The organism is Phytobacter sp. V69 (assembly GCF_965644215.1).
Classification (GTDB): Bacteria; Pseudomonadota; Gammaproteobacteria; order Enterobacterales; family Enterobacteriaceae; genus Phytobacter.
In genome coordinates, this window is the sequence record NZ_CBFFRL010000008.1 from 1 (window position 1) to 49,959 (window position 49,959).

Here is a 49,959-nt window from a genome sequence, read left to right on the forward strand (position 1 = left end):
CGTTTACCCTGCCTCAGATGCTTGTACAGTTCGCCGCCACTGGCTTTATCAGCCTGAACATGCTGGTAAATCCACTCATGGCTGACGGGACTGCCAATGCGCTTACAGACGGCGCTGATCTGCTCCGGACTCCACTTCCAGCACAGCCCTGTCTCAACGTAAAGCACGGTGTCCGGGTTGATGGAGTACTTGGCTGCCGCCCGCCGCCGGGCTTCACTTAACCGCTGTGCTTCTGCTGCCGAATAATCGCCAGCTATCCCGTTCCGCCTGACCTCACGGGAGACCGTGGACTTACTGACGCCTACACGCTTACTGATCTCTGTGAGGCTAATCTTCTCACCAAACAACAGGGCAATCTGGTATCGTATGCCCTCGGTTAACTGCCGGTACTTCATGTTACTCGCTCATCTGTGGTAGGAAAAACGGGATAACTTATCGGTAGTTAACCCTTCCTCCTACACTCTCCACAATCATGTCCGAGCGTTGCACTTATTATCTGAATTCGCGGAGAGATAATACAGCTCAGCTAAGGTAAGGCTAATACAGCTAAGGACTCCACTGAACCCCACCGATTAAATCGCACCTTCCTTAAATCCGATGCCGAAATGCTGCTCAGCGAATTTACCGATCTGCTTTCCGTTACCCGCTTACTGGATGACGCCGAGTCAGAAATCGATTTTGAATCACTGAACGACCTGCTGTCGAATACCGATGATAACCCTGAACAGACTTGATGCTCTCTATAAACCAACACCTGTTTGTCCGGAATAAAAAACACGCCCGAAAAAGGATAATACCTTCGCGTCATTATTCCGGACATAAAATAGCAAAGAAAATCTTGTGAGTAAGTCAATCATCGTAAACAGTGATTTAAATAAATAGGCGCGTTAGGGTAATAACGCGCTTTATCACTGTCAGTGACATGCCTGAGGGGATAATTTTCCGGTATTTTCCTGCCAGCTATAGCAGCTCGCTTTTAGTATTGTTGGTTTAGGCTCATAGAGGATCAACAATCGCTGACCGGCTTCATTAATTTTCCAACTGATGCTGGCAGCCGTCTTTTCTGCCAGTTTTATTGGTCGGTTTTGTGTATCCAAGCCATACAGTTCAACTTGCTCAGCAGCGGCACCAAATTGAAGCGTCACGGCCAAAAGAGCATTTCCTTGCCAGCGCCATTCAGACAGAGGTTACAGCGCAGGTGACCAGGCATCCGGCCAGCTTGTTGACCATACCGGTGATGCAGCTCCTTTAGCCTGCTGATATAACGCAAGGTAAGAAACGCGGGAATCTGCCTGCCCTTACTGCCAGACGACCCAACGCAATGCTCCCTGTGGATCGGCATCCATGAGGCTCAAATTGCGTACCGGTTCCGCCATGATGCGATTAATTGCATCAGGCGTTTTATTCTCCGATGCCTGCACGGCAGCACTGGTAATAAAACTCAGGGCCAAAAAAGGAATAGCGAATATCGTCTTCATGGAGTTACAGGTCCCTGTAGCGTACTAGTGGCATATTATACGAGAAACACATTTTACGCCTTCGCCCGGATCGTCAGCAAAATACCGACCAGAACGGCGACTATCGAGACAACCATCCGCACACTCAGTGACTCCCCTAAAAATAGAACTCCGCCGAGCGTGGCCAGGCACGGCACGCTGAGCTGCACGGTGCTGGCCGTGACGGATTGCATTTTGGACAACAGGGAATACCACAGCGAGTACGCCCCCGCCGAAGCCAGTGCACCAGAGACAATGGCGAGCAAAACTCCCAAGCTATTGAGGTGCATGCCGTGGCTCAGAAACGGGGAAACCAGCAGCGCAAAGGGCACGGCCAGTAAAAAATTCCATGCCGTCGCCAGCCCGGCATTGGCCGCGTTCTTGCCGGAAAGGGTATAGGCGGCCCACGCCAGCCCCGCTACCGCCATCAGTAGCGAACTGACCAGTTCAGGCGCTTTGGCACCGGGCAGAAGCAAAATCACCATCCCGGCGACCGCCAGCAGCAGACCGAAACCGCGCAGCGCGGAGATGCGCTCGCCTTTCAACACCCCGAAGGTGATCATTGCCAGTTGCACTACGCCGAAAAGCAGCAATGCCCCGGTTCCGGCATCAAGATGGATATAGGCCACCGAAAAAAAGACCACATAGAGCATCAGAAAGAGCGCATTTTTCAGGCTTCGCACCTCAGGAAACGCCAGCCATAACGATGGATTAGCGGCAGCAGGACCAGTGCGCCGCTAATAAGACGGATATTGCTGAACGTTACGGGATCGATATGCCCTTCTCTTAACGCAACGCGACACAGCACCGAGTTCGCAGCAAAGGCCACCATCGTAAGCACGACTTTCAGGAATAAGCTGCGATCGGTCATTTATTGTCTCCAGGGCGAAACGACCAGCGCAATACCAAAACGGCAAATCCGCAGCGTCAGCTTAACAACCTTCATCGTGTTGTCTCTAACGGATAGGGTCTGTCATGCACCACGGTCTTCATCACCAGCGTTGAGGTTAAACGCTGCACCCCAGGCATCGCTGAGAGCTTCTCATCATAGAGTTTCTGGAAAGCCGGTAAATCGCGCGTAACGACCTGCATCAGGTAGTCCGGGTCGCCAAATAAGCGCTGCACCAGAACCACCTGCGGTACATCAACGATCGCCTCTTCAAAGGCGCTGACCGCTTTCTTATCCGCCTCGCGCAGGGTCACAAACACGATCGCCGAAAAGGTAAATCCCATTTGCACCGGATTTAAGGTGGCGCGATAACCGGTGATCACCCCACTCTGCTCCAGCGCGCGTAAACGACGATGGCACGGCGAGAGGCTCAAATTAACCCACTCGGCCAGATCGGTTATCGACAATCGGCCATCCGACTGCAGCTCAGCAAGAATCTTTCTATCAATGCTATCCATTTAGAAGATTTTCTCTTTTCAGGTGGGATTAAGGCGCAACATTGAAAGCTCATTCTACGGCGTCAGGGATATTCTTTCCATGCAGAATATTGAGGGCTTTCGGGACAGAAACGATGGAAATGAGTGTAGTAATGGGGTTCTGGATTATCTCCTTTCTCCTGATAATGACCCCCGGTGCCGACTGGGCTTATACCATTACGGCAGGCATCAGCGGGCGTGGGATTATCCCGGCGGTCATTGGCTTGATGTCGGGTCATTTACTGGCAACGGTCGTCGTTGTTGCAGGCATGGGGGTGATATTGGCAGGGCATCCGCTGGCGTTATCCGCCCTCACCCTTTTCGGCGCACTGTATCTGTTGCGGCTCGGGATCGGCATGTTACGGCATCCGGCGTTTATCACGGCGGGAAGCACACAGGCAGACGGCGCGTGGAACCGCAGGGTGATAAAGGGCATGTGCATCAGCGGGATGAATCCCAAAGTCTTTCTGCTTTTTCTGGCCCTGCTGCCGCAGTTTACCGACCCGCAAAGTCACTGGCCCCTTCCCTTGCAGATGTCGGCGCTGGCGCTGCTGCACCTCATCACCTGTACGCTGGTTTATTTGCTGGTGGGATACGGTTCCAGGGCGCTTCTGGCGACCCGTCCACAGGCGGCAAAAGTGGTGAGTATGATTTCAGGGGGAATGATGATTGTGATTTCACTGCTGTTGCTGGCGGAGCAGATAATCCACCAATGAGGTGTTAGGCACTCCTTTGCCCTACGCGACTGACGGCAAAATCAGTAGGTATTACAGACCGTCTGCCAGCCAACCTTATTACAGTACGTGGTTTTCGGCATTGAGTTCTGGATGGTTTGCAATGACTGGCTAAGTGCCTGTTGCTGCTGCGCGGCAAGCTGTTGCTGCTGATAGCTGCGTTGCTCTAGCTGCTGGCGCTGCACAATGGCGACGGCGAAGCTATCGCATTGCGCTTTGGTCGGCGGCGTTTTTTCTGCCGCTGCTGATATCTCGGCGAAAGTGGTCTGATAAAACACCGGATCATACGTCCAGCTATTCAGGTCACGGGCGGCGTAATTTTTCGCCGCCGCGGCAATCTGGTAATCAATAAAGCCAAGCGAGACACATTTGTTAGCTGCAACATCGCCAAGCGCGATGCGCTGGTAGTTGGCATAAGGAATGGTGGGTTTTGGCGTTGCACAACCGACAAGCACGGCGGCAAGCGTTGCTGTGAGAAGAAAACGTTTCAAAAGAGGATCCTTAAAAGCGAAAGAATTATGCTTATCGCAAATAAGAATCCTCCAACCATATGAAAAAGTAAATAAATTCACGCGCGCGCTTTCGCCAGCCCTTCCCACAATCCTTGCATATAGGTAATGCCCAGCGCCCGGTCATAGAGACCGTAACCCGGTCCCCCCGTTTCTCCCCAAATCATTCGGCCATGGTCCGGGCGGATAAACCCGGTGTAGTTCGCCTCATACAGCGCCCGCATAATGGCCCCCATATCCAGCGAACCACAGTAAGAGGGATGCGCAGACTCATAGAAATCGCCGTTAGGGGAGACGTTTACATTACGAAAATGGACGAATTAAGCGCGCCGCCGAGTCCTCGAAAAACGTCAACGACTACTTTACTGAATTCACGTTTAAGCTACTCAAACGCTAAGACAAAAAAACCTGCCGAAGCAGGTTTTTTTATTACAGCACGATGTCGGTTGCGGTTTCATTATCCGTTGGCACAACATGCGTGGGCTTGCGTACCGGCGGCGTGGAGTCTGCCAGCGGTGATTCGTCGCATTTCAGCCCCAGTACGCGGCTGGTGTAATGCAACTCTTCATCTGAGGCTTCAACATTGCCGTCAAGCTTCACGCCCAGGAACGGGATGATCTTTTTCAGCGTTGCCTGCCACTCGGGGGAAGCCACTTTTTCCGGGAAGACCTTCTGCATCAGTTCTAGCATGATCGGCGCGGCGGTGGAGGCACCCGGCGATGCGCCCAACAGTGCAGCGATGGTGCCGTCTTTGTCGCTCACCACTTCGGTGCCCAGACGCAGTTCACCCAGTTTCTTCGCATTGCGTTTGATGATCTGCACGCGCTGTCCGGCCTGCCACAAACGCCAGTCTTCTTTCTTCGCCAGCGGATAGTACTCGCACAAGGCGTCAAAGCGATCGTCTTCGTTTTGCAGCACCTGGTTCATCAGGTATTTCACCAGGCTGAAATTGGTCATCCCGACACTCAACATCGGCAGGACGTTGGAACTGTTGGTTGAACGCAGCAGATCCCACAGCGAGCCATTTTTCAAAAAGCGCGTCGAGAAGGTGGCGAACGGCCCAAACAGCAGCACGCGTTTGCCATCAATAATACGGGTGTCGATATGCGGCACCGACATCGGCGGTGCGCCCACGGTCGCCTGACCGTATACTTTCGCCAGATGGCTGTTCACCACATCCGGGTTTTCAGACACCAGGAACTGGCCACCCACCGGGAACCCCGCGTATTCCGCCGCTTCCGGGATACCGGATTCCTGCAACAGTTTCAGCGCAGCGCCGCCAGCACCAATAAAGATAAATTTGGTTTTGATGACCTGATCGACGCCGCTGTCTGTCAGGCTGGCGATGGTCACATTCCAGGTGTTATCCGCATTGCGTTTGATGCTGCGGACTTCGCTGCTCAGTTTCAGGGAGAAGTTATCTTTACGCTGTAAGGAATGAATCAGCTGACGGGTAATTTCACCGAAATTCACGTCGGTACCGATTTCCGTACGCGTTGCCGCCACTTTCTGCTGCGGATCGCGCCCTTCCATGACCAGCGGTGCCCATGAGCGGATTTGCTCGTGGTTTTCTGTATAGCGCATGCCACGGAATAACGAACTTTGCTGCAACGCTTTGTAGCGGGCACGCAGGAAGTTAACATTGTCATCGCCCCACACCAGACTCATGTGCGGAACGGTATTAATGAATGATTTCGGTTCGCTCAGCACACCGGTTTCCACCTGATGCGCCCAGAACTGACGAGAGATACGAAACGCTTCGTTAATCTCGATCGCCTTTTTAATGCTGATTGTTCCATCCTGGCTTTGCGGGGTGTAGTTCAATTCCATCAACGCGGCGTGCCCCGTGCCGGCATTATTCCAGCCGTTGGAGCTCTCTTCCGCCAGGGCGTCCAGCCGTTCTACCATTGTGATCGACCAGTTGGGCTCCAGTTCCTGGAGGTAGGTCCCCAACGTGGCGCTCATGATCCCACCACCGATTAAAAGCACATCCGTTTCCTGCTCTTTCGACGCGTTAGCTTTTGCTGCCGCAGAGACAGCATTAAGCCCGACAGCCATCGAAAATAGTCTGGCAGTCATTCTTTTCATAATGTTAATGCCTTACTTTTAGTGCTGCTTTATTAGCAGTTTTCGCGGGTAACTTCGTTAGCGCATCTAACCTAGCACGGGGGAGAGAGGATTTAAATAATGTTTAAACATTAAATAGTCATTGCATAAATGTTATTAATAAGTTTAATAATTGCATTAAAAATAACCATGCTTACTGGCAACTTTTGCTAAGAAACAGTAGTATTCTGCCCTTTGTCAAACGCATGTCATCCCATCCATTTATTGATGTCAGCTATTAATCACATCTGCAAAAAGTTATGACTGAAAAATTATTCTGCCCGACGGGTCGGGTTAGCAGCGTGCTGCGCTCACCACAACTGTTGACCCGCGAAGCCCTAGCGGGCGTCATTACTGCGCTGGCGTTGATTCCGGAGGTTATCTCCTTTTCCGTGATCGCGGGCGTCGATCCTAAAGTCAGCCTGCTGGCCTCCGTGGTGCTGTGCATCAGCATGTCGTTGCTGGGTGGGCGTCCGGCGATGGTGACCGCTGCGGCCGGCTCCGTCGCGCTGGTCATTGGCCCGATGGTGCATCAACACGGCGTGGAATACATTCTGCCAGCCGTTGTGCTCGCCGGGGTCATACAAATTATCTTTGGCTTAACGCGCATGGCGCGTCTGATGCGCTTCGTGCCGCAAGCGGTGATGACAGGTTTTGTGAATGCGCTGGGTATTTTGATTTTCTTCGCCCAGGTGCCCCATTTCTGGAGCCGCGAGCCGCTGATCCTCGCCCTCTTCGCGCTGACCTTACTGATTGTTCTGTGGTGGCCGCGCTGGGTGAAAAGCGTGCCGGCACCGCTGGTCGCCATCGTGGTGTTGACGCTGTTTACCGTCTTTACCGGACAAACGCTGCCCACCGTGGGTGACGAAGGCCCGATGCAGGGCGGCCTGCCGGGCTTCACCGAATGGCTGGTGCCGTTTAACCTTACCACTCTCGGTATTATCTGGCCCTGCGCGCTCAGTATCGCCTTTGTTGGCCTGCTGGAATCATTGCTGACGGCGCGCCTGGTGGATGATTTAACCCACACGCCGTCCAGTAAAAGCCGGGAAAGCGCCGGGCTGGGTATCGCCAATATTCTTGCGGGTTTCTACGGTGGCATCGCCGGTTGCGCGATGATTGGACAAACTATCGTCAACGTGGAGATGGGCAAAGGCCGCAGCCGCGTGTCGACCATGGTGGCAGGCCTGGTGCTATTACTGCTGGTGACAGCACTGAGCGAGGTGATGGCGGAAATTCCGATGGTGGTACTGGCGGGCATTATGACTATTGTCGCCTGCAAAACCTTTAGCTGGCACAGTCTGCAACCGACGACGCTGCAGCGTGCGCCGATTGCCGAAACGCTGGTGATGCTGGTGACCGTTGCGGCTACCATCAGTACGGGTAATCTGGCGATTGGCGTGCTGGCAGGCATGATCGTGATGGCCATCCTCCCAGCCCGCCTGCATAAAACGCGAGGCGCTACAGCAGAAAAATCGTCGCCAGCCCAAGAAAAATAAAGAAGCCCCCGGTGTCGGTAATGGCGGTGATCATCACGCTGGAGCCGACCGCCGGGTCGCGTCCGAAGCGCACCATCGTCATCGGGATAATCACCCCCATCAACGCCGCCATCAGCAGGTTAAGCACCATCGCCAGCGTCATCACCCCACCGAGCGCGGCATCGTCATAAAGTAGCCAGGTGACCACACCCATGATCCCGCCCCACACAAGGCCATTGAGCAGCGCCACGCCCATTTCACGCAAAATCAAAAAGCGGAAGTTGCCCGGCTGAATGGTCTGTAACGCCAGCGCGCGAACAATCATGGTGATGGTCTGATTCCCGGTGTTCCCGCCGATACCGGCGACAATGGGCATCAACGCGGCCAGCGCCACCAGCTGTGAAATGGTGTGTTCAAAGCCGTCAATCACCCGTGAGGCGATAAACGCGGTACACAGGTTAATCGCCAGCCACGCCCAGCGGTTTTTCACCGCACGGGTCACCGGCGCAAAGACATCCTCTTCTGTACTGAGGCCGCCCATTCTGCGCAGATCGTTGTCGGTCTCTTCGTAGACCACATCCACGATCTCATCGATGGTCAGGCGACCGAGCAACTTGCCGTCGGTATCGGTGACGGCGGCGCTGATTAAGTTGTCGCGTTCAAAGGTGTGCGCCGCGTCTTCCGCGTTTTCATCCGGGGAAAAGGTGACCGGATCATCATCCATCACCTCATTTACCTGGCGCGCGCTGGCGTTCAGTAAGATGGTTTGCAGCCCCAGTTCGCCAAGCAGGATGCCATCGCGCCCGGTAACGAAGAGTTTGTCGGTGTTTTCCGGCATCTTACCGAGTCGACGCAAGTAGCGCTGGACGGTGGCCAGCGTCAGATTTGGGCGCACGGTGATCACTTCGAACTCCATGATCGCCCCAACGCTGTTTTTGCCGTAGCGCATGACCTGGCGCACCCGGGCGCGCTCGGTGGGCGGTAAGGTTGCCAGCAAACGCCCGGTCAGGTTACGCGGCAGATGCTGCACCAGCCAGATTTGGTCGTCGATATCCAGCGTTTCCAGCGCATCCAGCAACGCCTTATCGCTCATTTCATCAATCAGGTCTTCCCAGACGTTTTCCGACGCCTCGAGCAAGACTTTGCCGCGTTTGTCATCTTCCACCAGCCGCCACAGCGCATGACGCTCGTCCACCGGCAGCCCTTCCAGGGTGTCGGCTAAGTCCGGCGGCGGCAAATGGGCCACCAGCGCGCTGACCTCGGCCAGGTTACTGTTGAGCTTATCGGCGTCAACCTGCTCCGCCAGGGTTAATTCTCCCAGCAGCGTTGCGGTGAGCGATTTTTCGGTGGTGAGAAGCCAGATTAAACGCGCACGTTCCTGATCGCGTAACCTGGTACTGCTTTTTTTGATGACAGACATTGGACGTTCCCTGCGTAGTAACTCACCTCCACGAAATGAAGGCGCACAGGTCTAAGCATAGCGGCAGGTTGTGTAAATATTAATACATAGCGCGTACAGGTGGGTAAAAAGTGGGGTATGTTACGGATTTACCGGGCATTTGTGCCCGGTAATTAACCATTATGCCGTGCGGGCAACCGCATCGCGGGAGGCAAGCTCGCGCTCTTCTCCGGTCAGTTCGCTTAACTGACCGTTGCGCATTTCCAGCAGGCGATCGGCATGCACAAAGTAATGATCGTCGTGGCTGATGGCGAAAATGGTTTTCCCCATCTCCTGCATCAGCGGCAGCAGCACCTGATAGAACTCGCGACGAAAGTGCGGATCCTGGTCAGCCGCCCACTCATCGAGCAGCAAAATGTCGCGTTCTTCCGCCAAAGCCAGCAGCAGCGCCACGCGCTTCTTCTGCCCTTTTGACAGCTTAAGATCGAGGATTTTGCCGTCTCTCAGCTCCAGCTTGTGCGACATTTTCAACTGATGCAGCCATTTGTCCACCAGCACCGGATCCGCCTGTTGGCCCTCCGCGCCCAGCAGTTGATCGAACAGCCAGACATCGGTAAACACGGCGGAAAACAGCTTGCGGTAATCTTCCGGTTTGTCCTTCGCCAGCGGTTTCCCGTCCAGCAGGATTTCGCCGGAAGCCGGCTCATACAGACCGGTTAACAGCATTGCCAGCGTCGATTTACCGCTGCCGTTGCCACCAATCAGGAAGACCTGCTCGCCGCGTTTGAGGGTCATATTGACCGGGCCGACGGAAAACGCGTTGTCCTGATAGGTAAAGGTGACATCGCGCAATTCCAGCGTTTCCCAGTTCGGGTAAAGCTGCGGACGCGGGAATTCGGCTTTATAAGGTGCCAGCGAGAACTGTTTGAGTTTGTTGAAGGCTACCTGGGCACTTAACAGCGTCGGCAGCGCGCCAACGGCAGACAGCAGCGGCGTGCGCAGGAACAGCAATGTCAGCGAGTAGGTCGCCGCCACGTTGGTATCCGCCCAACCCAGACCATTTGCCATCCAGAACACCAGGCCAATTGCGCCCAGCATCATGATGTTCGACCAGTTCACCGCACTGAGGTGGAAAGTGTCGGCGCGGATGATGTGATGACGGTATTCATGTGCGTCCGGCAAATACTGGTTGTTAAAGATGTGCTCGGCACGCTCACGGTTCAGGGTGAGTTCTTTGCGCCCTTCCAGCACCGTCTGGAAATCGTTATACAGCTTGTCTTCGGTTTCACGCAGCGTCGCGATGTGTTTGTAGACGCGGGAGACCAGCACAAAGCCACCCCAGATAGTCAGCGCCATCCACAGTGCGGTGATCACCAGCATTTTGCCAGACAGCCAGGCCAGGTAAGCCGACGAGCCGATGGTCAGGATTATCCCCTGCACCAGTTCCGGCAGGCGCACAAAGGCGATGGTGATATTACGGACATCACTGGTCAGCCCGGCAAGCAACGAGGCGCTGCCCAGCTTTTCAATGCGCTCAATCGGTGTATCAAGGATGCGCTTGATAAATTCACTACGCATACGATAAACAAAGTGGTGACCGAGGGCCGTTAATGCCAGTTGGGATCCCAACGTCACTGCCATCAGCAACAGCAACAGCCCAAGGAACTCTGGCAGCACAGTAAGCGAAATATCCACGGTTTCAATCAAACGCAGATTAATAAAGGCAATGAGCCCAATACCGAGCGCAGCACTGAGCAGCGTCAGTACGAGAACGGCAATAAAGGGCCAGCGATACTGACGCCAGACCAGCAGGAGAAGTTCCATAGCAACAACCTGTAAACATAAACAGCCCGCAGTTTAAACGGCTGATTGTTTACATCAAGAATAATTCTTATTTTTATTCAATCTTTCTGGCCTGGCGAAAGGTCAGATTGTATCGGCACTCGCCCGTCGCCGGATGGTGACCCGGTTTGAGCGGCAAAATGCCGTGATAGAACAGTCGGGATTCGCCGCCCCACACCACCACATCACCGTGCTCAAGCATTAAGCGCAGCAAGGGATCGTTGCGTTTCAGTCCACCAAACTGGAACACTGCCGGTAAACCCAGCGAGACGGAGACAATAGGTGCGCGTAAGTCCGGCTCATCTTTGTCCTGATGTAATGAGAGCTTCGCGCCGGGTATGTAGCGGTTGATCAGGCAGGCATCGGGCTGGAAATCAGCATAACCGGCGGCGACAGCGGCCTGATGGCAAAGCGCGCTAAACGCCTCAGGCATGGCGGGCCAGCCTTTCCCCGTTTGCGGATCGATGGGGGAATAAAGATACCCTCTGGCATCAGTCGTCCAGCCCACTGCACCACAGTTGCTCATCGCCACCGACATGGTATAACCGCCCGGCGTGACCATATGGCGCAGCGGCGACACGCGGGTCACCGCCTCAATATCCGCCAGCAAGGCCTGCGCCTTTGCCAGCGCAAAACGCCGCAGCACCACCGCACCGGGGGCGAGAGGTTCTTGCCAGGGTTCTTCATCGGCAAACAGATCGAGCATCAGGTCTCCTTAGATTCAGACTCCCGGCGCAGCAGACGGGCTTTGCGCGTCGCCCCCCAGCGATAGCCGGACAATCCACCATCGGCCCGTACCACCCGGTGGCAAGGCACCACAATCGCCAGTTTGTTTGCCGCACAGGCCCCGCCAACCGCGCGTACCGCCGCCGGTTTGCCGATAGCTTTCGCCAGTGACTGATAACTGACGATTTCACCCGCCGGGATAGCGCGCAGCGCATCCCAAACCTGTAGCTGGAATGCCGTACCGCGCAAATCTAGCGGCAGCGTAAAGGGCGAATCGGGGTTATCAATACGGCGCACGACCTGCTCCACATGTTCAGCAAACCGCGCATCGCCCTGCTCACGGCGGGCATGTGGGAAAATACCGTGCAGTTCTTCCAGCAGCGCGCTGTCAGTATCAGCCAGTAAGATCGCGCAGATCCCGCGCGTACTTTGTGCCACCAGACAATGCCCCAGCGAACAATGGCTCAGGGCATAGCACACATCCGTGTCATCACCACCGCGTCGATACTGGCGCGCCGTCATCCCAAGCGCGGCATCGGCCTGCCGGTAATAACTGCTGTTATCGGGAAATCCGGCCGCCAGCACCGCATCGGTGATCGTCGTCGTTTCGTTGAGCGCGCTGCGCAGGCGCTTTGCGCGCGAGGCCAGTTGCCAGGCTTTCGGCGTCATGCCGGTCACCGATTTAAACAGACGATGGAAATGCCAGGGGCTCATTGCGACGGCATCAGCCAGTGTTTCCAGCGTGACGGGCACGTCCTGGTCCAGCAAGCGGCAGGCCTTTTCGACTCTGGCTATCCGTTGTTGCTGTGGGTCTGCCTTCTCAGGCTGGCAGCGTTTGCAGGGGCGAAATCCGGCCCTCTGCGCGGCGTCGGCATCGGGATAAAAAGCGACATTTTCGCGCAGGGGACGGCGTGAATGGCAGGACGGTCGGCAAAAAATGCCGGTGGTACGCACCGCGAAGACAAATTGCCCGTCGCGGCTGGTATCGCGCGCGCATACCGCCTGCCAGCATTGTTCATCGGTCAACGGTTGTTGATGGGTTACGTCTGTGGCTGTTTTCATCTCAGGCTCTTCTTTCAAGCTTAGCCTCACTGTGCCCGATAGCCCGGACGAAAAAACCCGCATTCTTGCTGTCTAATTTTTCTCGCTGACCAGAAAAGCCGAAAACTGCGGTGACATCCAGGTGGTGAATTTGTCACCTTCGCGCATAATCATATAGACCGCCAGCCCCTCTTTGCGCACGATCTCCTGCGCTTTCGCCGTACCCAGCACCATCAAGCCGGTATCCCAGGAATCGGCCTCGAGCGCAGTGGGGGCAATCACCGTCACTGATACCAGATTATGATCGATAGGACGGCCGGTTTGCGGGTCAATCACGTGGGAGATGCGTTTACCGTCCAACTCATAGTAGTTGCGATAGCTCCCGGAGGTGCTGATGCCGTGTCCGTTGATATCCACCACCGCCTGTACAGCATTCTCCTGGTCGGTCGGTTTTTGTATCGCCACACGCCAGGGGTGTCCCTGCCCGTTCATCCCGCGGCTGACCAACGCGCCACCCACCGACACCAGATAGCGGGAGATCCCTTCACGCTCCATCAGACGTGCCAGATGATCGGCGGCATAGCCTTCACCAACGGTGGAGAGATCGACAAAAAGATCCGGCAGATCTTTTTGCAGATACTGCTGCTGTGCCTCGTTGATGACCTTAAGATGTTGTAACCCGGTACGCGCTTTTGCCGCATCAATTTGCGCCTGATCCGGCACTTTGTTGGGCTGCTTATCCGGGCCAAATCCCCACAAATTGACCAGCGGGCCAACGGTGATATCCATCGCGCCCTGAGTGTGCGTTCCAACACGCAGCGCCATGGTGACGATATCTGCCATGTCGGCGCTCACCGGCCACGGTTCCAGGCTGGGGGAATGGTTAAAGCGCATCAGCGCTGAATCGGATTTCCAGGTAGACAGTAGCCAGTCATCGGCATCGAGCTGTGCCTGGATTTTGTTCTTCAGGCTTTGCGCTTTCTCATCGCTCATCGCGATAACGCTCGCGCGCCAGAAGGTGCCCATCGTTTTGCCTTCGAGTACGGTTTGTTGTTCCGCCTGCGGGGCTTTGTTATCGCACCCACTTAATAATGCCAGCACAAGCAGCAGGCCTGCGCGCAGAAATGTCGTCGCCATCGTCTTTTCCCTTTACGTTATGCGCGGCCAGAGTACACCAAATTCGCTGGTGGTGAGATGGGGTTCAGGCATAAAAAAAGGAGCCCGAAGGCCCCTTTTTTGAGAATTGTTGCTTAGAACTGGTAAACCAGGCCCAGGGCAACAATGTCGTCGGTGCTGATACCAGCCTGACGAGTGAAGCTGTTTTCATCCAGCAGGTTGATTTTGTAATCAACATAGGTGGACATGTTTTTGTTGAAGTAGTAAGTCGCGCCTACATCAACATATTTCAGCAGATCCTGGTCGCCGTAACCATTGCCGATGTCTTTACCTTTGGACTGCAGGTAAGCAACGGACGGACGCAGACCGAAGTCGAACTGGTACTGAGCAACCACTTCGAAGTTCTGTGCTTTGTTAGCAAAGCCATAAACGGTGCTGCTGTTCTGGGAGTTACCAAAACGGGTCGCGTTGTAGGTCTGGGTGTACTGCGCAGCCAGGTAGACGTTGTTAGCGTCATATTTAAGGCCACCGCTGTAAACGTCTGCATTGTCGCCGTTACCGTAAACGCCCGCTGCATTCTGGTCAGCAGTACGTTTAGAGGTAGACATTGCAGCACCTGCGCTAAAGCCAGCGCCCAGATCGTAGGTCACAGAGGCGCCGAAGCCGTCGCCGTTCTGTTTCAGAGTGCTACGACCGGTGTCGTTTTCACCGCTGATGCTACCGTTTTTGCCCTGATACTGCAGAGCAAAGTTCAGGCCATTAACCAGACCGAAGAAGTCGGTATTACGGTAGGTTGCAACGCCGTTAGCACGGGATTGCATGAAGTTGTCAGAGCCGTAGGTGTCACCACCGAATTCCGGCAGAACGTCGGTCCAGGACGTTACGTCATAGATCACGCCGTAGTTACGACCATAGTCGAAAGAACCCGCGTCACCGACACGCAGACCAGCGAATGCCAGACGAGTCCATGCCTGATCGCTTGCGCTTTCAGTGTCGTTCGCCTGAACGTTGTATTCCCACTGGCCGTAACCGGTGATCTGGTCGTTTACCTGAGTTTCGCCTTTAAAGCCGAAACGTACGTAAGTCTGATCGCCATCAGAACCTTTATCGTCGGAGAAATAATGCAGACCGTCGACTTTACCGTACAAATCTAATTTGTTGCCGTTTTTGTTATAAACTTCCGCTGCATTCGCTGCGCCCGCTACCAGCAGTGCTGGTACCAGGAGGGACAGTACTTTAACTTTCATGTTATTAACCCTCTGTTATATGCGTTTTTATAGCCACTGCTCACTGATTAATCCTTTTAATCAGCCTGCAACTTCATTCTCCTTAAAAATACAGAATAATCCAATAAGAATATGATACGAAAACTTTGAAGATGTTTCATATTGCATTATAGATGTTTCAATTTGTAAATTAAGGGGGGCTTTTTTTAGCACAAATAGCTAAACAATAAAGCACAAATAATCAAAATACAATTTAAATCACAATAAAAACAACAACTTAGATAATAAAAGCTATTTTAGCACTGATTGCAAAACCAATATATTCAATCGGCACTAATATAATCCTCGCTATCATCATTAACTTTACTTATTACCGTCATTCGATTCTGAATGTCTGTTTACCCCTATTAGGACCGAATGCCTGGCATTCGGTTTTTTTTACCTTTCTTTACGTAAATGAATTTATTGTGTGCTAAGCGTAAAAATTTGTAATGACTATTAATTAAACAATATTCATGCCAGAACATTCCCTAAAAGTTAATCCCATTCTTATTTTCTTGTTATTTAGTGCGATTTTTCACAGCGAAGCGGTAAATATTTGTACAAATCCGCACTAACTGTACACTTTTTAGCGCTTCGCTTAGCGGCGCATTTTTTCTTTTGTCGTCAAGACATTTGCCCGCAAGAGAGTCTGGAAATTCACTCATTACCCGATATACTGCCTGCTGTACACTGCTCTGCAACATAACACCTACAGGACCGCCATCATCGCTGGCAGGCTCTTACGGCATGGCAGCAACGTTGTCTCAGCGCGCGTGCTGAGTTTTCTCCTGCAGTGTTGTCCTTACGGGTTACACACACGAATGAGTCGATCGGACACCATGATCCCAGGCAAATTTTCTCTGATACCGGGCAACATCACCCGTTTCTTTCTTCTATTGATCATTGTCCTGCTGGTCACCATGGGCGTGATGATACAAAGTGCCGTTAACGCCTGGCTGAAAGATAAAAGCTATCAGGTGGTGGATATCACTCATGCGATGCACAAGCGCATCGACACCTGGCGCTACGCCACCTGGCAAATCTATGACAACATCGCGGCCGCAACCTCTGGCAGCACAAGTGATGGTTTACAGGAAACCCGTCTCAAGCAGGACGTTTACTATCTGGAAAAGCCACGACGCAAAACCGAAGCGTTGATCTTTGGCTCCCACGACAGTTCCACGCTGGAGATGACGCAGCGGATCTCCACCTATCTGGATACGCTGTGGGGCGCGGAGACCGTGCCCTGGTCGATGTACTATTTAAACGGTCAGGACAACAGCATGATCCTGATCTCGACCCTGCCATTGAAAGATCTCTCTTCCGGCTTTAAAGAGTCCACTATCGGCAGCATTGTCGATTCACGCCGTGCAGAAATGCTGCAGCAGGCGAATGCGCTGGATGAACGCGAAAGTTTCTCTGCGCTGCGCCGCCTTGCCTGGCAGAATGGTCACTATTTCACGCTGCGCACCACATTTAACCAACCCGGCCACCTGGCGACGGTAGTTGCATTCGATCTGCCGATTAACGACTTGATCCCACCGGGGATGTCGCTGGACAGTTTCCGTCTCGATACGGACAACGCCCAGAACAATCTGCGCTCCACCGATAAAGAGAGCACGGACAGCGTTACCATCAATTTCAACAGCTCAAAAATCGAGATTGCCTCTTCGCTCAATTCCACCGGCCTGCGGCTGGTCTGGCAGGTGCCATTTGGTACGCTGCTGCTGGAAACCCTGCAAAATATTCTGTTGCCCCTGTTATTGAACATTGGTCTGCTGGCACTGGCGCTGTTTGGCTATACCACCTTTCGCCACCAGCCGGGGCGTCAGAGTGACGGGCTCGCCCCCACCAGCAAGAGTAATGAGCTGCGCGTGATGCGCGCCTTTAATGAAGAGATTGTCTCTCTGCTGCCGTTAGGGCTGCTGGTACACGACCAGGAAGCCAACCGTACCGTGCTGAGCAACAAAATTGCCGACCACTTACTGCCGCATCTCAATCTGCAAAACATCACCTCCATGGCTGACCAGCATCAGGGGGTGATTCAGGCCACCATCAACAACGAACTATATGAAATTCGCCAGTTCCGCAGCCAGGTGACTTCACGCACGCAGATTTTCATCATCCGTGATCAGGACAGAGAAGTGCTGGTGAATAAAAAGCTCAAACAGGCGCAGCGTCTGTACGAGAAAAACCAGCAGGGTCACGCGGCATTTATGCAAAACATCGCCGATGCACTCAAACAGCCGGTTAAAGCGTTGGCCACAGAAGCCGCTGCGCTGGGTGACAAAGAAGGTAACCAGCTTGCAGATCATGCCGAAGCGCTGGCGCGGCTGGTGGACGAGATTCAGCTGGCCAATATGCTGGAAAACGACAGCTGGAAGGGGCAATCCACCCTGTTTTCCATCCAGGATTTGATTGATGAAGTGGTGCCGCAGGTGCTGCCGGTTATCAAGCGTAAAGGGCTGCAGCTACTGATCAATAACCATCTTCATGCCAAAGAAGAGCGTCACGGCGATCGCGATGCCCTGCTGCGCATTTTGCTGCTGCTGATCCAGTACGCGGTGACCACCACACAGATTGGCAAAATCACCCTTGAGGTGAGCATGGACGAATCTGCGGAAGATCGTCTGACCTTCCGTATTCTGGATACCGGCAACGGGGTGACAAACAGCGAGATCGACAACCTGCATTTCCCTTTCCTCAATACCACCCAGGGCGATCAGTACGGCAAAGCCAACGCCCTCACCTTCTGGCTGTGCGATCAGTTGGCCAGAAAACTCGGTGGTCATTTGAATATTAAAGCGCGGGAAGAGTTAGGTACACGTTATTCGCTGCACGTGAAGATGGCCGCGCGCGATCAGCAGGAAGAAGCTGAAGAAAAATTACTGGATGATGTGGTCGCGATGATTGATATTACTTCCAGCGAAATCCGTAATATTGTGGTCCGACAGCTCGAAAACTGGGGAGCAAGCTGTATCTCTCCAGATGAAAGGCTGTTAAGTCAAGAATATGACCTGTTTTTAACGGATAATCCGTCTAATCTTACATCCTCGGGCTTGCTTTTAAGCGATGATGAGGTCGGCGTGCGGAAAATTGGCCCCGGACAATTGCGCGTCAACTTTAATATGAGTAATGCAATGCAGGAAGCGATACTGCAACTTATAGAAGAGCAGTTGGCGCAGGAAGAGGTAATGGAGTCGCCTTTGGGGGGCGATGAAAATGCCGAGCTTCACGCCAGCGGTTATTATGCGCTGTTTGTCGACACAGTACCGGATGATGTTAAGAGGTTGTATACTGAATCGGCGACAAGCGATTTCGCTGCACTGGCTCAGACAGCACACCGCCTGAAAGGGGTGTTTGCCATGCTTAATCTGGTTCCTGGTAAGCAGTTATGTGAAACGCTGGAGCATTTAATTCGTGAGAAGGATGTTCCAGGCATAGAAAATTACATCAGCGACATTGACGCTTACGTCAAGAGCTTGCTGTAGCAAGGTAGCCCAATACATGAACAATATGAACGTAATTATTGCCGATGACCATCCGATTGTACTGTTCGGTATTCGTAAATCACTTGAACAAATCGAATGGGTTAATGTAGTCGGTGAATTCGAAGACTCTACAGCACTCATCAATAACCTGCCGAAACTTGAGGCTCATGTCTTAATCACCGATCTGTCAATGCCAGGCGATAAATACGGCGATGGTATCACGTTGATTAAGTACATCAAACGCCATTTCCCTAACCTGTCCATCATTGTCCTGACGATGAACAACAACCCGGCTATCCTGAGCGCCGTGCTGGATCTGGACATCGAAGGTATTGTACTCAAACAGGGTGCACCAACAGACCTGCCAAAAGCTCTGGCAGCCTTGCAGAAAGGGAAGAAATTTACCCCGGAAAGCGTTTCCCGTCTGCTGGAGAAAATCAGCGCTGGCGGCTATGGCGACAAACGTCTGTCCCCGAAAGAAAGTGAAGTATTGCGTCTGTTTGCCGAAGGTTTCCTGGTCACCGAAATTGCCAAGAAACTGAACCGCAGTATCAAAACCATCAGTAGCCAGAAGAAATCCGCAATGATGAAACTGGGTGTTGATAACGATATTGCCCTGCTGAATTACCTCTCTTCGGTCACGCTGACCCAAACCGAAAAAGAGTAATTCCTGTAACCCCGGCGCCCGCCGGGGTTTATTTTTATCGCCGTTCTTTTCTGACCCGCGCACTGTAAAGCGCCAGCGTCTGTTTCAGCACATCCAGCGTCACCGGCTTCGACAGGCAGCTGTCCATACCTGATTCCAGACACCGTTGTTTCTCTTCCGCCAGCGCGTTCGCCGTCACACCAATCACCGGCAGAGTCATCCCCTGCTCACGAATACGTTGCGTCAGGCGATAACCATCCATATTCGGCATGTTCACGTCGCTGAGCACAATATCGATGGCATTTTTACTCAGTACGTTCAGCGCATCCACGCCATCGTTCGCCGTTTTGCATTGATACCCCAGCGATCCGAGCTGATCCGCCAGCAGGCGTCGGTTGATCGGGTGATCGTCAACCACCAGAATCATCATGTCGTCATTTAGCGCTTCGGTCGCACCCGGCGAAGGCAGCGCGGTGGTCACTTCTGGCACCACCACCTCAACGCGGTGGATGCGCCCAAGGATTGCAATCAGGTCGTGCGGCGACGCCACGCTAACCAGCCATTCGTCTGGGGTACGCTCCAGCGGAATACCAATATGGCGACGGCAGAACAGAACGGCAGCACGTCCACTCCAGGACGGCGGCAGCTCATCATCGGTAATAAAGGTATCGTTCGCACCCAATGGGCGCCCGTCATAGCGCTGAGCCTGAATACCGTTATAGGACAGTAAAGTTTGCAGATAGCTACAGAGTGATGCATTGCGCACCGCCAGCCAGCAGCAGGTATTCGCCAGACCATCAACATCCACTGGGGCAAGTTCAACGGCGTTATACAGCGGAATGCGGATGGTGAACTGGCTGCCCATACCCGGTTCGGTATCGACGCTGATATCACCATCCATCATGCTGATCAGCTTTTCACAAATCGCCAGCCCCAGCCCGGTCCCCTGGAAGTTACGCTGTACGCCGGTACCGACCTGGAAGAACGGGTCAAACAAGCGCACCACCTCTTTGCCCGGGATCCCGACGCCGGTATCACGCACGCGGATACTCAGGTAGTGCTCGTCCCGGCGGACATGGAGAATAATGCAGCCAATATCGGTGAACTTGATGGCATTGCTGAGCAGGTTGGAGATGACCTGTTGCAGGCGCATCGGGTCACCGTTCAGCGTGGCAGGCACATCCGGTTCGATAAAGCAGTACAGGCCGAGTTGCTTACGCACCACCAGCGGTGCGTAGTTGGCGGTGATATGGCTCATCACCTCACGTGGGGAAAACTCACGCGGCTCAATTTTAAGTTGCTCAGACTCGATTTTCGAGAAATCGAGGATATCGCTGATGATTTTCAGCAGCAGGCTCGACGAGTTATTCATCGCCGTCACCAGACGGTCGACGCCCTTCGGCAGGTCTTTGGTCTGCAACAGGTCGAGGTTACCGATAATCCCGTACAGCGGCGTACGCAGCTCGTGGCTAACGGTTGCCAGGAACATCGATTTCGACTGACTCGCCTGCTCCGCCGCCTGTGCCATCTCCTGCAGCGACTCTTCCATTTTGACGCGCGAGCTCACATCCACCAGCACGCAAATCGCCACGTTTTCATTGCGATAGCGGGAATGGACGAAGCTAATCTGCAAATTAGTATTGTTGCTGGTCAGCACATCGACGAAGTTCACCTGCTGCCCGCAGATAATCTGCGTTAAACGTTGCCGGTCTTCGTGGGTCAGCATATTCAGGTAGTTATGCGCCAGCTCGTTACTCAGAATGTTGGTGCCATCCTGCGTACGCAGGATACAGATCCCCACCGGCGCCGAAGCGACGATTTTACGGTTGAACTGCTCATGCTCTTCCAGGCGCTGGGCATCTGTTTCCGCCGGAATAAAAATTCGCCGTTCATACATGCGCGCCAGGGTAAACAGCGCAATCCCCACCAGGATGTTCAGCAGCACCGCGTTGAGGATCAGCATGCGAATGCGCTCAAGCACCATATCCACCGGCACCGAGTAGATAATACTCAGCGGCGAAGGCGGCAGACTCTTTTTCAGAATCAGATCGTGGAAGCCGGAGGTGTAACCAAACCAGGAACGTACCTGTAACCAGCGCGGATCCACATCGACGCGGTTTTCCGCCCCGGTCAGGGAAATCAGCGCGTGCCCGCTTTCATCAATAATGGTGACGCCCATCGGCAAACTACCCGGAGTGAAGAAATTTTCCATGCGAATGGATTGTTCCGTACCCAGCAGCGCCTGAAGGCGATTGCCCAGATAAACCGGCGTCAGCGCATAAAAATAGCCGACACCCGGACGCGGCCCCTGGCTCATCCAGTACAGATTATTGCCGCGCTCATCCTGCGGCGCATTGCGGTATTTGAGAATGCGCTCATGCAGACTTTTCAGGGTGTCGTCACGTTCAACCGGCACATCACGCAGGCCAAAATCCGCCACGCAGAGATTTTCACTGCCAATCAGGAACACGCGGTTCAGATCATAGGCCGCCGAGAAGTTATCCCGCCAGTAGCGCATAAACCACGCCAGTGATTCGAGCGAGCCACGCCAGGCGGTGCCCATTTTTGAGCAGTCGGAATCGGGAAACAGCGGCTGAAAATCGGGAACATCGGTTTTCGCATCCAGGCCACGGGAGGCCAGAAGGCCGTTTTCTGCCGTCAGACGGTTTTCAGCGATGTATTTCAGCTCTTTCATCACATCAGAGGTGCGCTGAATATAGCGCTGCGCCTGATCGGAGCTGAGATTGAATTCCTGGCGTATTTCCGACTCTTTATCGCGCAGCGCGTTAACGATGTAAAACACCGAAAAGAGAGCAATCAACAGCCAAAGCACCAGAGCCAGCGCGCGGAAAAGATAGCGCGAGACTTTCAGGGTGCTACGAAAAGAGACGAGGTATTTCAACCTGGGGAGACTCCGCCATGGGGGGTGAATACACTGGGGTTAAAGTAGCGTTAAAACGCCGGTGCCGCAATGGGCTCTCTTTGCGGGAACATGATACTCCGCTGAGAAACCTGCGCCTTCCCCCCCGATAATAGGCGTTTGCCGGAAAAGACCGCACGGATGTCTGCATGCGCTACCTGAAACGAATATACCCACGCCGCTTACGCAATCAAATGATCCTGATGGCTATCCTGATGGTCATTGTGCCGACGCTTTCTATTGGTTATATCGTAGAAACCGAAGGGCGATCAGCGGTGCTATCTGAAAAAGAGAAAAAACTGTCAGCGGTCGTCTACCTGCTTGACGACGCGCTGGGCGACCGCTTTAATCAATTCGCACAGTTGACCCACGATGAGCATATCCGCGCGTTGAATGCAGAATTAACGCCGATCACCGAGCGTATCACCCTCGCGTTTCCAGGGATCGGCGCAGGCTATTACAACAAAGCGCTGGATGCAATTATCACCTACGCCCCTGCCGCGCTGTATCAAAACAACGTAGGGATAACCATCGCCGCCGACCACCCCGGAAGAGAGGTCATGCGCACCAACGCGCCGGTGGTGTTTTCCGGCAGGCAGGTACGCGGCGATATTCTCAACTCCATGATCCCAATCGTCCGCCACGGCGAGGTGACGGGCTACATCTGGGCGAATGAACTGACTGAAGATATTCGTCAGCAGGCCTGGAAGATGGATGTCCGGATCATCGCCGTTCTGGCGGCTGGGCTGATGAGCAGCCTGTTGCTTATCATCCTCTTCTCTCGCCGTCTTAGCGCCAATATCGACATCATCACCGATAGTCTGCCCACGCTTGCGCAAAAGACCCCTGCGCAGTTACCCGACCTGCCCGGTGAACTGGGGCAAATCAGCCGCAGTGTTAACGCTCTGGCGCAAACGCTCCGGGAAACCAAAACACTAAACGATCTGATTATTGAGAATGCCGCGGACGGCGTTATCGCCATCGACAGACAAGGAAATGTCACCACCATGAATCCGGCGGCGGAGATCATCACTGGCTACACCCTGGACGAACTGGCAGGACAACCTTACGCAACATTATTCTCCGATCCCCACTTCTCAAGCCCTATGCTTGATACCCTCGAGCACGGCACCGAACATCTGGCGCAGGAGGTCAGTTTTCCTGCGCATAACCGCACGATAGAGCTCAGCGTCACGACCAGTCGTATCCACAACGCCAATGGCGAATTGATTGGCGCACTGGTCATTTTCTCCGATTTAACCGCCCGCAAAGAGACGCAGCGCCGTCTGGCACAAACGGAAAGGCTCGCCACGTTGGGAGAACTGATGGCAGGCGTCGCACACGAGGTGCGTAACCCGCTCACCGCCATCCGGGGCTATGTGCAGATTATCCGCCAGCAGACAGGCCAGCCCGTCCATCAGGAGTATCTGTCCATTGTCCTTAAAGAAATTGATTCCATTAATAAAGTCATCCAGCAGCTTCTGGACTTCTCCCGACCGCGGCAGAGCCAATGGCAGCAGGTGGCTCTCAATGCCTTGATCGAGGAGGCGCTGATCCTGGTACAAACGTCCGGGGTTCAGGCGCGGATCGACTTCCATTCAGAGTTCGATACGAACCTGCCAGGGATCGTTGCCGATCGCGAACTGCTCAAACAGGTGCTTCTTAATATGCTTATTAACGCCGTTCAGGCGATAGGCGCGCGCGGTGAAATCCGTATCCGTACCTGGCGCTACACGCCGACACATCTGGCTATCGCGATTGAAGACAATGGCTGCGGCATCGATAGTGCTTTGCAGAAAAAGATCTTCGATCCCTTCTTCACCACCAAGGCCTCTGGAACCGGACTCGGACTAGCACTTAGCCAGCGCATCATCAATGCGCATCAGGGCGACATCCACGTCACAAGCCAGCCTGGATGTGGTGCCACCTTTACGCTTATTTTACCGATTAACCCGCAGGAAACCTCGTCAGAATGAAAACCCGCTACCGTATTCTCATCGTCGATGATGAAGATAATGTTCGCCGTATGCTTACCACCGCGTTTTCACTACAAGGACATGAAACCCACTGCGCCTGCAACGGTTTGACGGCGCTGAAAATCTTTACCGACACCCCGCCTGACGTGGTGCTAATGGATATTCGCATGCCGGAAATGAACGGCATTGAAGCGTTAAAAGCCATGCGCGCGCAGCACCCACGCATTCCCGTTATTCTGATGACCGCCTATGCCGAAGTGGAAACCGCAGTAGAAGCGCTACGCAGCGGCGCATTTGATTATGTGATTAAGCCATTCGACCTGGACGAGCTGAATCTACTCATTCAGCGAGCCTTACAGCTACAGGCGATGAAGCAGGAGATCCGTAGTCTGCATCAGGCACTGACCACCAGTTGGCAGTGGGGACATATCCTGACTAACAGCCCACGGATGATGGATATCTGCAAAGACACGGCGAAAATCGCGCTTTCCCAGGCTAACGTACTGATAAGCGGTGAAAGCGGGACGGGAAAAGAGTTAATTGCCCGTGCGATTCACTATAATTCGCGCCGGGCAAACGGCCCTTTTATCAAGATAAACTGTGCGGCGCTGCCGGAATCCCTGCTGGAGAGTGAACTGTTTGGCCACGAAAAAGGCGCGTTCACCGGCGCGCAAACGCTGCGTCAGGGGCTGTTTGAACGAGCCCATCAGGGTACGCTGCTACTGGATGAAATCGGTGAAATGCCGCTGGTGCTGCAAGCCAAGCTGCTGCGGATCCTGCAGGAAAGAGAGTTTGAACGCGTTGGCGGTCATCAGACCATTCAGGTGGATATTCGCATCGTGGCTGCCACCAACCGGGATTTGCAGGCGATGGTCAAAGAGGGAAGCTTCCGGGAAGATCTGTTTTACCGGCTCAATGTCATCCATCTGCAACTTCCCCCGCTTCGTGAGCGACGGGAGGATATTCCCCTGTTGGCCAACCACTTTTTGCAGAAGTTCAGCTCAGAAAACCAGCGGGATATTATTGAAATCGATCCTGCCGCCATGTCGCTACTCTGCGGCTGGTCATGGCAGGGTAATATCCGTGAATTATCCAATGTCATTGAACGTGCGGTGGTTATGAGCACTGGCGCAGTGATTTTCGCAGAGGATTTCCCCGCCCCGTTCCGTCACCCGACCTGTCATTGTACAGAGGCGAAACCGGCGCAATCAGGAGAACGAAATCTGAAAGAAGAGATTAAACGTGAAGAGCGACGAATCATTATGGAGGTGCTTGAGCAGCAAGAAGGAAACCGCACGCGCACCGCACTGATGTTAGGGATCAGCCGACGCGCGCTAATGTACAAATTGCAGGAATACGGTATCGATCCGGCAGGTCTCTGATACCAGAATTTGCTATGCAGAATTTTGCACAGTGCGCAAAATTCTGCAGCGTTCTCGCGGCATCCCCATCATTTCACTTTAATAAATATCCTTTATATTCAATAAATTAAATAACATCCTTACGATCTACCGATTCTGGCATCCCGCTTGCTATTCCCAATGCGTACCCAACATGGAGTATGCAAAAGGGAAACATAATGAAAACAAAACTGATTACTTTACAGAATGCCTCAGACTTCTTTCGTGACGGCATGACCATCATGGTTGGCGGCTTTATGGGGGTCGGCACGCCCCCCCGCCTGGTCGAAGCGTTGCTTGATTCGGGCGTCAGAGATTTGACGCTTATCGCCAACGATACCGCCTTTGTGGATACCGGTATTGGCCCACTCATCGTGAATGGTCGCGTCAGCAAAGTTATTGCCTCGCATATCGGTACCAACCCGGAAACCGGTCGGCGCATGATTGCCAACGAGATGGAGGTTCAACTGGTTCCGCAAGGCACCCTGATTGAGAAAATCCGTTGCGGTGGCGCAGGGCTGGGCGGATTTCTGACCCCAACCGGCGTCGGCACCGTAGTCGAGGAAGGAAAGCAGACGCTTTCGCTTGATGGCCGAACCTGGCTACTGGAACGTCCGCTACGCGCAGATTTAGCGCTGATCCGCGCCCATCGCGCCGACCCGCTCGGCAACCTGACCTACCAGCTCAGCGCCCGCAATTTTAACCCCCTCATTGCTCTCGCCGCCGACATGACGTTGGTGGAGCCTGACGAAATGGTTGCGACAGGCGATCTGCTGCCCGATCAGATTGTCACCCCAGGCGCGGTTATCGACCACATCGTCATTCCACAGGAGAGCAAATAATGGACGTTAAACAACGTATTGCGCGCCGCGTGGCGCAAGAACTGCACGATGGCGACGTCGTTAACTTAGGCATTGGGCTGCCAACGATGGTGGCAAATTACCTGCCGGACGGTATTCACATCACGCTGCAATCTGAGAACGGTTTTCTCGGTCTGGGGCCCGTCACCACCGCGCATCCGGATCTGGTTAATGCCGGAGGTCAGCCCTGTGGAATTTTACCCGGTGCAGCAATGTTCGACAGCGCCATGTCGTTTGCATTGATTCGCGGGGGTCATGTTGACGCCTGCGTACTCGGCGGATTGCAGGTGGATGAACAGGCGAATCTGGCCAACTGGGTCGTTCCCGGCAAAATGGTCCCCGGCATGGGGGGCGCAATGGATCTGGTCACCGGCGCGCGCAAAGTGATTATTGCGATGGAACATTGCGCAAAAGACGGCTCTGCGAAGATCCTGCGCGAATGCACTATGCCGCTAACCGCCCAACATGCCGTGCATATGCTGGTCACCGAGCTGGCTGTATTCCGCTTTACAGACGGCAAAATGTGGCTGACTGAAATCGTCGAAGGATGCGACCTTGCCACGCTGCGTGAGAAAACCGAAGCACAGTTCGAGGTCGCCGCCGAGCTGATTATCATGCGAGGTGACGCATGATTGGTCGCATCTCACGCTTTATGACGCGAATTGTCAGCCGCTGGCTTCCGGATCCGCTGATCTTCGCCATGCTGTTAACCCTGCTGACGTTCGGTATCGCCCTCTGGCTGACGCCGCAAACACCGGTAAGTATGGTGAAATTCTGGGGCGATGGCTTCTGGAACCTGCTGGCATTCGGCATGCAGATGGCATTGATCATCGTGACTGGCCACGCGCTGGCAAGTTCCGGCCCGGTTAAAAGCCTGCTGTGTACCACCGCTTCTGCCGCTAAAACGCCCGCTCAGGGCGTCATGCTGGTGACCTTCTTTGGTTCGGTCGCCTGCGTTATCAACTGGGGCTTTGGTCTGGTGGTTGGCGCGATGTTTGCCCGTGAGGTTGCTCGTCGCGTGCCGGGTTCTGATTATCCGTTACTGATTGCCTGCGCCTATATCGGCTTTCTCACCTGGGGAGGCGGTTTCTCCGGCTCAATGCCTCTGCTGGCAGCCACGCCGGGCAACCCGGTGGAACACATAGCGGGGTTAATTCCTGTCGCGGATACCCTGTTTACCGGCTTCAATATCTTCATTACCGTGGCGCTGATTGTGGTGATGCCGTTTATCACGCGCATGATGACGCCAAAACCTTCAGATGTGGTGAGCATCGATCCGAAACTGTTACTGGAAGAAGCGGATTTCCAGAAGAAACTGCCACCAGACGCACCGCCATCGGAAAAACTGGAAGAGAGCCGCATTCTGGCGCTGATCATCGGTGCATTAGGGATTGCCTATCTGGGCATCTATTTTGCCGAGAAAGGTTTCAATATCACCATCAATACCGTCAACCTGATGTTTATGATTGCCGGTCTGCTGTTGCACAAAACGCCGATGGCCTATATGCGCGCAATCAGCACTGCGGCACGTAGTACCGCCGGTATTCTGGTGCAGTTCCCCTTCTACGCAGGCATTCAACTGATGATGGAGCACTCCGGGCTCGGTGGTCTTATCACTGAATTCTTCATCAACGTTGCCAACAAAGACACCTTCCCACTGATGACCTTCTTTAGTTCGGCACTGATTAACTTTGCCGTGCCATCCGGCGGCGGTCACTGGGTTATTCAGGGGCCGTTCGTGATGCCTGCTGCTCAAGCTTTGGGTGCCGATCTCGGTAAGTCGGTGATGGCGATCGCTTACGGTGAGCAGTGGATGAACATGGCGCAGCCGTTCTGGGCGCTACCCGCGCTGGCGATCGCCGGTCTCGGCGTGCGCGACATTATGGGCTACTGCATCACCGCTCTGCTCTTCTCCGGCGTCATTTTTGTTATTGGATTGACCTTGTTCTGACGGCAACGACTTACTTAAAGGATCAGAAAAATGAAAAACTGTGTCATCGTCAGCGCGGCACGTACCGCCATCGGCAGTTTTAACGGCGCACTGGCCACTACCAGCGCCATCGACCTCGGTGCCATCGTGATTAAAGCGGTACTTGAACGCGCACAACTGGACCCTCAGCGTGTAGATGAAGTGATCATGGGCAATGTGCTGCAGGCCGGTCTCGGACAAAACCCGGCCCGGCAGGCGCTGCTCAAAAGCGGCCTGTCCGACACCGTTTGCGGCTTTACCGTCAATAAAGTGTGTGGCTCAGGTCTGAAAAGCGTGGCGCTCGCCGCGCAGGCTATCCAGGCCGGACAGGATCAGGTGCTTGTCGCAGGCGGGATGGAAAACATGAGTCAGGCACCCTATTTGCTCGATGCCAAAGCACGCTGGGGCTATCGCCTCGGCGACGCACAGCTCTCCGACGTCATTCTGCGTGATGGTCTTATCTGCGCCGAACAGGGTTACCATATGGGGATAACCGCAGAAAATGTTGCCAAAGAATACGGCATCAGTCGCGAAATGCAGGATGAGCTGGCCCTGCTGTCTCAGCACAAAGCCGTTGCCGCAATAGAGTCTGGCGCATTTCAGGCTGAAATCGTGCCCGTCAGCGTCTCATCGCGTAAGAAAACCGTTGTGTTCGAACGCGACGAGTTTCCTAAGGCCGATTCTACAGCAGAAGGTCTTGCTACATTGCGCCCGGCCTTCGACAAAGCGGGCACCGTAACGGCTGGCAATGCTTCTGGGATCAATGACGGTGCGGCGGCGCTGGTAGTGATGGAGGAATCCGCAGCATTAGCCGCCGGGCTGAAACCGCTGGCGCGTATCAAAGCCTGGGCCAGCGGCGGCGTGGCACCGGCAATGATGGGGATGGGTCCGGTTCCCGCCACACAGAAAGCACTGAAACTGAGTGGGTTACAACTTTCGGATATCGATCTGATCGAAGCCAACGAGGCGTTTGCCGCTCAGTTTCTTGCCGTCGGTAAAACGCTGGGGTTCGATCCACAAAAGGTTAACGTCAACGGCGGGGCAATTGCGCTGGGACATCCTATCGGTGCCAGCGGCGCACGAATTCTGGTTACGCTGCTGCATGCGCTACAGGCACGAGACCAGACGCTCGGACTGGCGACGCTGTGCATCGGCGGCGGTCAGGGTGTTGCAATGATCGTGGAAAGAATGAATTAAAAAAAAGGGCCGGATTTTTCCGGCCCTTTCCTGACAAACGTATTTACTCGTCAGCGTCGGCGTCGTCAGCCGCGCTATCGTCAACTTCCGGGGCGATTTCATCATCCCCTTCCGCGACACTGCCATCAATGGAGTCAAGTTCTTCGTCATCCACCGGCTCGGCGACACGCTGCAGACCTACTACGTTTTCATCTTCTGCGGTACGAATCAGGATCACACCCTGGGTGTTACGCCCAACCACGCTGATCTCAGACACGCGTGTGCGCACCAGCGTACCGGCATCGGTGATCATCATGATCTGGTCGGTGTCAGTCACCTGCACAGCGCCCACCACGGAACCATTACGTTCGGTCACCTTGATGGAGATAACGCCCTGCGTACCACGAGATTTGGTCGGGTACTCGGTTTCCGCAGTACGTTTACCGTAGCCATTCTGCGTCACGGTGAGGATTGCCCCTTCGCCACGCGGAATGATCAGGGAGACGACTTTGTCCTCGCCCGCCAGTTTGATACCGCGAACGCCGGTCGCGGTACGGCCCATGGCACGAACAGCGTCTTCTTTGAAGCGCACCACTTTACCGGCAGCAGAGAACAGCATGACTTCGTCCTGACCCGAGGTCAGATCTACGCCAATCAGTTCGTCGCCTTCGTTCAGGTTCACCGCGATGATACCGGCAGAACGCGGACGGCTGAACTCGGTCAGCGCCGTTTTCTTCACGGTACCGCTGGCGGTCGCCATAAACACGCTCACGCCTTCTTCGTACTCGCGTACAGGCAGAATGGCGGTGATACGTTCGTTCGCTTCCAGCGGCAGCAGGTTGACGATCGGACGACCACGCGCACCACGGCTCGCTTCCGGCAGTTGGTAGACTTTCATCCAGTACAGACGACCACGGCTGGAGAAGCAGAGGATCGTGTCATGGGTGTTGGCCACCAGCAGACGGTCAATAAAGTCTTCTTCTTTAATACGTGCCGCAGATTTGCCTTTACCACCACGACGCTGTGCTTCGTAGTCGGTCAACGGCTGATACTTCACGTAGCCCTGGTGGGACAGCGTTACCACAACATCTTCCTGGTTGATCAGGTCTTCGATGTTGATATCGGCGCTGTTGGCCGTGATTTCCGTGCGACGCGCGTCGCCAAACTGATCGCGGATCAGCTCCAGCTCTTCACGAATCACTTCCATCAGGCGATCGGCGCTGCCCAGAATGTGCAGCAGTTCAGCAATCTGTTCCAGCAACTCTTTGTATTCGTCGAGCAGTTTTTCATGCTCAAGGCCGGTCAGTTTCTGCAAACGCAGATCCAGAATCGCCTGGGCCTGCTGTTCGGTCAGGTAGTACTGACCATCACGCACGCCAAACTCTGGCTCCAGCCATTCAGGACGCGCAGCATCGTCGCCAGCACGTTCCAGCATGGCCGATACGTTGCCCAGATCCCAGGAGCGCGCCACCAGGCCTGCTTTCGCTTCAGCCGGGGTCGGAGCACGACGAATCAACTCGATGATCGGGTCGATGTTCGCCAGCGCCACGGCCAGTGCTTCAAGGATATGCGCACGGTCGCGGGCTTTACGCAGTTCGAAAATAGTACGACGGGTCACCACTTCGCGACGGTGGCGCACGAACGCAGACAGAATATCTTTCAGGTTCATGATCTTCGGCTGGCCATGGTGCAGTGCCACCATGTTGATACCGAAGGAAACCTGCAGCTGAGTCTGGGAGTACAGGTTGTTCAGTACCACCTCACCCACAGCGTCGCGTTTGATTTCAATCACGATGCGCATACCGTCTTTATCAGACTCGTCACGCAGCGCGCTGATACCTTCGACCTTTTTATCCTTCACCAGCTCGGCGATTTTCTCAATCAGGCGCGCTTTGTTCACCTGATACGGAATTTCATGCACGATGATGGTTTCGCGGCCGGTTTTGGCGTCCGCTTCCACTTCCGCGCGTGCGCGGATGTAAATCTTGCCACGACCGGTACGGTACGCTTCTTCAATACCGCGACGGCCATTAATAATGGCGGCGGTCGGGAAGTCCGGCCCGGGAATGTGTTCCATCAGCCCTTCAACGCTGATGTCTTCATCGTCGATGTACGCCAGGCAACCGTTGATCACTTCCGTCAGGTTATGCGGAGGAATGTTGGTTGCCATCCCCACGGCAATACCGGACGAGCCGTTCACCAGCAGGTTGGGCACCTTGGTCGGCATAACATCCGGGATTTTTTCCGTGCCATCGTAGTTATCGACGAAGTCAACGGTCTCTTTTTCCAGATCGGCCATCAGCTCATGGGCGATTTTCGACATACGGATTTCCGTATAACGCATCGCCGCAGCGGAGTCGCCGTCTACTGAACCGAAGTTGCCCTGGCCATCAACCAGCATGTAACGTAAGGAGAAAGGCTGCGCCATACGAACGATGGTGTCATAAACGGCAGTATCACCATGAGGGTGGTATTTACCGATGACGTCACCCACCACACGGGCAGATTTTTTGTAGGCTTTGTTCCAGTCATTGCCCAATACGTTCATGGCGTAAAGTACGCGACGGTGAACCGGCTTCAGGCCATCGCGGACATCTGGTAACGCACGGCCAACAATGACCGACATGGCATAATCCAGATAGGAGCTTTTCAGCTCTTCCTCGATGTTGACCGGTGTAATTTCTCTCGCAAGGTCGCTCATCTAACCGCTATCCCTCTACTGTATCCCGGATTCAAAGGTCGCAAATTATAACACAACCGTAATGAATCAGGTAAACGGAAAGACCCCGCAGGGCGCTTTATTAGCGCCAGCAGACTGTTATACTCATCCGTCTTGCTAAAAAAGGAGTACGTGTCCCCATGAATGCCGAAAAAACGTCGGTTGCTCAAAACGTTGACCAGGCTGAAATCGCCAAATTTGAAGCCGTGGCCTCCCGCTGGTGGGATCTGGAAGGCGAATTCAAACCCCTGCACCGCATCAATCCGTTACGCCTGGGCTATATCGCGGAACATGCTGATGGTCTGTTTGGCAAGCAGGTGCTGGACGTGGGCTGCGGCGGCGGGATTCTGGCAGAAAGCATGGCGCGCGAAGGGGCAACGGTCACCGGGCTGGATATGGGCTTCGAACCGCTGCAGGTCGCCAAACTGCACTCTCTGGAGTCTGGCATTCAGGTCAACTACGTGCAGGAAACCGTCGAAGACCACGCTGACAAACACCCGCAGCAATATGATGTGGTCACCTGCATGGAGATGCTGGAGCACGTGCCGAACCCGCAATCGGTGGTCAAAGCCTGCGCACGGCTGGTTAAACCCGGCGGTCACGTCTTCTTCTCAACCATTAACCGTAACGGCAAAGCCTGGCTGATGGCGGTGGTGGGTGCAGAATATGTGCTCAAAATGGTGCCGAAGGGTACGCACGACGTGAAGAAATTTATCAAACCGGCCGAACTGCTTACCTGGGTAGCGCAAACAGGTCTGAAGGAGCGCCACATTACGGGTCTGCATTATAACCCGCTGCTCAATTCCTTTAAGCTCGCCCCCGGTGTAGATGTGAATTATATGTTACACACAACGGCAAAAAACGTCTGACGTCATTCACTATTCTTATAAAGATTGCGCGACATTATGTTGCGCGATCTTCCCTTCCCGATGAAGAAATCAGCGTTCGATCAAATTTTCATTTTTTTTTGCGAAATATTGACATTCCCGCCAGGCCTTATGTGGCGAGGAGTTAGCGTTTATTACTCTTTTGCAACCTCAATTTAACGTCAAAATCAACCCTTGTACTCAAAAGAATCCTTACTAGAATACTCACCATATAGCATTTCTCTTATCTAAAACCCCCAATATATAGTATTTATCCACAGACTTAGTCACAACGCGGTTCTGTGGATAATTGGGGGGATATTTTTTTATTCACGGACAGGTAAATTTCACATGAATCAGAGTCTGCTGGTGACAAAGCGTGATGGTGGTACTGAACGCATCAATCTCGACAAAATTCATCGGGTGCTGGATTGGGCGGCAGAGGGGCTGAGTAATGTATCCATCTCCCAGGTAGAACTACGCTCCCACATCCAGTTCTACGACGGCATCAAAACGTCCGATATTCACGAGACCATTATCAAAGCCGCTGCGGATCTGATCTCCCGTGATGCACCGGACTACCAGTACCTCGCCGCGCGCCTGGCCATTTTCCACCTGCGTAAAAAAGCCTACGGCCAGTTCGAGCCGCCAGCACTGTACGATCACGTGGTGAAAATGGTTGAACTGGGCAAATACGACACGCATCTGCTGGAAGACTACACGGAAGAAGAGTTCAAGCAGATGGACGAGTTTATCGACCACTGGCGCGACATGAACTTCTCCTACGCGGCGGTTAAGCAGCTCGAAGGCAAATACCTGGTACAGAACCGTGTGACCGGTGAAATCTACGAGAGCGCCCAGTTCCTGTATATTCTGGTAGCAGCCTGCCTGTTCTCCGGCTACCCGCGCGACACCCGTCTGAGCTACGTGAAGCGCTTCTATGATGCAGTCTCGACGTTCAAAATTTCTCTGCCGACGCCGATCATGTCCGGTGTGCGTACCCCGACCCGTCAGTTCAGCTCCTGCGTCCTGATCGAGTGCGGCGACAGCCTGGATTCCATCAACGCCACCTCCAGCGCGATTGTGAAATACGTTTCCCAGCGTGCCGGTATCGGTATTAACGCCGGTCGCATTCGTGCGCTGGGTAGCCCGATTCGCGGCGGCGAAGCCTTCCACACCGGCTGTATTCCGTTCTACAAACACTTCCAGACGGCGGTGAAATCCTGCTCGCAGGGCGGCGTACGTGGCGGTGCAGCAACCCTGTTCTACCCGATGTGGCACCTGGAAGTGGAAAGCCTGCTGGTTCTGAAAAACAACCGTGGCGTAGAAGGCAACCGCGTTCGCCACATGGACTACGGCGTACAGATCAACAAACTGATGTACACCCGTCTGCTGAAAGGCGGCGACATCACCCTGTTCAGCCCGTCTGACGTCCCAGGCCTGTACGACGCGTTCTTCGTCGACCAGGATGAGTTCGAACGTCTGTACACCCAATATGAAAACGACGGCAGCATCCGTAAGCAGCGCGTGAAAGCGGTTGAGCTGTTCTCCCTGATGATGCAGGAACGCGCCTCTACCGGCCGTATCTACATCCAGAACGTCGACCACTGCAACACCCACAGCCCGTTTGACCCGGTGGTTGCACCAGTGCGCCAGTCCAACCTGTGTCTGGAAATCGCTCTGCCGACCAAACCACTGGAAGATGTTAACGACGAAAGCGGCGAAATCGCGCTGTGTACGCTGTCTGCCTTTAACCTGGGTGCCATTAAGAACCTGGATGAGCTGGAAGAGCTGGCGGTGCTGGCAGTACGTGCGCTGGATGCCCTGCTGGATTATCAGGATTACCCGATTCCGGCAGCAAAACGCGGCGCCATGGGCCGTCGTACGCTGGGTATTGGCGTGATTAATTTCGCCTACTGGCTGGCGAAAAACGGCAAACGCTATTCCGATGGCAGCGCCAACAACCTGACACACCAGACTTTCGAAGCCATTCAGTACTACCTGTTGAAAGCTTCTAACGATCTGGCGAAAGAGCAAGGCGCGTGCCCGTGGTTTAACGAAACCACCTATTCGCAGGGCATCCTGCCGATCGATACCTACAAGAAAGACCTGGACGGTATCACCAGCGAGCCGCTGCATTATGACTGGGAAGCATTGCGCGAATCCGTGAAAACTCACGGTCTGCGTAACTCCACGCTGTCTGCGCTGATGCCGTCAGAGACCTCTTCGCAGATCTCCAACGCCACCAACGGCATTGAGCCGCCGCGCGGCCACGTGAGCATCAAAGCGTCGAAAGACGGTATTCTGCGCCAGGTGGTGCCAGATTATGAGCTGCTGAAAAACAACTATGAGCTGCTGTGGGAAATGCCGAACAACGATGGCTACCTGCAACTGGTAGGTATCATGCAGAAATTCATCGACCAGTCGATCTCTGCGAACACCAACTACGACCCGACGCGTTTCCCGTCAGGTAAAGTACCGATGCAGCAATTGCTGAAAGACTTGCTCACCGCCTATAAATTTGGCGTGAAGACCCTGTACTATCAAAACACCCGTGACGGTGCGGAAGATGCGCAGGATGATCTGGTGCCGTCCATTCAGGATGATGGCTGCGAAAGCGGCGCATGTAAGATTTGATATTTACCCTCACCCCGGCCCTCTCCATCAAAGGGAGAGGGAGCAAACCGTTCCCTCGCCCCTTTGGGGAGAGGGTTAGGGTGAGGGGAAAACAGACAACAGGACTCACATCGAATGGCCTATACCACATTTTCACAGACGAAAAATAACCAGCTGCTGGAACCGATGTTCTTCGGTCAGCCGGTGAACGTGGCGCGCTACGATCAGCAAAAATATGACATCTTTGAAAAGCTGATTGAAAAGCAACTCTCCTTTTTCTGGCGTCCGGAAGAAGTCGACGTTTCCCGCGATCGTATTGACTACCAGGCGCTGCCGGAACACGAAAAACACATTTTCATCAGCAACCTGAAATACCAGACGCTGCTGGACTCCATTCAGGGTCGTAGCCCGAACGTGGCCCTGCTGCCGCTGATTTCTATCCCGGAACTGGAAACCTGGGTTGAAACCTGGGCGTTCTCCGAAACGATCCACTCGCGTTCTTACACCCACATCATCCGTAATATCGTTAACGATCCTGCGATTGTGTTTGACGACATCGTCACCAACGAGCAGATCCAGAAACGCGCCGAAGGCATCTCTGCCTATTACGATGAGCTGATTGAGCTGACCAGTTACTGGCATCTACTGGGCGAGGGTACCCACACCGTCAACGGCAAAACCGTGACCGTGAACCTGCGCGAGCTGAAAAAGAAACTGTACCTGTGCCTGATGAGCGTTAACGCGCTGGAAGCCATCCGCTTCTATGTCAGCTTCGCCTGCTCCTTCGCCTTCGCCGAACGCGAACTGATGGAAGGCAACGCCAAAATCATCCGTCTGATTGCCCGCGACGAAGCGCTGCACCTGACCGGCACACAGCACATGCTGAACTTGCTGCGCAGCGGCGTTGATGACCCGGAAATGGCGGAGATTGCCGAAGAGTGCAAACAAGAGTGCTATGACCTGTTCGTCCAGGCGGCCGTACAGGAAAAAGAGTGGGCAGAATATCTGTTCCGCGACGGCTCCATGATTGGCCTGAATAAAGACATCCTGTGGCAGTATATTGAGTACATCACCAATATCCGCATGCAGGCAGTCGGCCTGGACCTGCCGTTCCAGACTCGCTCCAACCCGATTCCGTGGATCAACACCTGGCTGGTGTCCGATAACGTGCAGGTGGCGCCGCAGGAAGTGGAAGTCAGCTCTTATCTGGTGGGTCAGATCGACGCCGAAGTCGATACCGACGACCTGAGCAACTTCCAGCTCTGATGACGCGCGTAACCCTGCGTCTGACGGGCACAGAAGTCTTGTGCCAGGAAGAACACCCTTCTCTGCTGGTGGCGCTGGAATCACACCGTGTGACGGTGGAATACCAGTGCCGCGAAGGTTACTGCGGTTCCTGCCGCTGTCGTCTGGTTTCCGGCCAGGTAGACTGGCTGACCGAGCCGCTGGCGTTCATCCAGCCAGACGAAATATTGCCCTGCTGCTGCAAAGCAAAAGGCGATATTGAGATTGAGATGTAAAAAAGGCCGCAAGCGCGGCCTTTTTTATTATTTATCACTGCCGTTTTGCCGCTATCTCTGCATGATGTTTGCGTTCGCCAATCATCACCACAATCAGCAATAGCACCGCCAGAACGCTGCCACCGATCATCACCATAAAACCGCCGTCCCAGCCGAAGAAATCGACCGTGTAACCGACAATGGCACTGGCAGCAACCGACCCCCCCAGATAGCCGAACAAGCCAGTAAAGCCCGCCGCCGTCCCCGCTGCTTTTTTCGGTGCGAGCTCAAGCGCATGCAGGCCAATGAGCATCACCGGGCCGTAAATCAGGAAACCGATAACGATCATGCACACCATGTCGACATTGGGATTGCCCGCCGGGTTTAACCAGTAAATCACCGTAGCGATGGTCACCAGCGTCATAAAGAAGACACCCGTCGCGCCACGGTTGCCTTTGAACACCTTGTCAGACATCCAGCCGCAAATCAGCGTACCCGGGATCCCCGCATATTCGTACAGGAAGTAGGCCCAGGAGGATTTATCCAGCGCAAAATGCTTCACCTCTTTCAGATAGGTTGGCGACCAGTCCAGAATGCCGTAACGCAGCAGGTAAACAAACACGTTGGCAATGGCGATATACCACAACAGACGGTTCGGGAAGACATACTGCATGAAGATTTGCTTCGCCGTCAGCTCCTCCTCCGCCTTTTCGCTGTAATCGTCCGGATAGTCGTTTTTGTACTCTTCGATCGGCGGCAACCCGCAGGACTGCGGCGTATCGCGCATCATGGCAAAGGCAAACAACGCCACAATGATCGCGCCGAACGCCGGCATATACAGCGCCGCCCGCCAGTCGTTAAACCAGGCCATTCCCAAAAGGAACAGCAGCGGTGGAATACCGCCCCCCACGTTGTGCGCGCAGTTCCAGACCGACACGATACTGCCGCGTTCTTTTTGCGACCACCAGTGTACCATGGTGCGCCCACACGGCGGCCAGCCCATACCCTGAAACCAGCCGCACAAAAACAGCAGCACAAACATGACGGCAATGCTCGATGTCGCCCATGGGACAAACCCCATAAATAACATCACCGCCGCCGCCAGAATCAATCCGGCAGGGAGAAACACACGCGGATTTGAACGATCCGATACCGACCCCATGATGAATTTAGAGAAGCCGTAGGCAATGGAGATCCCCGAGAGCGCAAACCCCAAATCACCGCGAGAAAAGCCCTGTTCGACAAGGTAAGGCATGGCCAGAGCGAAGTTTTTGCGCACCAGATAATAGGCCGCATAGCCAAAGAAAATACCCAGAAAAATCTGCCAGCGCAGACGACGATAAACCGGGTCTATGCGATCCTCAGGAAGTCTTTGTCGGTGGGATTCTGGCCGGAAAATGCTCAACATAGTTGCCTCCATGGCAGCGTTTTATCGCTATAGTTGACGACAATGAGTGAAAACGAAAATTCAGATGCATTTCTGAACGATTACAACGCGCAAATTCTAACGATAATTGGCAGATTGTCGCATTTAATGTTACAGAAATATGACAAACATCCAACTTCACGCGTTTACGCGCCCTTTCATTTTCGTTTTTTGCTCGAATATGCGCGATATCAAACAAACCGTACAAAGGTTGTGGCTAAATGCTCGCATACACAGTCAGCTGACTATAAAAGGAAGCGAGCATGGGCAACTCAAACGACTACGATGTCATCATCATTGGCGGCGGCGCGACCGGTGCGGGCATTGCTCGCGACTGCTCATTGCGCGGCCTGCGTGTGGTGCTACTTGAGCGCCATGATATAGCCACCGGCGCCACCGGGCGCAACCACGGTTTATTGCACAGCGGCGCACGCTACGCGGTAACCGACAACGAATCCGCCCGGGAATGTATTGCGGAAAACCAAATCCTCAAGCGTATCGCCCGCCATTGTATTGAACCCACAGACGGCTTATTTATCACCCTGCCGGAAGACGAGATGGCTTATCAGCAGGTCTTTATTGCTGCCTGCCAGCGCGCGGGCATTGACGCTCAGGCCATTACGCCAGAAGAAGCCCGGCGCATTGAATCCAGCGTTAACCCGGCATTAATTGGTGCCGTCCGCGTGCCCGACGGCACCGTAGATCCCTTCCGCCTGACCGCCAGCAACATGCTGGATGCGCGTGAACATGGCACGACTATCCTGACAGGCCATGAGGTCTGTGGGTTGGTTCGCAAGGGCGACAGGGTTACCGGCGTACAGCTGATGAATCCGCAAACCCATGAAATCTACGCCCTGCATGCGCCGGTCGTGGTCAACGCCGCCGGGATCTGGGGCCAGCGCATCGCCGAGTATGCGGATTTACGTATTCGTATGTTCCCGGCAAAAGGGGCCTTGCTGATCCTCGACCATCGCATCAACCAGCATGTGATTAACCGCTGCCGTAAGCCTGCGGATGCCGACATCCTCGTGCCAGGCGATACCATTTCCCTGATTGGTACTACCTCCAAACATATCGACTACAACGATATCGATAACACCCGCGTTACCCCCGAAGAGGTAGATATTTTGTTGCGGGAAGGGGAAAAGCTGGCCCCGGTGATGGCGCAAACCCGCATTCTGCGCGCCTATGCAGGCGTACGCCCACTGGTTGCCAGCGACGATGACCCGACAGGGCGCAACGTGAGTCGCGGCATTGTGCTGCTCGATCACGCCCAGCGCGATGGGATGGAAGGCTTTATTACCATCACCGGCGGCAAGCTGATGACCTATCGCCTGATGGCGGAATGGGCCACGGATGCCGTCTGCCGCAAGCTTGGCAACAGCGCCTCCTGCACCACGGCCACCACCCCACTGCCGGGATCACAGCAGCCAACGGAGCAGGCGCTGCAAAAAATTATCTCACTGCCGGTGCCGTTACGCGGCTCGGCTATTTATCGCCATGGCGATCGCACGCCCGCGTCCCTTGGCAGTAACCGCCACAACCGCAGCCTGGTGTGTGAATGCGAAGCCGTCACCGCAGGCGAAGTCCAGTACGCCGTTGAAAACCTGAACGTCAACTCCTTGCTGGACCTGCGTCGCCGCACCCGCGTGGGAATGGGAACCTGCCAGGGGGAACTGTGCGCCTGTCGCGCCGCAGGTTTGCTGCATAGCATGCGGGTGACCAACGAAACCGAATCAATCAGCCAGCTTTCGGCATTTTTGAATGAGCGCTGGAAAGGCGTCAAACCCGTCGCCTGGGGCGACGCACTGCGTGAAAGCGAGTTTACGCGTTGGGTCTATCAAGGGCTGTGCGGGCTGGAAAAGGAGCCAACTGATGAAATTTGATACCGTGATTATCGGCGGCGGGCTCGCCGGATTGCTCTGCGGTATTCGACTGAGCGAAAGCGGCCAACGCTGCGCTATTGTCAGCCGCGGTCAGAGCGCGCTCAATTTCTCCTCCGGCTCGCTGGATTTACTCTCCCGCCTGCCGGACGGGCAGCCGGTCAGCGACATCACCGCCGGGGTGGAAGCACTGCAACGCATGCAACCTGAACATCCCTATGCGTTAATGGGTGCCAAACGGGTGCGCCATTATGCGAAGCTGACGCAAACCATGCTGGCCGATTGCGGCCTGGCGTTAAAAGGGGAAGTCGACACGCCGCATCTGCGCGTCACGCCGCTCGGCACGTTTCGCCAGGCATGGCTTAGCCCCGATGAAATTCCGCTCAGACCAACGGAAAACATCGCGATTGGCGTGGTCGGGATTTGCGGATTTCTGGATTTCCAGCCGCAGCTGGCCGCCGCGTCGCTGCGCAAACGCGGCATGAATGCGACGGCAGAAGAGATAGCGCTGCCGGTGCTGGACCGCGTACGGGACAACCCGAGCGAATTTCGCGCCGTCAACATTGCCCGCGTGCTGGATGGTGCACAGAACTTTGACGAGCTCTATCGCGCCTTGCTGCCGCTAAGCCGTCAGTACGACGTACTCTACTTCCCGGCCTGCTTCGGCCTCCAGGACAGCGCCGTCTATACGCGCCTCAACCAGCAGCTTTCCTGCCCGCTGCGGTTGCTGCCCACCCTGCCCCCATCCGTTCCCGGCACGCGTATGCAATCTCGCCTGCAGCAGCGTTTTATCCAAAGCGGCGGCACCTGGATGCCTGGCGATGAGGTGATCCGCGCCGATGTGGAAAACGGGCGTGTCTCGCAGTTGTGGACGCGCAAGCATGAAGATATTCCATTGCGTCCACGCGATGTGGTGCTCGCCAGCGGCAGTTTTTTTAATAACGGTCTGATTGCCGAACGCTCACGGGTGCGGGAGGCCATTTTTGACCTCGACGTATTACAAAGCCCCGGACGGGAAAGCTGGTATCGCGACAATGTCTTTGATGCCCAGCCATGGCAACAATTTGGCGTGATCACCGACGAAACGCTGCGCGGTAAGCGCCAGGGGACGACGCTGGAGAATCTCTATGTCGCGGGCTCCGTGCTGGGCGGTTTTGACGCTGTCGCCCAGGGGTGCGGAGGTGGCGTTTGTGCGGTTACCGCACTGTATGCCGCAGAACAAATTTGTGCCCGGGGAGATGCAAAATGACCACCACACAGTTTGAAAGCTGTATCAAATGCACCGTATGTACCACGGTTTGCCCGGTCAGCGCGGTGAACCCGGCCTACCCCGGCCCGAAACAGGCGGGACCGGACGGTGAACGCTTACGTCTTAAAGACCCGGCGCTGTTTGACGAGGCGCTGAAATACTGCACCAACTGCAAACGCTGTGAAACCGCCTGCCCGTCCGGGGTAAAAATTGGCGATATCATTCAGCGCGCGCGTTCGCAATATGCCGTTAATCCACCGTCGCTGCGCAATGCCATTCTGAGCCACACGGATTTAATGGGGTCGTTGTCCACTCCGTTCGCGCCGCTGGTGAACACCGCCACGTCGCTCAAACCCGTGCGCCAGCTGCTCGATAAAGCGCTGAAAATCGATCACCACCGGACGCTGCCGAAATACTCCCACGGCACCTTCCGCCGTTGGTACCGCTCCGTGGCTGAGAAGCAAAAAGCGTTTGAGCAGCAGGTGGCGTTTTTTCACGGCTGCTATGTGAATTACAACCACCCGCAGTTGGGTAAAGACCTGTTGCAGGTATTGAACGCGATGGGGATCGGCGTGCAATTGCTTCGTCAGGAAAAATGCTGCGGGGTGCCGCTGATCGCCAATGGTTATTTTGCTAAAGCGAAAAAGCAGGCGGAATTTAATATTAAGGCGCTGCAACAGAGTATCACCGGCGACGGAATTCCGGTGATTGCCACCTCCTCCACCTGTACCTTCACGCTGCGTGATGAGTATCCGCATCTGCTGGACGTGGATAACCACCATTTACGCCCTCATATCGACCTGGCCACGCGCTGGATTTGGCGCAAGCTGGAAGAAGGCAACGCGCTTAAGCTCAAAGAACTGCCATTAAAAGTGGTGTACCACACGCCATGTCATATGGAGAAAATGGGCTGGACGCACTACACCCTGGATCTGCTGCGACGCATTCCCGGACTGGAGCTGACCGTGCTGGATTCGCGCTGCTGTGGGATTGCCGGGACCTACGGTTTTAAACGTGAAAACTATCCCACGTCGCAGGCGATTGGCGAACCGCTGTTCCGCCAGATTGAAGCCAGCGGCGCGGATTTAGTGGTCACGGATTGCGAAACCTGTAAGTGGCAGGTGGAAATGTCCACAAGTCTGCGCTGCGAACACCCTATCACCTTACTGGCTCAGGCTCTGCGCTAAATGGTTAGCCCGCCGGAACCATTCCGGCGGGCCGAGAGTTAATAACTGCCCTTCATGACCGAAGGCGTGACCGCTTTAAATAACGCCAGACGTTGATCCAGTGCGCCGGTATAAAGCATGGTATCCACACCGACGGCCACAAAGTTCGCCCCCCACTCCAGCACTTGCTTTGCCATAAGCGGATCGACAGCCAGAAAACCCGCCGCTTTTCCGGCATGGCGTATTTGTTTAATGGCCTGCTCAATAGCGTGCTGCACCTGTGGATGCCCACTGTTGTCGGGGTATCCCAGCGATGCGGACAGGTCAGCAGGACCGATAAATACGCCATCGATGCCATCGACACGTAAAATAGCATCAAGGTTATCCAGCGCCGTTTTGCTCTCAACCTGAATCAACAAACACAGCTCTTCATTCGCGCGAGCCATATAATCATCAACCCGTCCCCAGCGGGCAGCACGTGCGACACTCGCTCCAACGCCACGCACGCCAACAGGAGGGTAGCGGGTCGCAGCGACCATATCCTGCGCCTGCTCAGCGCTCTCCACCATTGGAATCAACAGTGTTCTGGCACCAATATCGAGGACTTGCTTAATGAGAACGCGGCTCCCCTCGGCAGGCCGAATGACCGCCTGGCTGGTATAGGGCGCAATAGCTTGCAGCTGATGATAGAGATCCTGAATCGTATTGGGCGCATGTTCACCATCAATCAATAACCAGTCATACCCGGATGTCGCTGCAATTTCCGCCATATACGATGTGGTGGAACTTAACCACAAACCAATCTGCGTTTGACCGTTTAGCAGGCCCGCTTTGAACGGGTTGGATAAAATCGGATCCGTTGTCATTTCACTTCCTTTTTGTCATGAATGAACACTGTTCGAGTGTGAAACAGGACGTTTGATATTCAATGTAAAAATGATCAATGCCCCGGCAATCGCCACGCCGGCAAGCGTCAATAATCCGGCGGCATCGCTGGCAAACATGGTTTCGGCTTTGACGCGAATGATGGGTGCCAGGAACCCTCCTACCGCACCAAACAAATTCACAAAGCCGATGCCTGCTGCCAGCGCCGTTCCGGACAGAAGCTGCGTTGGCATCGTCCAGAATACCGGCTGTACGGCAATAAAACCGACTGCCGCAACGCACAAGGCAAGGATGGCCAGCACCGGCGAAACCAGCCCGGACACGCCAATGCCAATGCCCGCTGCCAGCAATGTCAGGGCGGCGATGTTGCGTCTTTCTCCCGTCTTGTCGGAATAGCGAGGAATAAGCCAGGTACCAAACAGGGCGGCAACCCAGGGGATAGCCGTGACGACCGATGCAGTGAAACCGACTTTTGTACCGAGCAATGCGGCTACCTGCGTCGGCAGGAAAAAGATCAATCCATATACCGCGACCTGGATGGTCAGATAAATAAACGCCAGTTGCCATACCCGGCCATTGCGCAGCGCATCGCTCAGGCGTGAGGTCACCTTACTTTCCTCTTCGCTGGCAAGCTGAGTCTGCAGGACCGCCTTCTCTTGTGACGTGAGGAACCGTGCCTGAGCTGGCGTATTGTCCAGCCAGAAGAAGGTGAAGACACCTGCGCCAACAGCAAGTAACCCTTCAATTAAGAACATCCAGAACCACCCGGGATGCCCCATAAAACCGTGCATTTCGAGCAAAGCACCGGATAGCGGTGAACCGAGCGTCAGCGCTAATGGCGCACCCATGTAAAAAAGCCCCATGATGCTGGCGCGATTGCGCTGCGGGAACCACTGGGAGGTAAGGTAAATCATGCCCGGGAAGAAACCCGCTTCTGCCGCCCCTAAAAGGGTTCGTACCACCAGAAACTTCGTCTCAGTATCAGCCCAGGCCATCGCTGCGGATAAAAATCCCCATAACAGGGTCGTGCCCCCGATCCAGTAACGTGCGCCGAACTTACGCATCAGTAGGTTAGCCGGAACGCCGAGGAACGCATAAACCACGAAAAAGATGCCGGCACCGAGCGCATAGGCTTCGTTGCTAAGACCGGTGTCAATTTGATACGTCTCTTTTGCAAAGCCAATATTTGAACGATCCAGAAATGCCAGAACGTATAACATCAGCATAAAAGGGATCAAACGGGCGCGGTTTTTCTTTACCACGCTATCCAACAAGCTGGTATTCATCGTGATGACCTCAAGTAGTGCTGCGCCGCATCGCTGCGGCGCGACGCGGAGGAATTAATGGTTATACGGACGCTTCAAATTGCAGTTGCGATTGAGTTCGACGCCAAAGCCCGGTTTATCCAGCACACTTTTATGGATGCGGCCATTCACAGGCACGGGTTCGTCAATCAGGATGGGGTCAAATTGCGGACGCAGCGTAGAGCAATCCGGGCTGGTCATTAAGAATTCACTAAACGGCGTGTTAGTGAATGTGATGACCGCATGGTGGGAATAAACCGACGAACCATGTGGCACAACAAGTTGCCCGCGTGCTTTCGCAATCGCGGCAATCTCAACCAGGGTCGTTAAACCGCCACACCAGCCGACATCGGGCTGCATGATGTCAATCCCGGTCTCCGACAGCGTACGAAACGATTGCAGCGTACCGTGATGCTCACCGCTGGTAACCATCATTCCGGCCGGAGCGTTGCGTTTAAGCTCTCTATAGCCTTCATATTGCTGTGGTGGCAGGCATTCTTCGATCCATTTCAGATTGTACGGAGCGCAAGCATGGGCCAGTTTTGTCGCATAATTCACATCCTGGCTCATCCAACAATCCAGCATGAGCCAAAAATTATCACCGCATTTTTCGCGGTATTCAGCCACCATTGCCGCGTCTTTGCGAATTCCCGCATCGCCGTCGTGCGGCCCCCAGTGAGTGGGCATCTTACCGCCAATAAATCCCATCTCTTTCGCCAGATCCGAGCGCGCGCCGGTCGCATAAAATTGAATTTCTTCGCGCACCGCCCCACCAAGGAGTTTATAAACGGGCAACCCGACAACCTTGCCGAACAGATCCCACAGCGCCAGGTCTATGCAGGAAATGGTGTTCATGACCAGGCCACCCGAACCGGCGTAATACAACGTGGAATTCAGCATTTGATCATGAATAAGCTTGATATCGCTGACGCATTTGCCCTCAATAAAGCGGTTTAAATGCTTTTCAACAATAAAGCAGCCCATCTCTCCTGCCGTTGAAACAGCAAAACCGGTCTGGCCATTATCCGCTTCAATTTCGACAATTAAGGTTCCCAGCACGTTAATGCCGAAAGACTGCCGGGATTGTTCGTAAGCTTTATATTTGCTCATGGGAGTGGCGATATGGTCGTCAATCCAGTGATTGGCGCCCTGATCGTGATAATCACCGCCGCCTGCGCCTTTTTCCGCCGTTGCGCCGCCGGTAAACCATGCTCTGACGTGTTTGATTTTCGGTAAAGTCATGATGTTCTCCTTTTTATGAGGCTTGCTTGTCAAACGGGCTTTTCCACCCTAAAAGTCGGGAAATATCTTTTGCGCAGGTAATCGCCCTACCCGCGAGGTAATCTCGGTTTTCTTCATTTATTTGCAGGCGGGTTCCCACTACTGAGATGGCTGCCGTTAGCGTATTGCGGGCATCAAAAACCGGGGCAGCGACACACCGGACATCGGGGTAATCCTCGCCATTGTCGTAGCTCCAGCCCCTGGCGCGAATCAACACCAGCTCATCATGTAATTGTTGAGCATTGGCGATGGTCGAGGGTGTCGCTTTATCCCAGTGCAGATGACGGATGATGCCATCGCGCGTAGCGGGTGGCTGCCAGGCCAGCAGGCACTTCCCGATACCGGAGCGATAGAGGGAAAGGCTTTTCCCCTCATGAGAACGCACGCTGATAGTGGACGATGATTCTATTTTGAGGATGTAGTAGGCATTTGCGTCATCAATAATTCCCAGATGGCAAAGTAACCCGGTCTCATCCATGAGTTCTGTCAGCCGGGGACGGGCAATTTCGCGAAGATCTATTCTTCCCAAAGCCTGGCCGGCCAGTTCGACGAGTTTTGTCCATAAGCAGTAATTGTCATTACTATCAATACGCAAAAAACGCGCTTTCTTTAATTCAGCCAAAATTAAATAGGCGGTGCTTTTGGGAATGCCGGTCTCCTCAATGATTATCGCCGCGCTGCAAGGGCCAATGCATGCGATGAGATTAAGGATTTCAATTGCCCGACTGAGGGCGGGTACTTTGCTTGATTCCAACATATTGGACTCCAGTCCTGAATACTGGAATAAGTGTTGCGACTTCCAGGGCCTGGTTTTGTGAGAGCGGTCATAAAGCAATGGCGTTCCAACAAGCTGGACATATCATGAACAAGAAATGTGAAGCACTACGCAGATTTTTTTAAGTGGAGTACAACCGGCTGGAATGGAAAAGCGCCGGAAGAGGTGTTTCTTCCGGCGCGAAGGGATTATTCAACAAATATCGATTCGACGACGTTAATCCAGCCATGGTCGCTGGCTACGTCCTGGCCATTGAGCCAACGGCGCAGAATATTCAGCGCCATCATGGCACACACTTCCTGACGCACCGTCAGGCTGTGGCGGTTGGTATTGAACTTGACGCGCAACGCATGCGTGCCTTCCGGCGTCGCCAGTGCGAAGTTCAGGTGCTCCTCTTCCAGCCCCGTGACAGTCAGCGCCAGCCCGGCCAGATGACGGTCACGCAGCCCGGCCGCCCAACGCGCGGTTTGCGCTAACGCTTCGTCCTGCGAAGGGATCACTTCGCTGACCAGTAGCGGCGCACCCGCACGCGAAAGCTGTAACGCCACCAGCCCACCGGTGAACTGCTCGCTCAGCGTCAGGCTCAGCTGGCGTTCACGCAGCCGCTCAGCAAGCAGCGCCGGTAGCCCCACGGTGCCTTCAAAAATGATGCTCTCACCCGCCACCCGCTGTACTTCCGTCCATATCTTATCCATCACCTGGCGATGCTCGGCAGGGCCGGTGAGCTTCAGCTCAATGATGGGCATTGATGAGCGGTAGCCCATCACCACACCTTCGGGTAACGTCAGATGCGCCAGATTTTGCGCCAGGTCGCTTTCAGAACGCCCGAAGGTAGTCAGACGCAGGCAGACCGGCGGCTCCGGAAGCGTAAAGCGGGCGCGAATGCGCGGCAGAATCTCTTGTTCTACCATCACTTTAAATTCCGAAGGCACTCCTGGCGTAAAGAACATCAGGCAGCGGTTCAACTGTACGGCAAAACCGCAGGCGGTGCCGACCGGGTTATCGACCAGCTCCGCACTGGCAGGGATTTCCGCCTGCTTGCGGTTGCTGGGCGCCATGACGCGTCCCCGCTCGGAAAAAAAGCGTTCCATCTGTGCCAGCCACTCTTCATGCAGGACCAGCGTTTCACCCTTGGCCGTTGCCGCTGCCAGCGAGCTGAGATCATCGCTGGTTGGGCCTAATCCACCATTAACAATAAGAATATCCGCCTGCTGGCTGCGCTCACGCAGAATAGCCACCAGGTCGTCGAGGTTGTCGCCGACGGTATTGCGTCGGGTAAGCGGTAACCCCTGATTAAAGAAAAAATCTGCCAGCCAGGCGGCATTGGTGTCCACGATTTGCCCGTGCAAGACTTCATCGCCGGTTGACAGCATCTCTACGTTTAACATTATTTTCTCCAGCAATAGAGGTTGAAACACTATACCGCATGAAGGGGCGAAAAGAGGTAACAAACTGGCGCGGACGGACGCCGCGCCGAAGGATTAGAAGCTGGCGTTGACACCGACATACGGGCCGTCAGCCACCGCGTTGTCACGGTTGCCTTCTTTGCCGGTCAGTTCAACATAACGGTAACCGGCTTCAATGCTTAGCGGGCGCATAATGGTCAGACGCGCACCGGCATTTGCTTCACGGTAGTCGTTCACACCGCTGGAGAGAGAGTCCGGCGAGTAATAGTATTCGCCAAAGAGACGGACGCTGTCGCTAACCTGCCACGCCAGGCCGCCGCCCACTGCCAGCGCGTAGCCTTCGCTACCGGCATTCGGGTTAAGATAGACGCCTTTACCGCCGACGGTACCCATAAACGGGCCCAGCGGAATGTTATAGCCCAGGCCCAGGCCGGCGATATCGCCATCGTCATCGTTGTGCGCCCAGTTACCGCTCAGCGCCAGACCGCTGGTTTCCGTCCCCAGACCAAAGCCAAGGTTAGTGTAATGTTCGCCAACCTGGCCGCTTACGCTTACTGCATTTGCCCCAGCAGACGCCAGCATCAGGCTGGCAAAACCCAAACATACAATCTTTTTCATTTCTCTTTTCCGCGCAAGAATAGTCAATGTCCCAAAGCGGCTGATTGTACGATCATTTTTTTTAAGAATGCTGAACTAAAAATGATTTGTTACATCAATCCACCATTTTTACGCGTTTGTTGGCGTTAACTTCCGGACAGTATGGAATTCCAACACTTTTTCGACCGCTTACTGCATCCCCGAAACGTTGGTGGTATAACGCTATACCCATCATGAGGATAAGGACTAAACCATGCGTCAAAGGACGATTGTGTGCCCGCTGATTCAAAATGACGGTGATTATCTGCTGTGCAAAATGGCAGACGATCGCGGTGTTTTTCCCGGCCAGTGGGCACTCTCCGGCGGTGGCGTCGAACCCGGCGAGCGTATTGAAGATGCACTTCGCCGTGAAGTGCGCGAGGAGCTTGGCGAGAAGCTTATTTTGCAAGAAATAACGCCATGGACCTTTAGCGACGATGTGCGCATAAAAACCTACGCCGATGGCAGCAAAGAAGAGATCTATATGATCTACCTGATTTTTGACTGCATCAGCGCAAACCGCGACGTGGCGATCAATGAAGAGTTTCAGGAATACGCATGGGTGAACCCGGCGGATCTGGCGAAATACGATCTCAGACCCTGTACACGATTCTGTGTAAATGCCTTTTCTCAGAAGTGACCGTCCAGGCGGTCACCGAACTCGATAATAAAA

Annotated in this window: 42 protein-coding genes and 1 pseudogene; 19 read left to right on the forward strand and 24 right to left on the reverse strand. The window is 54.4% G+C overall.

Features of this window, described 5'->3' with window-relative positions; genetic code table 11:
- Nucleotides 1–395: transposase (locus ACSZPU_RS02165; protein WP_498995003.1), on the reverse strand; the 395-nt coding region annotated here is incomplete at its 3' end.
- A 210-nt stretch (nucleotides 396–605) separates the two neighbouring features.
- Between ACSZPU_RS02165 and ACSZPU_RS02170 the strand changes: the two genes are divergently transcribed.
- Nucleotides 606–734: a hypothetical protein gene (locus tag ACSZPU_RS02170; RefSeq protein ID WP_498995004.1), complete on the forward strand. Its 129-nt coding sequence runs from the start codon at nucleotides 606–608 to the stop codon at nucleotides 732–734.
- A 180-nt stretch (nucleotides 735–914) separates the two neighbouring features.
- Here ACSZPU_RS02170 and ACSZPU_RS02175 read toward each other — a convergent pair whose 3' ends face one another.
- The 5 genes from ACSZPU_RS02175 to ACSZPU_RS02195 form a co-directional block, all read right to left on the reverse strand.
- A complete protein-coding gene (locus tag ACSZPU_RS02175; RefSeq protein ID WP_498995005.1) occupies nucleotides 915–1,151 on the reverse strand; it encodes a hypothetical protein in 237 nt (78 codons plus the stop codon).
- Nucleotides 1,152–1,298: 147 nt separating this feature from the next.
- Complete coding sequence (locus ACSZPU_RS02180; protein WP_498995007.1) at nucleotides 1,299–1,478, reverse strand: hypothetical protein; 180 nt, start codon at nucleotides 1,476–1,478, stop codon at nucleotides 1,299–1,301.
- A 53-nt stretch (nucleotides 1,479–1,531) separates the two neighbouring features.
- Nucleotides 1,532–2,179, reverse strand: a complete 648-nt coding sequence (locus ACSZPU_RS02185) for a DMT family transporter (RefSeq protein WP_498995009.1) — start codon at nucleotides 2,177–2,179, stop codon at nucleotides 1,532–1,534.
- Nucleotides 2,167–2,367: a hypothetical protein gene (locus tag ACSZPU_RS02190; protein WP_498995011.1), complete on the reverse strand. Its 201-nt coding sequence runs from the start codon at nucleotides 2,365–2,367 to the stop codon at nucleotides 2,167–2,169. The genes ACSZPU_RS02185 and ACSZPU_RS02190 overlap by 13 nt, the downstream gene beginning before the upstream one ends.
- Before the next feature lie 71 nt (nucleotides 2,368–2,438).
- Complete coding sequence (locus ACSZPU_RS02195; protein ID WP_498995014.1) at nucleotides 2,439–2,903, reverse strand: Lrp/AsnC family transcriptional regulator; 465 nt, start codon at nucleotides 2,901–2,903, stop codon at nucleotides 2,439–2,441.
- A gap of 113 nt (nucleotides 2,904–3,016) precedes the next feature.
- Between ACSZPU_RS02195 and ACSZPU_RS02200 the strand changes: the two genes are divergently transcribed.
- The gene (locus tag ACSZPU_RS02200; protein WP_498995016.1) at nucleotides 3,017–3,637 is read left to right on the forward strand and encodes a LysE family translocator; all 621 of its coding nucleotides are present in this window, start codon (nucleotides 3,017–3,019) and stop codon (nucleotides 3,635–3,637) included.
- A 41-nt stretch (nucleotides 3,638–3,678) separates the two neighbouring features.
- Here ACSZPU_RS02200 and ACSZPU_RS02205 read toward each other — a convergent pair whose 3' ends face one another.
- The 3 genes and pseudogenes from ACSZPU_RS02205 to mqo all read right to left on the reverse strand — a co-directional run bounded on the left by ACSZPU_RS02205 (nucleotide 3,679) and on the right by mqo (nucleotide 6,252).
- A complete protein-coding gene (locus tag ACSZPU_RS02205) occupies nucleotides 3,679–4,146 on the reverse strand; it encodes a hypothetical protein (protein ID WP_498995019.1) in 468 nt (155 codons plus the stop codon).
- 77 nt (nucleotides 4,147–4,223) lie between these two features.
- Nucleotides 4,224–4,484: pseudogene (locus tag ACSZPU_RS02210) on the reverse strand (mannonate dehydratase); the annotation flags it as partial.
- 109 nt (nucleotides 4,485–4,593) lie between these two features.
- Complete coding sequence (gene mqo / locus ACSZPU_RS02215; protein ID WP_498995021.1) at nucleotides 4,594–6,252, reverse strand: malate dehydrogenase (quinone); 1,659 nt, start codon at nucleotides 6,250–6,252, stop codon at nucleotides 4,594–4,596.
- Between the two features lie 278 nt (nucleotides 6,253–6,530).
- Here mqo and ACSZPU_RS02220 point away from each other — a divergent pair, with 278 nt between their 5' ends.
- Nucleotides 6,531–7,766, forward strand: a complete 1,236-nt coding sequence (locus ACSZPU_RS02220; RefSeq protein ID WP_498995022.1) for a SulP family inorganic anion transporter — start codon at nucleotides 6,531–6,533, stop codon at nucleotides 7,764–7,766.
- Here ACSZPU_RS02220 and mgtE read toward each other — a convergent pair.
- The 6 genes from mgtE to ACSZPU_RS02250 form a co-directional block, all read right to left on the reverse strand.
- On the reverse strand, nucleotides 7,729–9,165 hold the full coding sequence (mgtE, locus tag ACSZPU_RS02225) for a magnesium transporter (protein WP_498995024.1): 1,437 nt from the start codon (nucleotides 9,163–9,165) through the stop codon (nucleotides 7,729–7,731). The two genes, ACSZPU_RS02220 and mgtE, sit on opposite strands and share 38 nt — an antisense overlap.
- Before the next feature lie 159 nt (nucleotides 9,166–9,324).
- Nucleotides 9,325–10,968 carry a multidrug ABC transporter permease/ATP-binding protein gene (locus tag ACSZPU_RS02230; RefSeq protein WP_498995026.1) on the reverse strand — a complete coding sequence of 548 codons (1,644 nt, stop codon included), beginning with the start codon at nucleotides 10,966–10,968 and terminating at the stop codon, nucleotides 9,325–9,327.
- A gap of 73 nt (nucleotides 10,969–11,041) precedes the next feature.
- Nucleotides 11,042–11,692: a DNA oxidative demethylase AlkB gene (alkB, locus tag ACSZPU_RS02235; protein ID WP_498995028.1), complete on the reverse strand. Its 651-nt coding sequence runs from the start codon at nucleotides 11,690–11,692 to the stop codon at nucleotides 11,042–11,044.
- Nucleotides 11,692–12,774, reverse strand: coding sequence for a bifunctional DNA-binding transcriptional regulator/O6-methylguanine-DNA methyltransferase Ada (gene ada / locus ACSZPU_RS02240; RefSeq protein ID WP_498995030.1), 1,083 nt, complete (start codon nucleotides 12,772–12,774; stop codon nucleotides 11,692–11,694). The genes alkB and ada overlap by 1 nt, the downstream gene beginning before the upstream one ends.
- Before the next feature lie 72 nt (nucleotides 12,775–12,846).
- Nucleotides 12,847–13,890 carry an FAD:protein FMN transferase ApbE gene (gene apbE / locus ACSZPU_RS02245; protein WP_498995031.1) on the reverse strand — a complete coding sequence of 348 codons (1,044 nt, stop codon included), beginning with the start codon at nucleotides 13,888–13,890 and terminating at the stop codon, nucleotides 12,847–12,849.
- A gap of 113 nt (nucleotides 13,891–14,003) precedes the next feature.
- Nucleotides 14,004–15,116, reverse strand: a complete 1,113-nt coding sequence (locus tag ACSZPU_RS02250) for a porin OmpC (protein WP_498995033.1) — start codon at nucleotides 15,114–15,116, stop codon at nucleotides 14,004–14,006.
- A gap of 842 nt (nucleotides 15,117–15,958) precedes the next feature.
- On the opposite strand from ACSZPU_RS02250, the gene rcsD reads away from it, so the two are divergent.
- Nucleotides 15,959–18,628, forward strand: a complete 2,670-nt coding sequence (gene rcsD / locus ACSZPU_RS02255) for a phosphotransferase RcsD (protein WP_498995036.1) — start codon at nucleotides 15,959–15,961, stop codon at nucleotides 18,626–18,628.
- A 16-nt stretch (nucleotides 18,629–18,644) separates the two neighbouring features.
- Nucleotides 18,645–19,295: a response regulator transcription factor RcsB gene (rcsB, locus tag ACSZPU_RS02260; RefSeq protein ID WP_498995038.1), complete on the forward strand. Its 651-nt coding sequence runs from the start codon at nucleotides 18,645–18,647 to the stop codon at nucleotides 19,293–19,295.
- A gap of 34 nt (nucleotides 19,296–19,329) precedes the next feature.
- Here the strand turns inward: rcsB and rcsC are convergent, their stop codons facing one another.
- Nucleotides 19,330–22,176: a two-component system sensor histidine kinase RcsC gene (gene rcsC / locus ACSZPU_RS02265; RefSeq protein ID WP_498995040.1), complete on the reverse strand. Its 2,847-nt coding sequence runs from the start codon at nucleotides 22,174–22,176 to the stop codon at nucleotides 19,330–19,332.
- 167 nt (nucleotides 22,177–22,343) lie between these two features.
- Here rcsC and atoS point away from each other — a divergent pair, with 167 nt between their 5' ends.
- The 6 genes from atoS to ACSZPU_RS02295 all read left to right on the forward strand — a co-directional run bounded on the left by atoS (nucleotide 22,344) and on the right by ACSZPU_RS02295 (nucleotide 29,596).
- Complete coding sequence (gene atoS / locus ACSZPU_RS02270; protein WP_498995042.1) at nucleotides 22,344–24,170, forward strand: two-component system sensor histidine kinase AtoS; 1,827 nt, start codon at nucleotides 22,344–22,346, stop codon at nucleotides 24,168–24,170.
- Nucleotides 24,167–25,552 carry an acetoacetate metabolism transcriptional regulator AtoC gene (atoC, locus tag ACSZPU_RS02275; RefSeq protein ID WP_498995044.1) on the forward strand — a complete coding sequence of 462 codons (1,386 nt, stop codon included), beginning with the start codon at nucleotides 24,167–24,169 and terminating at the stop codon, nucleotides 25,550–25,552. The genes atoS and atoC overlap by 4 nt, the downstream gene beginning before the upstream one ends.
- Nucleotides 25,553–25,749: 197 nt before the next feature.
- Nucleotides 25,750–26,412: an acetate CoA-transferase subunit alpha gene (gene atoD / locus ACSZPU_RS02280; protein ID WP_498995045.1), complete on the forward strand. Its 663-nt coding sequence runs from the start codon at nucleotides 25,750–25,752 to the stop codon at nucleotides 26,410–26,412.
- Complete coding sequence (locus tag ACSZPU_RS02285; RefSeq protein ID WP_498995046.1) at nucleotides 26,412–27,062, forward strand: 3-oxoacid CoA-transferase subunit B; 651 nt, start codon at nucleotides 26,412–26,414, stop codon at nucleotides 27,060–27,062. Before atoD ends, ACSZPU_RS02285 begins: the two co-directional genes overlap by 1 nt.
- Nucleotides 27,059–28,381, forward strand: a complete 1,323-nt coding sequence (locus ACSZPU_RS02290; RefSeq protein WP_498995049.1) for a TIGR00366 family protein — start codon at nucleotides 27,059–27,061, stop codon at nucleotides 28,379–28,381. The genes ACSZPU_RS02285 and ACSZPU_RS02290 overlap by 4 nt, the downstream gene beginning before the upstream one ends.
- Nucleotides 28,382–28,411: 30 nt before the next feature.
- On the forward strand, nucleotides 28,412–29,596 hold the full coding sequence (locus tag ACSZPU_RS02295; RefSeq protein WP_498995051.1) for an acetyl-CoA C-acetyltransferase: 1,185 nt from the start codon (nucleotides 28,412–28,414) through the stop codon (nucleotides 29,594–29,596).
- A gap of 43 nt (nucleotides 29,597–29,639) precedes the next feature.
- Here ACSZPU_RS02295 and gyrA read toward each other — a convergent pair whose 3' ends face one another.
- Nucleotides 29,640–32,276, reverse strand: coding sequence for a DNA topoisomerase (ATP-hydrolyzing) subunit A (gene gyrA, locus ACSZPU_RS02300; RefSeq protein ID WP_498995054.1), 2,637 nt, complete (start codon nucleotides 32,274–32,276; stop codon nucleotides 29,640–29,642).
- Nucleotides 32,277–32,434: 158 nt separating this feature from the next.
- Between gyrA and ubiG the strand changes: the two genes are divergently transcribed.
- The 4 genes from ubiG (at nucleotide 32,435) to yfaE (ending at nucleotide 37,296) form a co-directional block, all read left to right on the forward strand.
- Complete coding sequence (gene ubiG, locus ACSZPU_RS02305; RefSeq protein ID WP_498995055.1) at nucleotides 32,435–33,163, forward strand: bifunctional 2-polyprenyl-6-hydroxyphenol methylase/3-demethylubiquinol 3-O-methyltransferase UbiG; 729 nt, start codon at nucleotides 32,435–32,437, stop codon at nucleotides 33,161–33,163.
- Nucleotides 33,164–33,511: 348 nt separating this feature from the next.
- Nucleotides 33,512–35,797 (forward strand): class 1a ribonucleoside-diphosphate reductase subunit alpha, encoded by a 2,286-nt coding sequence (nrdA, locus tag ACSZPU_RS02310; RefSeq protein WP_498995057.1) that lies wholly within the window; start codon nucleotides 33,512–33,514, stop codon nucleotides 35,795–35,797.
- 114 nt (nucleotides 35,798–35,911) lie between these two features.
- On the forward strand, nucleotides 35,912–37,042 hold the full coding sequence (gene nrdB, locus ACSZPU_RS02315; RefSeq protein ID WP_498995059.1) for a class Ia ribonucleoside-diphosphate reductase subunit beta: 1,131 nt from the start codon (nucleotides 35,912–35,914) through the stop codon (nucleotides 37,040–37,042).
- Nucleotides 37,042–37,296: a class I ribonucleotide reductase maintenance protein YfaE gene (gene yfaE / locus ACSZPU_RS02320; protein ID WP_498995061.1), complete on the forward strand. Its 255-nt coding sequence runs from the start codon at nucleotides 37,042–37,044 to the stop codon at nucleotides 37,294–37,296. Before nrdB ends, yfaE begins: the two co-directional genes overlap by 1 nt.
- A gap of 34 nt (nucleotides 37,297–37,330) precedes the next feature.
- On the opposite strand, the gene glpT is transcribed toward yfaE, so the two are convergent.
- Entirely contained in the window at nucleotides 37,331–38,683 is a 1,353-nt protein-coding gene (gene glpT, locus ACSZPU_RS02325; RefSeq protein ID WP_498995063.1) for a glycerol-3-phosphate transporter, read from the reverse strand.
- Nucleotides 38,684–38,964: 281 nt separating this feature from the next.
- Between glpT and glpA the strand changes: the two genes are divergently transcribed.
- From glpA to glpC, 3 genes are read left to right on the forward strand one after another with little or no spacing between them, the layout of a single operon-like run.
- Nucleotides 38,965–40,587 carry an anaerobic glycerol-3-phosphate dehydrogenase subunit A gene (gene glpA / locus ACSZPU_RS02330; RefSeq protein ID WP_498995065.1) on the forward strand — a complete coding sequence of 541 codons (1,623 nt, stop codon included), beginning with the start codon at nucleotides 38,965–38,967 and terminating at the stop codon, nucleotides 40,585–40,587.
- Nucleotides 40,577–41,833, forward strand: coding sequence for a glycerol-3-phosphate dehydrogenase subunit GlpB (glpB, locus tag ACSZPU_RS02335; RefSeq protein ID WP_498995066.1), 1,257 nt, complete (start codon nucleotides 40,577–40,579; stop codon nucleotides 41,831–41,833). Before glpA ends, glpB begins: the two co-directional genes overlap by 11 nt.
- Complete coding sequence (gene glpC / locus ACSZPU_RS02340) at nucleotides 41,830–43,020, forward strand: anaerobic glycerol-3-phosphate dehydrogenase subunit GlpC (protein ID WP_498995068.1); 1,191 nt, start codon at nucleotides 41,830–41,832, stop codon at nucleotides 43,018–43,020. The genes glpB and glpC overlap by 4 nt, the downstream gene beginning before the upstream one ends.
- A gap of 38 nt (nucleotides 43,021–43,058) precedes the next feature.
- Here the strand turns inward: glpC and yfaU are convergent, their stop codons facing one another.
- The 6 genes from yfaU to ACSZPU_RS02370 all read right to left on the reverse strand — a co-directional run bounded on the left by yfaU (nucleotide 43,059) and on the right by ACSZPU_RS02370 (nucleotide 49,268).
- The gene (gene yfaU / locus ACSZPU_RS02345; protein ID WP_498995070.1) at nucleotides 43,059–43,865 is read right to left on the reverse strand and encodes a 2-keto-3-deoxy-L-rhamnonate aldolase; all 807 of its coding nucleotides are present in this window, start codon (nucleotides 43,863–43,865) and stop codon (nucleotides 43,059–43,061) included.
- Nucleotides 43,866–43,880: 15 nt separating this feature from the next.
- Nucleotides 43,881–45,170 carry an MFS transporter gene (locus tag ACSZPU_RS02350; protein ID WP_498995073.1) on the reverse strand — a complete coding sequence of 430 codons (1,290 nt, stop codon included), beginning with the start codon at nucleotides 45,168–45,170 and terminating at the stop codon, nucleotides 43,881–43,883.
- 54 nt (nucleotides 45,171–45,224) lie between these two features.
- Nucleotides 45,225–46,430 (reverse strand): L-rhamnonate dehydratase, encoded by a 1,206-nt coding sequence (gene rhmD / locus ACSZPU_RS02355; RefSeq protein WP_498995076.1) that lies wholly within the window; start codon nucleotides 46,428–46,430, stop codon nucleotides 45,225–45,227.
- A 13-nt stretch (nucleotides 46,431–46,443) separates the two neighbouring features.
- Nucleotides 46,444–47,226: an IclR family transcriptional regulator gene (locus ACSZPU_RS02360; protein ID WP_498995078.1), complete on the reverse strand. Its 783-nt coding sequence runs from the start codon at nucleotides 47,224–47,226 to the stop codon at nucleotides 46,444–46,446.
- Nucleotides 47,227–47,432: 206 nt separating this feature from the next.
- Entirely contained in the window at nucleotides 47,433–48,632 is a 1,200-nt protein-coding gene (locus tag ACSZPU_RS02365) for a nicotinamide mononucleotide deamidase-related protein YfaY (RefSeq protein ID WP_498995080.1), read from the reverse strand.
- Between the two features lie 93 nt (nucleotides 48,633–48,725).
- On the reverse strand, nucleotides 48,726–49,268 hold the full coding sequence (locus ACSZPU_RS02370) for a YfaZ family outer membrane protein (protein WP_498995082.1): 543 nt from the start codon (nucleotides 49,266–49,268) through the stop codon (nucleotides 48,726–48,728).
- Between the two features lie 232 nt (nucleotides 49,269–49,500).
- Here ACSZPU_RS02370 and nudI point away from each other — a divergent pair, with 232 nt between their 5' ends.
- A complete protein-coding gene (gene nudI, locus ACSZPU_RS02375; protein WP_498995084.1) occupies nucleotides 49,501–49,926 on the forward strand; it encodes a nucleoside triphosphatase NudI in 426 nt (141 codons plus the stop codon).
- Nucleotides 49,927–49,959: the final 33 nt, after the last annotated feature.

Bases quoted from the DNA above. Each gene is read 5' to 3' on its own strand.
- ACSZPU_RS02170 (WP_498995004.1), top strand. From the start codon at position 606: ATGCTGCTCAGCGAATTTACCGATCTGCTTTCCGTTACCCGCTTACTG.
- ACSZPU_RS02180 (WP_498995007.1), bottom strand. From the start codon at position 1,478: ATGAAGACGATATTCGCTATTCCTTTTTTGGCCCTGAGTTTTATTACC.
- ACSZPU_RS02190 (WP_498995011.1), bottom strand. From the start codon at position 2,367: ATGACCGATCGCAGCTTATTCCTGAAAGTCGTGCTTACGATGGTGGCC.
- ACSZPU_RS02195 (WP_498995014.1), bottom strand. From the start codon at position 2,903: ATGGATAGCATTGATAGAAAGATTCTTGCTGAGCTGCAGTCGGATGGC.
- ACSZPU_RS02200 (WP_498995016.1), top strand. From the start codon at position 3,017: ATGGAAATGAGTGTAGTAATGGGGTTCTGGATTATCTCCTTTCTCCTG.
- mqo (WP_498995021.1), bottom strand. From the start codon at position 6,252: ATGAAAAGAATGACTGCCAGACTATTTTCGATGGCTGTCGGGCTTAAT.
- ACSZPU_RS02220 (WP_498995022.1), top strand. From the start codon at position 6,531: ATGACTGAAAAATTATTCTGCCCGACGGGTCGGGTTAGCAGCGTGCTG.
- mgtE (WP_498995024.1), bottom strand. From the start codon at position 9,165: ATGTCTGTCATCAAAAAAAGCAGTACCAGGTTACGCGATCAGGAACGT.
- ACSZPU_RS02230 (WP_498995026.1), bottom strand. From the start codon at position 10,968: ATGGAACTTCTCCTGCTGGTCTGGCGTCAGTATCGCTGGCCCTTTATT.
- alkB (WP_498995028.1), bottom strand. From the start codon at position 11,692: ATGCTCGATCTGTTTGCCGATGAAGAACCCTGGCAAGAACCTCTCGCC.
- ada (WP_498995030.1), bottom strand. From the start codon at position 12,774: ATGAAAACAGCCACAGACGTAACCCATCAACAACCGTTGACCGATGAA.
- apbE (WP_498995031.1), bottom strand. From the start codon at position 13,890: ATGGCGACGACATTTCTGCGCGCAGGCCTGCTGCTTGTGCTGGCATTA.
- ACSZPU_RS02250 (WP_498995033.1), bottom strand. From the start codon at position 15,116: ATGAAAGTTAAAGTACTGTCCCTCCTGGTACCAGCACTGCTGGTAGCG.
- rcsD (WP_498995036.1), top strand. From the start codon at position 15,959: ATGAGTCGATCGGACACCATGATCCCAGGCAAATTTTCTCTGATACCG.
- rcsB (WP_498995038.1), top strand. From the start codon at position 18,645: ATGAACAATATGAACGTAATTATTGCCGATGACCATCCGATTGTACTG.
- atoS (WP_498995042.1), top strand. From the start codon at position 22,344: ATGCGCTACCTGAAACGAATATACCCACGCCGCTTACGCAATCAAATG.
- atoC (WP_498995044.1), top strand. From the start codon at position 24,167: ATGAAAACCCGCTACCGTATTCTCATCGTCGATGATGAAGATAATGTT.
- atoD (WP_498995045.1), top strand. From the start codon at position 25,750: ATGAAAACAAAACTGATTACTTTACAGAATGCCTCAGACTTCTTTCGT.
- ACSZPU_RS02285 (WP_498995046.1), top strand. From the start codon at position 26,412: ATGGACGTTAAACAACGTATTGCGCGCCGCGTGGCGCAAGAACTGCAC.
- ACSZPU_RS02290 (WP_498995049.1), top strand. From the start codon at position 27,059: ATGATTGGTCGCATCTCACGCTTTATGACGCGAATTGTCAGCCGCTGG.
- ACSZPU_RS02295 (WP_498995051.1), top strand. From the start codon at position 28,412: ATGAAAAACTGTGTCATCGTCAGCGCGGCACGTACCGCCATCGGCAGT.
- gyrA (WP_498995054.1), bottom strand. From the start codon at position 32,276: ATGAGCGACCTTGCGAGAGAAATTACACCGGTCAACATCGAGGAAGAG.
- ubiG (WP_498995055.1), top strand. From the start codon at position 32,435: ATGAATGCCGAAAAAACGTCGGTTGCTCAAAACGTTGACCAGGCTGAA.
- nrdA (WP_498995057.1), top strand. From the start codon at position 33,512: ATGAATCAGAGTCTGCTGGTGACAAAGCGTGATGGTGGTACTGAACGC.
- nrdB (WP_498995059.1), top strand. From the start codon at position 35,912: ATGGCCTATACCACATTTTCACAGACGAAAAATAACCAGCTGCTGGAA.
- yfaE (WP_498995061.1), top strand. From the start codon at position 37,042: ATGACGCGCGTAACCCTGCGTCTGACGGGCACAGAAGTCTTGTGCCAG.
- glpT (WP_498995063.1), bottom strand. From the start codon at position 38,683: ATGTTGAGCATTTTCCGGCCAGAATCCCACCGACAAAGACTTCCTGAG.
- glpA (WP_498995065.1), top strand. From the start codon at position 38,965: ATGGGCAACTCAAACGACTACGATGTCATCATCATTGGCGGCGGCGCG.
- glpB (WP_498995066.1), top strand. From the start codon at position 40,577: ATGAAATTTGATACCGTGATTATCGGCGGCGGGCTCGCCGGATTGCTC.
- glpC (WP_498995068.1), top strand. From the start codon at position 41,830: ATGACCACCACACAGTTTGAAAGCTGTATCAAATGCACCGTATGTACC.
- yfaU (WP_498995070.1), bottom strand. From the start codon at position 43,865: ATGACAACGGATCCGATTTTATCCAACCCGTTCAAAGCGGGCCTGCTA.
- ACSZPU_RS02350 (WP_498995073.1), bottom strand. From the start codon at position 45,170: ATGAATACCAGCTTGTTGGATAGCGTGGTAAAGAAAAACCGCGCCCGT.
- rhmD (WP_498995076.1), bottom strand. From the start codon at position 46,430: ATGACTTTACCGAAAATCAAACACGTCAGAGCATGGTTTACCGGCGGC.
- ACSZPU_RS02360 (WP_498995078.1), bottom strand. From the start codon at position 47,226: ATGTTGGAATCAAGCAAAGTACCCGCCCTCAGTCGGGCAATTGAAATC.
- ACSZPU_RS02365 (WP_498995080.1), bottom strand. From the start codon at position 48,632: ATGTTAAACGTAGAGATGCTGTCAACCGGCGATGAAGTCTTGCACGGG.
- ACSZPU_RS02370 (WP_498995082.1), bottom strand. From the start codon at position 49,268: ATGAAAAAGATTGTATGTTTGGGTTTTGCCAGCCTGATGCTGGCGTCT.
- nudI (WP_498995084.1), top strand. From the start codon at position 49,501: ATGCGTCAAAGGACGATTGTGTGCCCGCTGATTCAAAATGACGGTGAT.